This window comes from Variovorax sp. GW821-FHT09D04 (assembly GCF_059416405.1).
In genome coordinates, this window is record NZ_JBWKPA010000016.1 from 1 (window position 1) to 57,160 (window position 57,160).

The window sequence follows — 57,160 nt, forward strand, 5'->3', positions numbered from 1 at the left end:
AGGTCATCGTCAGGCTCTTACAGCCCAGAAAACCCCAGTCAGCAATGACTGGGGTTTTTTGCTTTGCGCAATGCAAAGATCAACTGCATAAAAAGCGCTGACTCGAAAGAAGCAGCGCTTTTTTTATTGCGGCAAACAACTGCTAATCAGGCGTTGTGAACTCCCGAAGCATCGGATTGTGCTGCGCCGACCGCAACCAGCTCTGCCAACAAGTCGTCCGTCAGAGCCTCCAGCGACTCACCGGCAAAGAATCGAGCTCGAATCAGCTCGAAATAGGGCGTTCCGGCCAGCCACGCATCCCACTCCGCATGCGACACCGCGTGCAGTTCGAGAAGCTTGAACTTCATCAGCACCTTCATCGCATGGCGTGCGTGCTTCACTGGGTCGCGCTCCAAGCCAGACAGCCGCCGGCGCGCCGTATGCAAGGCTTGGACGACGCTCTCGCAAACAAAAAAAGCCCGACGAGATGAACTCATCGGGCTTTTCTATTGGGCTTTCAAAGCCCGCACTTCGCAGGCCCATGAGCCTGCGAGAAGCGCTTACTCAGGCAGCCAACCGCTGCTCAATCGCAGCCTTCGTCTCCGGCAATTCCTTCGGCAGATGGTGCGCCAGCTGCTGGAACAACTCTGTGTGCAGCTTCAGCTCGGCCTGCCAAGCCGCCTTGTCGATGCTCGTGACCGTCGCGAACTGCTCGGCGCTGAAATCCAGCCCAGTCCAGTTCAGGTCTTCATAGCGCGGGCTTACCCCGGTGATGTGCTCGACGCCTTCCGTCGCCTTGCCTTCCACGCGGTCGATCATCCACTTCAGCACGCGCATGTTCTCGCCGTAGCCTGGCCAGACGAACTTGCCGTCCGCGCCCTTGCGGAACCAGTTGGTCGTGTAGATCTTCGGCAGCTGGGCGCCCGAGGCTTGCAGCTTCTTGCCCAGGTCGAGCCAGTGCTGGAAGTAGTCGCTCATGTTGTAGCCCATGAACGGCAGCATGGCGAACGGGTCGCGGCGCACCACGCCTTGTTGGCCGGCGGCCGCAGCGGTGGTTTCCGAGCCCATCGTGGCGGCCATGTAGACGCCTTCGACCCAGTTGCGGGCTTCGGTGACCAGCGGCACGGTCGTCGAACGGCGGCCGCCGAAGATGAAGGCGTCGATCTTCACGCCCTTCGGATCGTCCCAGGCTTCGTCGAGCGCGGGGTTGTTGGTGGCGGCGACGGTGAAGCGCGCGTTCGGGTGGGCGGCCTTGGCGCCGGTTTCCTTGGCGATCTGCGGCGTCCACTCCTTGCCTTGCCAGTCGATGCAATGCGCGGGCGCGTCGCCCATGCCTTCCCACCAGACGTCGCCGTCGTCGGTCAGCGCCACGTTCGTGAAGATCACGTCACGGTGCAGGCTGGCCATGCAGTTCGGGTTGGTCAGGTCGTTGGTGCCCGGGGCCACGCCGAAGTAGCCGGCTTCCGGGTTGATGGCGCGCAGCGTGCCGTCGGCTTGCGGCTTGATCCAGGCGATGTCGTCACCGATGGTCGTGACCTTCCAGCCGTCGAAGCCCGCCGGCGGGATCAGCATCGCGAAGTTGGTCTTGCCGCAGGCGCTCGGGAAGGCGGCGGCCACGTGGTGCTTCTTGCCTTCAGGGCTGGTCACGCCGAGGATCAGCATGTGCTCGGCCAGCCAGCCTTCGTCGCGGCCCATGTTCGAGGCGATGCGCAGCGCGAAGCACTTCTTGCCCAGCAGCGCGTTGCCGCCGTAGCCCGAGCCGTAGCTCCAGATCTCGCGCGTCTCGGGGTAGTGAACGATGTACTTGGTGGTGTTGCAGGGCCAGGTCACGTCCTTCTGGCCGGCCTCGAGCGGTGCGCCCACGGTGTGGACGCAGGGCACGAACTCGCCATCGGTGCCCAGCACTTCGTACACGGCCTTGCCCATGCGGGTCATGATGCGCATGTTGACGGCCACGTAGGGGCTGTCGGACAGCTCGATGCCGATGTGTGCAATGGGCGAGCCCAGCGGGCCCATGCTGAAGGGCACCACGTACATGGTGCGGCCCTTCATGCAGCCGTCGAACAAGGGCTGCAGCGTCGCGCGCATCTCGGCCGGGGCCATCCAGTTGTTGGTGGGGCCGGCGTTTTCCTTCTGCGCGGAGCAGATGAAGGTGCGGTCTTCGACGCGTGCCACGTCGCTCGGATCGGACATCGCGAGGAACGAGCCCGGGCGCTTGGCGGGGTTCAGCTTCTTGAAGGTACCGGCGTCGACCAGTTGCTGGCAGAGGCGGTCGTATTCTTCCTTGCTGCCGTCGCACCAGTGGATGGCGTCGGGTTTGCACAGCGCGGCCATCTCGGCCACCCAGGCGATCAGCTTGGCGTTCTTGACGTATGAGGGCGCCTGAATGGGAAGGCCCTTCATCGTGGGTGCGTTCATCGGAAATCTCCTAAGTTGAAAAATCGTCTTTCCGAACGGGGCGCCGCGCCTGACCAGGCACGGAGGTCCGTTTGAGAAAACGTTTCGCTTCGGGAGATTGCGTCAACGCGGGCCGCACAGCCCGCGGACAAAAGCGCGAAAGCCTGTCAGTTCAGGCGAGAAAAACGGCGATCGACGCCAGCAGCAGCATCAGCACGCCGCCAGCCAGCGGGAGCACGAGCGGCATCAGGTGAACGACCGATTCGACGGCGTCATGTTCGGCGGCGGCAGCGTGGCCGTGCTCGGCGGGGGTGGGATGGGACATCGGGAAATACCTCGAATACGCAAATGACAACGCATCAAATGCAGTCAACCGCAAATGACAAAACTCCCGCCATTTTACCGGCGAGGCGCCGTCGGCGGGTCTAGGGGGTTGCGAGGAGCCCTCAGTGCTGCTCCACCGCTTCGAAACCGGCGTCTTTCAGGGCACTCAACACGCTCGCCAGGTGGGCCCGGCCGCGCGTCTGCAGCACCAGCTCGACGTCGACATTCTGCGCCGCCAGCATGGTGAAGGCGCGCTGGTGGTGCACCTCGTCGACGTTAGCGCCCGCTTCGGCTACAGTGGCCGTGATCTGGGCCAGCGAGCCCGGCACGTCGCGCGCGCTGACGCGCACCCGGGCGAGCCGCCCGGCGCGCACCATGCCACGCTCGATGATGGCCGCGAGCAGCAGCGGATCGATGTTGCCGCCCGACAGCACCAGGCCCACGCGCTTGCCGCGAAAGCGTTCCGGGTGCCGGATCAGCGCCGCCAGGCCGGCCGCGCCCGCGCCTTCGACCAGGGTCTTTTCGATCTCGAGCAGCATCAGCACGCCCTGCTCGATGTCGCCTTCGTCCACCAGCAGCAGGTCGTCGACCTTGGCGGCGATGATCTCCCGCGTCAGCACGCCCGGCGTGCCGACCGCGATGCCCTCGGCGATCGTGCTCGTGCCCTGCGCGTGGTGCGTGCCCTTGACGGCATTCACCATTGCCGGAAAACGCTGCGTCTGCACGCCGACGATCTCGATGCCGGGCTTGATCTCGCGCGCCGCCACGGCCATGCCGGCGATGAGCCCGCCGCCGCCGACCGCCACCACCAGCGTGTCGAGATCGGGCACTGCGTCGAGCATCTCGAGCGCGATCGTGCCCTGGCCGGCAATGATGGCTTCGTCGTCATAGGGGTGCACGAAGGTCAGGCCTTCGCGCTCGGCCAGTGCCAGCGCATGGGCGCGCGCCGCGTCGAGCGTGTCGCCGTGCAGCACCACCTCGGCGCCGAAGCCGCGCGTGCGCTCGATCTTCACGCCGGGCGTGAAGCGCGGCATCACGATGAGTGCGCGCAGGCCCAGCCGCTGCGCGTGATAAGCCACACCCTGCGCATGGTTGCCGGCCGACATGGCGATCACGCCGCGCGTGCCGCCTTCGGAAAGATCGACCAGCTTGTTGCACGCCCCGCGTTCCTTGAACGACGACGTGAACTGCAGGTTCTCGAACTTGAGAAACACCTGCGCACCCACGATTTCAGAGAGCGTGCGCGACTCCACGCAGGGCGTGTTGAGCACCTGGCCCTGCAGGCGCGCCGCGGCGCGACGGATAGCTTCGATTCCGACCATGGCGCGCATTGTGGCTGGAATCCAGCGGATCAGGGTTTTTACTCTTTCGGCGTCTTCCCGAAGCCAAAAGTCTGCGTTATGGTCGCTCCAAGTATTTCCTCGCAGGAGGTTGCCTGATGGTCAAGCGTGCGGGTGTCGATGTGGTGGCTGCTGCGGTGCGCGGGCAGGCCTTGCCTTCGCCCGGCCTCAAGGAAGCACCGGTGCTCGAGCTCATGTGCTCGCACTTCGTGCTCACGCTCGCCGCCAAGCAGGGGCCGCGCTTCAACGTGCGGCGCGATATCAACGGATTGCTCTCGCTCACCGGGCGCCACCTCGTGTGGCCCGCCGCGGTGCTGCAGCGATTGCGCGAGTTCCTGGGCCGCCGCTGTGCGGGCAACGAAGCGTGGAAGGGCGTCGAAGATTTCGACGGCCGCACGCTGCTCGAACGCCACGGCGTGTGGCGCGGCCCGTATGAAGAAGGCACGCTGTTCTTCTACCTCGACGAGTACGCGAAAGACCAGCCCAAGGACCTGCTCTCGGTGCTGGCCGTCACGCGCGACTGGCTCACGCACGCGCTGCGCAAGCAGTCGACGCTGGTCGAGAAGAACATCGACGCGCTCGCCGGCCTTTTGCAGCTCAACAAGGCCGAGCGCGCGCTGCTCCTGTACGGCACGCTCGCGCGTTACCAGCGCGACCTGCGCTCGCTGCTGGTCGAGTTCAAGGTCAACAACGCGCCCGAGGCCTACGCTGCCATCGCCGACATCGCGGGCGTCAACGCGAGCGAGGTGGGCGAGGCGCTGCGCGCGGGCTCGCGGCTGGAGCGCATCGGCCTCGTCGAGAACCTCATCTCCGAGCACAACATCACCGACCTCGCCGACCTCATGAAGGTCAGCGAGAAGCTGCCGCCCGTGCTGATGCGCGAGTACCGCGACCACAACGAGCTGATGGCCGTGTTCACGCGGCCCTCGGCCAAGAGCGCGCTCACGCCGCACGATTTTTCCTTCGTGCAGGAAGACGCGCAGATGCTCGTCACGCTGCTGCGCGCGGCCGTCGCGCGCAAGGAGCCCGGCGTCAACGTGCTGCTCTATGGCCCGCCCGGCACCGGCAAGACCGAGCTGGCCAAGGTGGTCGCGCAGGCGGCGGGCCTGGAGCTCTTCGAGGTCGAGTACGCCGACCGCGACGGCAACTCGCTCAGCGGCCGCGACCGCTACCGCTCGCTGCAGATCGCGCAGGTCTTCCTCAAGGGCAGCGCGCAGGCCGCGTTGCTGTTCGACGAGGTCGAGGACGTGTTCCCGCCCATCAGCACCGAGGCCGCGCAGTTCATGGCGCGCGCCGAGCAGATCCCCGCGCCCGCCAGCGGCAGCGTGAGCGGCAAGGCCTGGGTCAACCAGATCCTCGAGGCCAACCCCGTGCCCACGCTGTGGGTTACCAACCGCATCGAGCAGATCGACCCGGCCTTCCGCCGCCGCTTCGCCTACCACCTCGAACTCAAGTCGCCGCCGCCCGGCGCGCGCGAGCAGCTCGTCAAGAAGACGCTCGAAGGCGTCGTCGTGTCCGAGGCCTTCACCGCCAAGCTGGCCGAGCGCAAGGGCCTCACGCCCGCGCAGATCCGCACCGCCGTGCGCTTCGCCGGCCTGGCCAAGACCGACGAGGCCTCGGTCGAAGCCCTCATCGAGCGCCAGCTGCGCAACGCCGACCTCGCGCTGGGCACGCTCGACAAGAGCCCGGCCGAGCGCCGCAGCGTCACCACCTACGACCTGGACATGCTCCACGTCGAAACCCGTTTCGAGATCCCGCGCATCGTCGAGGCGCTGAAGGCGCGCGGCCACGGCACGCTGTGCTTCTACGGCGCGCCCGGCACCGGCAAGACCGCGCTGGCCGAGCACATCGCCAAGGCCGTGGGGCGCCCGCTCATCGTCAAGCAGGCCAGCGACCTCATGAGCAAGTACGTCGGCGAGACCGAGCAGAACATGGCCGCCATGTTCAAGGAGGCCGAGTCCGAGAAGGCCGTGCTGCTGCTGGACGAGGCCGATTCGTTCCTGCAAGACCGGCGCGGCGCGCAGCGCACCTACGAGGTCACCGAGGTCAACGAGATGCTGCAGGGCATGGAGCGCTTTCGCGGCGTGTTCGTGTGCACCACCAACCTGCTCGACCGGCTCGACCAGGCGGCGCTGCGGCGCTTCACCTTCAAGATCAAGTTCATGCCGCTCACCGCGGCGCAGCGCGAACGCATGTTCGTCACCGAGGCGCTCGCGGGCGACGCGGCCCTGCTCACCGGCGAGGTGCGCGCGCGCCTGGCGCTGCTGTCGCAGCTGTGCCCCGGCGACTTCGCGGCCGTGAAGCGGCAGACCGACATCCTCGCGGCCGAGTTCTCGGCGGCGGAGTTTCTCGAACAGCTCGAAGCCGAGCACCGCATCAAGCCCGAGGTGCGCGAATCGCGCGGCATGGGCTTCATCCAGTAGCGGGCGCGCGTCCCGCCCCCGCGCCCCGAACAAAAACCGATCAGCACTGTCCGCCACCGCGGACGCCAGGAGGACCCCGATGGCCTTTCGCAATGCACACGCGTCGCGGCGCTCGCGGGCCCTGGCCGCCGCCACCGGCGCGGTGGCGCTCGCCCTGGCCGGCCTGCTGGCGGGGTGCGGTGGAGGCGGCGGGGGAGGAGGTGGCGGCGGTGGCTTCCCGATCGGCGTGCTGCCGACGCCAGCGCCGGGAGGCGGGGGCAACGGGGGCGAGGGCGGCATCGTCGCGTCCGCGACCGTCGCCGGCCAGTGCGCCGCGCCGCGCCGGGGCATCAACCCCGCGACCGGTCGCGCGTACCCCGACACCGCCGGCACCGTCGACAACGAGAAGAGCTGGGTGCGCGGCTGGATCGACGAAACCTACCTTTGGTACAACGAGGTGCCCACCACGCTCAAGGCCTCGGACTACGCCACGCCGTTGACCTGGTTCAGCGTGCTCAAGACGCAGGCCACCACGCCCTCGGGCCAGCTCAAGGACCGTTTCCACTTCTACCTCGACACCGAGGCGTACCGCCTGGAGTCCGAGGGCGGCGTGTCGGTCGGCTACGGCATGGACACGGCGGCGGTGCGCAGCTCGCCGCCGCGCAACATCCGCCTCGCCTTCGTCGAGCCGGGTTCGCCGGCGGCGGCGGCCGGCCTGGCGCGCGGGGCCAAGCTGGTCGTGGTCGACGGCGTCGACGTGGTGGCCAGCACCGGGCAGGCCAACGTCGACATCATCAACCGCGCGATCTCGCCGCAGAACCTCGGCGAGAAGCACACCTTCACCTTCGAGGTGAGCGGCACGCGCGGCAGCCCGATCGAGCTCACGGCCCAGCGCATCACGAGCACGCCGGTGCTGTACACCCGCACCATCGGGCCGGCCGGCAACCGCGTGGGCTACCTGCTGTTCAACGACCACATCTCGACCGCCGAGGGGCAGCTCGTCACGGCCATGAACACGCTCAAGCAGGACGGCGGCGTCCAGGACCTCGTGATCGACATGCGCTACAACGGCGGCGGCCAGCTGCGCATCGCGAGCCAGCTGGCCTACATGGTGGCCGGGCCGGGCCCGACGAACGGCAAGACCTTCGAGTTGCTGACCTTCAACGACAAGAACCCGTACCGCACCACGCTCGCGGACAACCTCACGCCCTTCTTCACGACCACCCGGGCCGGCCAACCCCTGCCCACGCTGGGCCTGTCGCGCGTCACGCTGCTGACGGGCCGCAGCACCTGCTCGGCCAGCGAGTCGGTCATCAACAGCCTGCGCGGCGTGGGCGTCACGGTCAACCTCGTGGGCGCCACCACCTGCGGCAAGCCCTACGGGTTCGTTCCGCAGGACAACTGCGGCACCACCTACTTCGCGGTCAACTTCAAGGGCGTCAACCAGGCCGGTTTCGGCGACTACGGCGACGGCTTTGCACCCAATGCCAGCTGCGCCGTGGCCGACGACTTCGACCACCTGCTGGGCGACGCCGCCGAAGGCCGGCTGGCCGCGGCGCTGCGGTTGCGCGACACCGGTTCGTGCACGGCGGCATCCGCCAAGGCCGCGGACACCCCGGGCCTGGAGAAGGCCGCCGCGCCGGTGGAAGAAGACCAGCTCTTCCTGCGCCCCCGCTCGCCGCTGCGCGAGAACCGGCTGATCGACCTTGTGCCCAGCCCGGGCTGACAGACGGCCTGACCCCGCGCGCGAGGCCAGCCCCGGCCTCGCGGAAAACCCCTAGCCGTACCCCATTGCCACGCCTGCGGCCTGCCACTTAGAGTTTGGCAAACGTTTGCGCAAAGGTTTGCGCAAACGTTTTCACTCCCTGGCGCTCCTTTAGGAAACCGGGCTGGAAACCAAACACTTAGGAGAAGCAGATGCGCAAATGGACAGTGACGACCTTCTGGCTCGTCGTCATGGCGGTGCTCGTGGGCTGCGGCGGCGGTGGGGGCGGCGGTGGCGGCATCGGCCTGGCGCCCGGCTACGCGGCCGCGCCGGTGGCGCAGAAAGTCATCATCGACAGCGACTACAACACCATGAGCGACGACGGCCAGCTCGGCGTCATGGCCGCGCAGCTGCAGGCCGAGGGCAAGGTGCAGGTGATGGGCATCAGCGTGGTGTCGGGCAACCAGTGGCTCAAGCAGGGCGTGGCCGACGCGCTGATGTCGGTCGAGCGCCTGGGCGTGGGCCAGCGCATCGGCGTCTACGTGGGCGAGAACTACGCGCTGAACCACACCTTCGCGGACATCGAGGCTGAGATGAAGGCCGGCGCAGGCGGCGACGGCTACCTGGGCGCCTGGAGCGGCCCCGAGCCCAAGACCGACGCCAACCTCAAGCCCTCGCCCGACGGCTTCGCCACTCGCACCGTGGTGCAGCGCAAGAGCGCGGTCGACTTCATCATCGACACCGTCAAGGCCAACCCCAACGAGATCACCATCCTGGCCATCGGCCCGCTCACCAACATCGCGCTGGCCGTGAAGAAGAGCCCCGACATCGTGCCGCTGATCAAGAAGATCATCTACATGGGCGGCGCCGTCGACGTGGCCGGCAACACCACCCATTTCGCCGAGTTCAACTGGTGGTTCGACCCCGAGGCCGCCCAGTTCGTGGTGCGCCTGCCGATCCCGCAGGTGGTGGTGCCGCTGGACGTGACCGACACCGTGTTCCTCACCAAACCCGTCTACGACCGCATTGCGCACCCGGCCAAGCCGACCGCGGTGACCGAGGTGTTCCGCAAGCTCAACGGCTACGGCTTCAGCGGCACCAACGGCTTCGAGAACAACCCGAACTACACGCAGAACATCTGGGACACGCTGGTGCTGGCCTACCTCATCGATCCGCGCTACGCCACGCAGACCGTCGAGCGCTATGTCGACGTGGTCGCCAAGCCCGGTGCCGCCGACAACGGGCGCTCCATCGGCTACACCACGCCGCCCGCGGGCGTGCCGCTGCAGAAGATGACGGTGGTGAAGAAGTTCGACAACGCGCGCTTCTTCGAGCTCTACATCGACCTGCACACGCGACCGGTGCCGATCACGCTGCCGGCGAGCGGCTCGTAAACCACCTGCCGTCAGCCGGCGCGCGGGGCCGGAGCGCCGATACTTCGGCCCTCGAACAGGGAACACACGCATGCTGATCGGCATCGATATCGGAACCTCCGCGGTCAAGATCGTCCTGACCGACCTGCAACTGCTGCAGGTCGTGGCCACGGTCGATCGGCCGCTCACTTCGCAGTACCCGCAGCCCCTGTGGTGCGAGCACGACCCCGACCAGTGGTGGGCCGCCGTGTCGGACGGCCTCGACGAACTGGCGCGCACGCACCCGACGGCGATGGCTGGCGTGCAAGGCATCGGCCTGTCGGGCCAGATGCACTCGCTGGTGCTGCTCGACGCGGCCGACCGCCCCGTGCGCCCCGCCATCCTCTGGAACGACGGCCGCGCCGCTGCCGAGGCCGCCGAACTCATGCAGACCGACCTCGCCCTGCGCCGCGCCGTCGGCGTGCAGCCGATGGCGGGCTTCACCGGCCCCAAGCTGCGCTGGCTGCGCACCCACGAGCCCGAGGCCGTGGCGCGTGCCCGCTCGCTGCTGCTGACCAAGGACTACGTGCGCCTGCAGCTGTCGGGCGAGAAGGTGACCGACGTCACCGACGCCGCCGGCACCTGGCTGTTCGACCAGGCGCAGCGCCGCTGGTCGCCGCAGGCGCTCGCCGCCTGCGGGGTCGATCCCGCCTGGCTGCCGCGCGTGGTGGAGTCGTGCGAACCCTGCGCCACCGTGCGCGACGCGCTGGCCGCGCGCTGGGGCCTGCCGCGCGGCGTGCCGATTGCCGGCGGCGCGGGCGATGCCGCGGCGGGCGGTGTCGGCATCGGCGTGGTCGGGCCGGGCGACGGCTTCGTGTCGCTCGGCACCTCGGCGCAGATCCTGGTGGCCGACACCGCGCACCGCCCCGACCCCGAGCGGCTGGTGCATGCCTTCTGCCACGCGCTGCCGCAGCGCTGGTACCGCATGGCGGCGCTGCTCAATGGCGCGAGCCCGCTGGCCGCGCTGGCGTCGTGCACCGGCGGTGCCTCGGTCGGCGAGCTGCTGGCCGAGGTCGAGGCCGCGTACGCCGGGCCCTCGCGCCTGCTCGCGCTGCCTTATCTGTTCGGCGAACGCACGCCGCACAACAACCCGTTCGCGCGCGGCGCGATCGTCGGGCTCTCGGGCGCCACCACGCGCGCCGACCTGATGCAGGCGGTCTGCGAAGGCATCGCCTTCTCTCTCGCCGACGGCCTGGAAGCGCTGAGCGCGCAGACGGCGCGGCCCGAGCGCCTGGCGCTGATCGGCGGCGGCGCGCGCTCCGCCTTCCTGGCGCAGCTGATCGCGTCGGTGCTCGATGTGCCGCTGGTGCTGTACGAATCCGCCGACCGCGGCCCGGCCTTCGGTGCGGCGCGGCTCGCGCGGCTGGCGGTCACGGGCGAAGACCCGGCGGGTGTGGTCGTCGCGCCCGCCGTGCGCCAGGTGCTCGCGCCCGACGCCGCCTTGCACGCGGCCTACCAGCCGCGGCTCGAGGCCTTCCGCACGCTCTACCGCGCGATGGCGCCGGTCTGGGCGTCGGTGGCCTGAAGAGGCGCTCGTCGGCTCAGTCCGGCGTGAGCCCGGCGGTGTCCACCACCTTCTTGTACACGTCGAACTCGGCGGCGATCTGCTGCGTGAATTCCTGCGGCGTGTTGCCGACGACGAAGGAACCGGTGTCCTGGATGCGCCTGCGCACGGCGGGATCTTCGAGCGACTTGCGCGCCGCCGCGTGCACCTTGTCCACCACGTCCTTGGGCAGGCCCTTGGGGCCCACGATGCCGTAGTACGCCATGCGGTTCACCGGCGCGAGGCCGACCTCCTTGAAGGTCGGCACGTCGGGCAAGTCCTTCAGGCGCTCGGACGCCGCCACGACGATCGGGATCAGCCGGCGGTCCTTGATGAAGGGCAGCGCTGACGGCAGGTTGTCGAAGATCATCGCGACCTGGCCCGCGACGGTGTCGTTGAGCGCCGGGCCCGACCCGCGGTAGGGGATGTGCGTGACGGACGCGCCGGCCATGCCCTTATACAGCTCCATCTGCAGGTGCCCGATGCTGCCCGTGCCTGCGGTGGCGTAGGCGTACTTGCCCGGGTTCTTCTTCAGCACCTCGATGAAGCCCTTGTAGTCCCGTGCCGGAAAGCTGGGGTGGACCGCAATGACGTTGGGCGTCGCCGCCAGGTTGATGATCGGCGTGAAGTCGGTCTTCGGGTTGTAGGGCACCTTGGGGTTGATGGCCGGATTCGCCGCCGTCGTCGACACGGTGCCGATGCCCAGCGCGTAGCCGTCGGGCGTGGCGCGCGCGGTCTCGGCGGCCCCGATCGCGCCGCCCGCGCCCGACTTGTTCTCGACGATGACGCTCTGCCCCAGGTGCCTGCCCAGGGGCTCGGAGATGACGCGCGCAATGATGTCCGTCGTGCCGCCCGGCGCGAACGGCACCTGCAGCTTGACGGGCTTGTCGGGGTAGCCCTGCGCGTGAGCGGGCACGGTTGCCGCCAGCAGGCAGGCGAGGGCGAACAGGGTGGGGGTTTTCGGCAAGGTGTCTTCCTCCTCTTGGATTGATGGAATGGGCGGGATGAGTGGGAACAGGTCAGGGGCGCCGCGGAATCAGGCAGCTCGCGTCGAGCTCGCCCGGGTCGTTGACGCCGAGCATGGCCATGTTCCGGTCGACCTCGTCCCGCAGCAGCCGGATCGCGTGCGTGACGCCCGCGTGGCCGCCCACGGCGGCGGCATACATGAACGGCCGGCCGGCGAACACAGCCTTGGCGCCCAGCGCCAGCGCCTTCAGCACGTCGCTGCCGCGGCGCACGCCGCCGTCGACCATCACGGGCAGCTCGCCCGCGGCGTCCAGCACCTGCGGCAGCGCGCGCAGCGCCGGTGCCGCGCCGTCGAGTTGCCGGCCGCCGTGGTTGGAGACGATGAGCCCATCGGCGCCGAGCTGGCGCGCGCGCCGCGCATCGGCCGGATGAAGAATGCCCTTCAGGATCAGCGGCCCGCGCCACTGCTGGCGGATGCGGGCGATGTGGTCCCAGTGGATGTGGTCGCGGCCGGTCGTGTCGCGGATCGCGGTGCTGGAGAAAAGAGGCGCGCCGCGCGTGGCGAACGAGTTCTCGAAATGCGGCATGCCCTGCGTCACGAAGGTCCGCGCGAGCGTGCCGAGCAGCCAGCGGGGCCGCACGAGGCCGTCCCATGCCAGCCGCAGGCTGGGCCGCAGCGGCGTCGTGAAGCCGGCGCGCACGTTGTTTTCGCGGTTCGCCCAGACCGGAATGTCGACCGTGACGACCAGGTGGCGAAAGCCCGCGTTGGCGATGCGCGCCACCAGGCCGTCGATGCGCGCCGCATCGCCCGGCAGGTAGGCCTGGAACCAGGTGCCGGGCGCGGCCTGGGCCACTTCTTCCATCGGAATGAGCGAGGTGCCGCTCATGACCGCGGGAATGCCGGCCGCCTGCGCCGCCTGGGCGAGCACCAGGTCGCCGCGGTAGGCCGACAGCGCGCTGATGCCGACCGGCGCGATCCCGAAGGGCGACGCGTAGCGCTGGCCGAACAGCGTGACCTCCTGCGAGCGCCGGGAGACGTCGACCAGCACGCGGGGCAGGAAGTCGTGCGTGTCGAACGCGGCGCGGTTGGCGTCCAGCGAGCGGTTGTCTTCCGCCGCACCGGCGATGTAGCCGAACAGCGGGCGCGGCAGCCGGCGCTTGGCCGCGTGCTCGAAGTCCTGCAGCGACAGGATGCCGGCGAGGCGCCGCGGCGTCGCGGCAGCAGCAGCAGGGGCTTGCGCCGGCGCGGTGCGCGGGGCATCGAAGGCACGCGAGAAAACAGTCATGTCCGCCATCCAGTCAGTCGTTCGGTCCGCGCGGACTGTAGGGGGCGGAAGGTTTTGAAAAAGCGAATTTATGGTAATTTGCCATTTCGCTTTTTTCGAAATGACCGAGGGAGACGGCGCATGACGCTGAAGCAACTGGAGGCCTTCTACTGGGCCGCGACCTGCGCCAGCTTTGCGCTCGCGGCGCAGCGGCTGCACCTGTCGACCTCGTCGCTGTCCAAGCGCCTGGCCGAGCTGGAGGTGTCGCTCGGCGCGCCCTTGTTCGACCGCGCCGGGCAGCGGGCCACGCTCACGGACGCGGGCGAGCGTTTCCTGCCGCGCGCCGCCGCGCTGCTGCTGGCGGCGGATGAAACGAAGCGGTCGCTCGGCGCGCCCGCCAGCCTGGGTGGGCGCTGCACCTTCGGCATCGGCGAACTGAGCGCGCTGACCTGGCTGCCCCAGCTCGTCGCGCACGTGGGGCGGCACCTGCCCGACCTGCGCCTGGAGCCGCACGTCAACTTCGGCTCGGCGCTGGACGAGCGCCTTCGCAACGGCGAGCTCGACTGCGCGGTGATCGCCGGGCGTTCACCGCACCACGGGCTGATCTCGTCGCACACCGTGGGCCAGGCGCATTTCGTGTGGGTGGCCGCGCCCGCGTTGGCGGGCAAGACCGCGACGATCGGCGCGCCGCTGCTCGCGCAACATCCCATCGTGACGCTGCCGCTCGGCGCGGGCACCAGCCGCCTGCTCGACGAATGGCTCATGGCCGAGAACCTCGAGGCGCCGCATCGCCTCAGCTGCAACAGCTGGGGCGCCGTTGCCGGCCTGCTGATCGAGGGGATCGGTGTCGGGTTCCTGCCGGAAGGCTGGGCGCGCCTGCTGTCGCGCCGCGGCGACCTGCGCATCCTGAAGGCCCGCCAGGCCCTGCCCGCGCTGACCTACACCTTCCAGAAGCGCAGCAACGACGAGCGCCATCTGCTGACGGCCATGCGCGCCGCGGTGCTCGCGTCCATCGATTTCTCGAAGGCCGCCCGCCTGCTCTAGCCGGAGAGGGTCAGAAGGCTTCGCACACGCGAAGCACTTCGGCGCCGTAGGCCTCGAGCTTCTTCGTGCCGATGCCGCTGATGCCCTGCAGGTCTTCGAGCGTCGCGGGTGCGCGCTCGGCAATGGCGGCCAGCGTGGCGTCGTGGAAGATCACGTAGGCCGGCAGGTTGTGTTCCTTCGCCACCTCGGCGCGCCAGGCCTTGAGCGCCTCGAAGCGCTTCTTGCCGGTGTCGTCCAGCGAGGCCGCCGCCGGCGACGGTGCGCCCTTGGCCACCTTCTCGCGCCGGGGCTTGCGCTCGGCCGGTGACGACACCGACTCGCGCAGCGACACCGAGGTCTCGCCCTTGAGCACCGCGCGCGAGCCCTCGGTGAGCTTCAGCGTGTTGAACGCTTCGGCGTCCACCGCCAGCGCGCCGGTGGCGATCAGCTGGCGCAGCACGCCGCGCAGCGCCACCTCGCTGAACTCCGCGCCGATGCCGAAGGTGCTGATGCGCTCGTGCCCGAACTGCTTGACCTTCTCGGTCGCCTTGCCGCGCAGGATATCCATGATGTGGCCCGCGCCGAAGCTGATGCCGCTGAGCTGCTGCACGCGGTAGATGGTGCTCAGCAGCTTGCGCGCGGCATCGGTGCCGTCCCACACCTGCGGCGGGTTCAGGCAGTTGTCGCAGTTGCCGCAGGGCGTGCTCTTCTCGCCGAAGTAGCCCAGGAGGCGCACGCGGCGGCAGTCGCTGGCCTCGGCCAGCGAGAGCAGGGCGTCGAGCTTGCCGCGCATCACCTGCTTGAACTCTTCGCCGGCCGGGCTCTCGTCGATCATGCGGCGCTGGTTCACCACGTCGTTCAGGCCGTAGGCCATCCAAGCGTCGGCGGGGGCGCCGTCGCGGCCCGCGCGGCCGGTTTCCTGGTAGTAGCCCTCGATGTTCTTGGGCATGTCGACGTGGCCGACGAAGCGCACGTCGGGCTTGTCGATGCCCATGCCGAAGGCGATGGTCGCGACCATCACGATGCCTTCCTCGCGCAGGAAGCGGTCCTGGTGCTTCTGGCGCACCGCCGCATCGAGGCCCGCGTGGTACGGCAGCGCGTTGATGCCGGCGCCCTGCAGCGTCGTCGCGAGGTCTTCCACGCGCTTGCGCGACTGGCAATAGACCACGCCCGCATCGCCCTCGTGCTCGCGCTCGATGAAGCGCAGCAGCTGCGTGGTGGCGTCCTTCTTCTCGACGATGGTGTAGCGGATGTTCGGGCGGTCGAAGCTGGAGACGAACTGGCGCGCCTCCTCGAGCTGCAGTCGCTCGACGATGTCGGCGCGCGTGAGGTCGTCGGCCGTGGCCGTGAGCGCGATGCGCGGCACGCCCGGGTAGCGCTCGTGCAGCACGGTGAGCGCGCGGTACTCGGGGCGGAAGTCGTGGCCCCACTGGCTCACGCAATGCGCCTCGTCGATGGCGAACAGCGAGAGCTTGCCGCGTTCGTTCAGCGAATCGAGCTGCGACAGGAAGCGCGGCGTGTTCACCCGCTCGGGCGCTGCGTACAGCAGCGTGATCTCGCCGCGCAGCATGCGGCGCTCCACGTCCTGCGTCTGCTCCCAGTCGAGCGTGGAATTGAGGAACGCCGCGCTCACCCCCGCCTCGTGCAGCGCGCCCACCTGGTCGTGCATCAGCGCGATCAGCGGCGACACCACCACCGACACGCCGCGCCCCGCGCGCTGCCGCGCGATGGCCGGAATCTGATAACAGAGCGACTTGCCGCCGCCCGTGGGCATGAGCACCAGCGCGTCGCCGCCGCCCACCACGTGCTCCACGATGTCCTGCTGGGCTCCGCGAAAGCGCGCGTAGCCGAACACGTCGTGAAGGATGTCGGCGGGGGCCGCGCTGCCGGGGCTGCTGCCGTCGCTGGTGGCGTCGAAGGGGCGGGGAGCGAGGGAAGACACAGGCGGGGGTGCGAAGGGCGGGAGAGGGGGAGAAAAGGGCCGGAGCCGGGGCGGACGCCGATTGTCCCCCAGCGGCTCCGATATGACTGTGGCACGGCGTTTGCAATGGTGAACCCCGTCCCGGCACCCCTCTTGTCTAGACAGCAAACTGGGGCATTTCTCTCTGAGATGCACCAAAAAAGGACTTTCGGGTTATCCTGTATAGACAAGTTGGGGCGCCTGGCAACAATGCGAGGCGTGCTGCCCACATCCCCCGGGCATGTATCGCCGAGTCACCTCTCTCAAAAAATGGAACCAGGAGTCCCCATGGTCAAGGTAGTTGTGAAAGTCGCTTCGCTGCTGGCAGCAGGTGCATGTGCAGCGGGCATGGCCGGAACGGCCGCCGCCCAGGACACGAAGATTTCGCTCGGCATGTCCGGCTGGACCGGCTTTGCGCCGCTGTCGCTGGCCGACAAGGCCGGCATCTTCAAGAAGAACGGGCTGGACGTCGAACTCAAGATGATCCCGCAGAAGGACCGCCACCTGGCGCTGGCCTCCGGCGCGATCCAGTGCGCGGCCACCACGGTGGAGACGCACGTGGCCTGGAACGCCAACGGCGTGCCGATCGTGCAGATCTTCCAGATGGACAAGTCCTACGGCGCCGACGGCCTGGCCGTGCGCAACGACGTGAAGAGCTTTTCCGACCTCAAGGGCAAGAGCATCGGCGTGAGCGCCCCGGGCACCGCGCCGTACTTCGGCCTGGCCTGGATGCTCAGCAAGAACGGCATGAGCCTGAAGGACGTGAAGGTGGTGTCGCTCGAGCCGCAGCCCGCCGCGCAGGCTTTCGTGGCCGGCCAGAACGACGCCGCCATGACCTACGAGCCCTACCTGTCGACCGTGCGCGCCAACCCGGCCGCCGGCAAGATCCTGGCCACCACGCTCGACTACCCGATGGTGATGGACACCGTCGGCTGCGCCCCCACCTGGCTCAAGGCCAACGGCAAGGCCGCCGCCGCGCTCACCAAGTCGTACTTCGACGCGCTGGACATGATCAAGGCCGACCCGGCCAAGGCCAACGAGCTCATGGGCTCGGCCGTCAAGCAAAGCGGCGAGCAGTTCGCCAAGTCGTCGGCGTACCTGCGCTGGCAGGACAAGGCCGCCAACCAGAAGTTCTTCGCGGGCGAGCTCACCAGCTTCATGAAGGAAGCCGCGGCCATCCTGCTGGAGGCCGGCGTGATCCGCAAGGCGCCGGAAGACTATGCCGCCACCTTCGACGCCAGCTATGTCAAGTAAGGCCTTGCCGCAGATGCAACCGATGACCGCCGCCCCGGCGCGCGCCGTGACGCCGCCGCCCGCGCCTCCCGTGCGGCGTCGCGTGTTCGCGCCGCTCGAACCCATCAGCGCGTCCGCGCGCACGATGCTGGGGCTGGGCTTCTTCGTGCTCTTCGTGGTGGTGTGGGGCATCGCCACGCTGGGCGGCTTCGTGTCGCCCACCTTCCTGGCGAGCCCGATCACGATGGTCAAGGAGGGCTGGCTGCTCTTCACCGAGTACGGCTTCATCGGCGACATCGGCATGACCGTGTGGCGCGTGTTCGGCGGCTTCCTGCTGGCGGCCATCATCGCGGTGCCGCTGGGCGTGGCCATGGGCACCTGGAAGACCGTCGAAGCCTTCTTCGAGCCCTTCGTGTCGTTCTGCCGCTACCTGCCGGCCTCGGCTTTCATTCCGCTGCTCATCCTGTGGGCGGGCCTGGGCGAAATGCAGAAGCTGCTGGTGATCTTCATCGGCTCGTTCTTCCAGATCGTGCTGATGGTGGCCGTCACCGTGGGCGGCGCGCGGCGCGACCTCGTGGAGGCGGCCTACACGCTGGGCGCCAACAGCCGCGGCATCGTGGCGCGCGTGCTCATTCCGGGCGCCGCGCCGGGCATTGCCGAAACGCTGCGCCTCGTGCTGGGCTGGGCCTGGACTTACGTCATCGTCGCGGAACTCATCGGCTCCTCGTCGGGCATCGGCCACATGATCACCGACAGCCAGGCGCTGTTGAACACCGGGCAGATCATCTTCGGGATCATCGTGATCGGCGTCATCGGCCTGTTGTCCGACTTCGCTTTCAAGGCGATGAATCGCCGTCTGTTTGCATGGGCTGCACTGTGAAGAACCAACTCTCCATTCAAGGCGTCTCGCGCGTCTTCACCGGCACCAAGGGCCAGCGCACGCAGGCGCTGCAGCCGATCGACTTCGAGGTGAAGGAGAACGACTTCGTCACCATCCTCGGCCCCTCGGGCTGCGGCAAGTCGACGCTGCTGCGCATCGTGGCGGGGCTCGACTTCCCGACCACTGGCCAGGTGATGCTCGACGGCGAGCGCATCGAAGGCCCCGGCGCCGACCGCGGCGTGGTGTTCCAGAGCTACACGCTGTTCCCGTGGCTCACGGTGGCGCAGAACATCCGCTTCGGCCTGCGCGAGCGCGGCATGAGCGAAGCCGACCAGAAGGAACGCAGCGAGTTCTTCATCGCCAAGGTCGGCCTGCGCGGTTTCGAGCACCACTTTCCCAAGCAGCTCTCGGGCGGCATGCAGCAGCGCACGGCCATTGCGCGCGCGCTGGCCAACGACCCCAAGATGCTGCTGCTCGACGAGCCCTTCGGCGCACTCGACAACCAGACCCGCGTGCTCATGCAGGAGCTGCTGCTGGGCATCTGGGAGTCGGCGCAGAAGACGGTGCTGTTCGTCACGCACGACATCGACGAGGCGATCTTCATGGCCAACCGCGTGGCGGTGTTCAGCGCGCGGCCGGGCCGCATCAAGACCGAGATCGCGGTCGACTTCCCGCACCCGCGCAGCTACACCATCAAGACCTCGCCCGAGTTCATGGACATCAAGGCGCGCCTGACCGAAGAAATCCGCGCCGAGTCGATGGCCGCCGCGGAACATTGAAAGCACGATGAAACGCGACCTGCCGTCCCTCGCGCTCTATGCGCAAGTCAAGGATCACATCTCCCGCAAGATCCAGGACGGCACGTGGCCGCCCGGCCACCGCCTGCCTTCCGAGAACGAGCTGGTCGCGCAGTTCGGCATGGCGCGCATGACCGTGAACCGCGCCCTGCGCGAACTCATGGAGCAGGGGCGCATCGTGCGCGTGGCCGGCGTCGGCAGCTTCGTGGCCGAGAACAAGCCGCAGTCGACGCTGCTGCAGATCGCCAACATCGCCAGCGAAATCCGCCAGCGCGGCCACGACTACCGCTGCGAGATGCTCGCGGTCGAGCGCCTCGCGGCCTCGCCCGACGTGGCGGCCTGGCTCGACCTGCGCGCGGGCGACTCGGTGTTCCACAGCGCCTGCCTGCACCTGGACAACGACACGCCCGTGCAGCTCGAGGAGCGCTACGTCAACCCGCAGGTCGTGCCCGACTTTCTCGAGCAGGACTTCACGGCCGTGCCGCCCAGCGAGTACCTGGTGCGCAATGTGCCCTTCGACCAGATCGAACACGTCGTCGATGCCGTGCTGCCCAGCGCCGAACAGGCCGAGCGGCTCGCGATGGCGCCCACCGACCCCTGCCTGCTGCTGACGCGCCGCACCTGGATCCGCAACACGCCCGTGACCTGGGTGCGCTGCCTGCATCCGGCCTCGCGCTACAGCCTGGGCAGCCGCTTTAAATCCGACGGCAACCCGACCTTCGGCTAGACAGACCGTTTTTTTTCGACCCTCAGAGGCCCACGTTTTCTCTCGCAACCACTTGTATAGACAGGTTCACATGCCAAGCAATCACACCGCCACTCCCCACGCCACATTGACCCTCACGCCCGGCAAGGTCGACCTTGCGATGCTGCGACGCATCCAGGCCGGCGGCGTGCACCTTGCGCTCGACCCGTCGGTGCAGGACGGCATGGCCAAGGCCGAGGCCGCGGTGCGCCACATCGTCGAGAACGACGAGGTGGTCTACGGCATCAACACCGGTTTCGGCAAGCTCGCCAGCACGCGCATCGGCAACGACCACCTGGCCGAGCTGCAGCGCAACCTCGTGCTCTCGCACAGCGTGGGCACGGGCGAGCCGCTGGCCGCGCCGGTGGTGCGCATGATCCTCGCGACCAAGGCCGTGAGCCTGGCGCGCGGCCACTCGGGCGTGCGGCCCGCGCTGGTCGATGCGCTGCTGGCGCTGTTCAACGCCGGCGTCACGCCCAGCATCCCGTGCAAGGGCTCGGTCGGCGCCTCGGGCGACCTGGCGCCGTTGGCCCACATGGCCTGCGTGCTCATCGGCGAAGGCGAAGCCACGCTGGCCGACGGCCAGAAGGTGAGCGGCGCCGAAGCCATGCGCAGCATCGGCCTCGAACCCTTCGTGCTCGGCCCCAAGGAAGGCCTGGCGCTGCTCAACGGCACGCAGGTGTCGACCGCGCTGGCGCTGGCCGGCCTGTTCGGCGCCGAAGACGTGTTTGCCGCCGCGCTGATGTCGGGCGCGCTGTCGCTCGAAGCCATCCAGGGTTCGATCAAGCCCTTCGACGCACGCATCCACGCCGCGCGCGGCCAGCCCGGCCAGATCGCCGTGGCCGGCGCCGTGCGCACGCTGCTCGACGGCAGCGAGATCGTGCCCTCGCACGCCGACTGCGGCCGCGTGCAGGACCCGTACTCGGTGCGTTGCATCCCGCAGGTGATGGGCGCCTGCCTCGACAACCTCGCGCATGCATCGCGCGTGCTGGTCATCGAAGCCAATGCCGCATCGGACAACCCGCTCGTGTTCTGCGACACCGGCGAGGTGATCTCGGGCGGCAACTTCCACGCCGAGCCCGTCGCCTTCGCGGCCGACATCATTGCGCTGGCCGTGAGCGAAGTCGGCGCCATCGCCGAGCGCCGCCTCGCGCTGCTGCTCGACAGCGGCCTGTCGGGCCTGCCGCCCTTCCTGGTGCGCGACGGCGGCCTGAACTCCGGCTTCATGATCGCGCAGGTCACGGCCGCCGCGCTCGCCTCGGAAAACAAGTCGCACGCGCACCCCGCCAGCGTCGACAGCCTGCCGACCTCGGCCAACCAGGAAGACCACGTGTCGATGGCCACCTTCGCCGCGCGCCGCCTGGGCGACATGGTCAACAACACCGCCGTGGTGGTGGGCATCGAAGCGATGGCCGCCGCCCAAGGCATCGAACTCAAGCGCAAGCTGAAGAGTTCGCCGCTGGTCGAAGCGGAATTCGCCCGCATCCGCCAGAAGGTCGCGTTCCTCGAGACCGACCGCTACCTCGCACCCGACATCGAAGCCATGCGCCTGTGGGCGCTCGCGGCCGACCTGCCGGCCGCGCTGCTCGACATCCTGCCCAGCCACTCGAAGTGATCCGTACCGACCGCCACCCGACAAGGAGAACCACGCCATGAACGCACCCGACAAATTCGCCCTGAACACCACCACCGGCGCCGATCCGCGCCATGACCCGACCCGCGTGATCCGCGCCCCGCGCGGCACCGAGCTCAACTGCAAGAGCTGGCTCACCGAAGCGCCGTACCGCATGCTGCAGAACAACCTCGACGCCGAGGTGGCCGAGCGCCCGCAAGACCTCGTGGTGTACGGCGGCATCGGCCGCGCCGCGCGCGACTGGGCCTGCTACGACCAGATCCTCGCCTCGCTGAAGGAACTGGAAGACGACGAGACGCTGCTCATCCAGTCGGGCAAGCCGGTCGGCGTGTTCAAGACGCATGCCGATGCACCGCGCGTGCTGCTCGCCAATTCGAACCTCGTGCCGAAGTGGGCCAACTGGGAGCACTTCAACGAGCTCGATCGCCAGGGCCTCTTCATGTACGGCCAGATGACCGCCGGCAGCTGGATCTACATCGGCAGCCAGGGCATCGTGCAAGGCACCTTCGAGACCTTCGTCGAAGCCGGTCGCCAGCACTACAACAACAGCCTCGCGGGCAAGTGGATCCTCACGGCCGGCCTGGGCGGCATGGGCGGCGCGCAGCCGCTCGCGGCCACGCTGGCCGGCGCCGTGTCGCTGAACATCGAGTGCCAGCAGTCGAGCATCGACTTCCGCCTGCGCACGCGCTACGTCGACAAGCAGGCACGCGACATCGACCACGCCTTCGAGCTCATCAAGCAGCACTGCGACGCCAAGGAAGCCGTGTCGATCGCGCTGCTGGGCAACGCGGCCGACATCCTGCCCGAGCTGGTCACGCGCGCGAAGGCCGGCGGCCTCAAGCCCGACCTCGTGACCGACCAGACCTCCGCGCACGACCTGATCAACGGCTACCTGCCCTCGGGCTGGACCGTGCCGCAGTGGCAGGCCGCCATGAAGGACGCGTCGCAACACGACGCCCTGAAGAAGGCCGCCGCCCAATCGTGCGCCGTGCACGTGCAGGCCATGCTCGACTTCCAGGCCATGGGCATCCCCACGGTCGACTACGGCAACAACATCCGCCAGGTCGCGTTCGACGAAGGCGTGAAGAACGCCTTCGACTTCCCGGGCTTCGTGCCGGCCTACATCCGTCCGCTGTTCTGCGAAGGCAAGGGCCCGTTCCGCTGGGTGGCGCTCTCGGGCGATCCGGAAGACATCTACAAGACCGACGCCAAGATCAAGGAGCTGTTCCCCGAGAACACCCACACCCACCGCTGGCTCGACATGGCGCGCGAGCGCATCGCCTTCCAGGGCCTGCCCGCGCGCATCTGCTGGCTCGGCCTGGGCGAGCGTCACATCGCCGGCCTGGCCTTCAACGAGATGGTGAAGAACGGCGAACTCAAGGGCCCGATCGTCATCGGCCGCGACCACCTGGACACCGGCTCGGTCGCCAGCCCGAACCGCGAGACCGAAGCCATGAAGGACGGCACCGATGCCGTCTCCGACTGGCCGCTGCTCAACGCCCTGCTCAACACGGCCGGCGGCGCGACCTGGGTCAGCCTGCACCACGGCGGCGGCGTGGGCATGGGCTACTCGCAGCACTCGGGCGTGGTGATCGTGTGCGACGGCACCGACGCGGCGGCCAAGCGCATCGGGCGCGTGCTCTTCAACGACCCGGCCACGGGCGTCATGCGCCATGCCGACGCGGGCTACGACATCGCCGTGGCCACGGCGAAGAAGCAGGGCCTGAAGCTGCCGATGATCAAGTAAGGCCGGCAGGCGCCGCAGGTGAAGTAAAAAAGCGGGTCACCCGACACCCGACACCCGAAGGAGACCCGACGATGACCCTCGATGCTTGCGACCTGCAGCGCCGCGTGCGCGAACGCGTGGACGACGCGCTGGTGGCGCAGTTCCAGCGCGATGGCGCGGTCTGCATCCGCCAGCTGCTCACGGCCGACGAACTCGCGCTGCTGCGTGACGGCATCGAGGCGAATCTGGCGGCGCCCAGCCCGCGCGCCAAGGTCGCGAGCCGGCCCGACGACCCGGGCCGCTTCTTCGAGGACTTCTGCAACTGGCAGGAGATCGACGCCTTCGGCCGCTTCATCCGGCAGGCGCCGCTGGCGCCCCTCGCGCAGCGGCTCATGGGCTCGGACACCGTGCGGCTGTACCACGACCACCTGCTCGTGAAGGAACCCGGTACGCGCCAGCGCACGCCGTGGCACCAGGACCAGCCCTACTACAACATCGAGGGCATGCAGAACGTCAGCATGTGGATTCCGGTCGATCCGGTGTCGCGTGCGGCCACGCTCGAGTTCGTGGCCGGCTCCCACAAGGGGCCGTGGCTCATGCCGCGCACCTTCATGGACAACCACGCCAAGTGGTTCCCCGAAGGCAGCCTCGACGACCTGCCCGACATCGAGGGCGCGCGCGAGCGCTTTCCCATCGTCGGCTGGGACATCGAGCCCGGCGACTTCGTCTGCTTCCACATGCTCACCCTGCATGCGGCGGCCGGCGTCGAGGGGCCGAACCGGCGCCGCGTGTTCTCGGTGCGTTTCCTGGGCGACGACATCCGCCACGCGCCGCGCAGCTGGAAGACCTCGCCCGATTTCCCGGGCCTGGCCGAGCGCCTGCCGGCCGGCGCGCCGATGGACGATCCGCTCTTTCCGCTGCTGGTGCGCTGAGCCCCGGTAAGACGAAGGTAGAAAGAAAAAACGCGCTCATTCCCATCGCGTGGGAATTCGGGCTTGGTCGTGAGAACGGCGAGCAAGATACTGCACGCCGCATCCACTTTCGACCGCCCAGCGATTGCCCCCGATGACGACCCCCCTTGACGCTCCCGCCCACAACGACCGCGCGCTGTTCGTGCTGTCGGTGCTGGCGCAAAGCAAGGCGGCGATGACGGCGGCCGAGCTGGTGCAGGCCACCGGCCTGTCGCAGAGCACGCTGTACCGCCAGGTCGCCACCTTGCGCCGCTGGGGCTTCGTGATGGAGTCCGAGGGCCGCTACTCGCCGGGACCGGTGAGCGTGCAGTTGGCCAGCGGCTTCGACGGCAACTCCGACCTCGTGATGGCCGCGCGCGCCGACATGCGCGTGCTGGCGCAGCAAAGCCACGAGAGCGTGGCGCTCGTCACCCTGGTGAACGAGCGCGTCGTGTGCCTGGAGATGATCGACAGCGAACAGTCGCTGCGCTGCTCCTTCGATCGCGGGCGCAGCGTGCCCGCGCGCGACGGCGCCAGCGCCAAGTGCCTGCTGGCCCACGCGCCCGACGACGCGCGCGACCTGCTGCTCGACGGCCTCGACGAAGGCCCCGAACGCCGCGCCGAGCGCGCCGCCGAACTCGACACCATCCGCGCCGCCGGCCATGCCGTGACACACGGCGAGGTCGATGCCGGCGTGTGGGGCGCGAGCGCGCCGGTGCTGGCCGCGGGCCGGCGCCTGCGCGGGGCGATCACGCTCATGGCGCCGCTCACGCGCGTCGAAGGCATGGAAGCTGCATTGGTCCACATGACCGTCGTCACGGCGGCCCGCATCTCGCGCGCACTGCAGTAGTCGCCGCTTTTCTTTTTCTTTCTCCCTCCCTCACCTCCACGAAAGCCCTCCCATGAACACCCGTCGCACCCTCGTCGCCGCCGCCCTGTCCGGCCTCGCCTTCTTCGGTTTCGCTGGCGCCGCGCAAGCCCAGGGCGAGCCGCTGCGCGTGGCCACCGACGCCACCTTCCCGCCGATGGAGTTCGTGGAAAACGGCAAGCGCACCGGCTTCGACGTGGAGCTGGTGGAAGCCATCGGCAAGACGCTGGGCCGCAAGATCGAGTGGATCGACATCGACTTCAAGGGCCTCGTTCCGGGCCTCATCTCCAAGCGCTTCGACATGGCCGTGTCGGGCATCTACATCACCGACGAGCGCAAGAAGGTCGTCGACTTCACCGTGCCGTACTACGCCGGCGGCCTCGTGGTCATGGTGAAGGACAACAACACGACCATCAAGAAGCCGGCCGACATCAACGGCAAGAAGGTCAGCGTGCAGGTGGGCACCAAGTCCGTGTCGTACACGAAGGAGAAATTCCCGCAGGTGCAGCTGATGGAAGTCGAGAAGAACCAGGAGATGTTCAACCTCGTGGACATCGGCCGCGCCGACGCTGCCGTCACCGGCAAGCCCGCCGCCTTCCAGTACGTGCGCACGCGCGGCGGCCTGAAGGTGCTCGACGAACAGATCACCACCGAGGAATACGGCATGGCCATCCGCAAGGACACGCCGGAGCTCACCAAGGCCGTGAACGGCGCGATCGAGAAGCTCAAGGCCGACGGCACCTACGCCGCCATCGTGAAGAAGTGGTTCAGCGCCACCGCCAAGTGATGTTGGCCCCCCGGCTTTTCACGCGCTACGCGCATGTAACTCCACCCCCCGAGGGGGAGGCGCGGCCGGCTTGGGGCGGCCCGGCGCTCGGCCGCCGAAAGGATTGAATATGGACTTCGATTTCTCGCCCGTCTGGCAGGGCTGGCCCGACCTGCTGCGCGGCGCGCTGGTCACGGTGGAGATCACCGCCTGCGCGCTGGCCCTGGGTTGCGTGCTGGGCCTGCTGGTCGGCATCGGCCGGCTGAACCCGAAGCGGCGCTGGATCTACGGCGTGTGCACCGCCTACGTGGCGGCGATTCGCGGCACGCCGCTGCTGGTGCAGCTGTTCATCCTGTTCTTCGGCCTGCCGCACTTCGGCATCCTGCTGCCGGCCTTCGTGTGCGGCGTGCTGGGGCTCGGCGTGTACTCGGGCGCCTATGTGTCCGAGATCGTGCGCGGCGCGATCCAGTCGATCGACAAGGGCCAGACCATGGCCGCGCAGTCGCTGGGCATGACGCCCGGCGTGGCGATGCGCCAGATCGTGTTGCCGCAGGCCGTGGTGCGCATGATTCCGCCGCTGGGCAACGAGTTCATCGCGCTCATCAAGAACTCGGCGCTGGTGTCGCTTCTGACCATTCATGACGTGATGCACGAAGGCCAGAAGATCATCAGCGTGTCGTACCGCTCGCTCGAGGTGTACCTGGCCATCGCGCTCGTGTACTTCATGCTCACGGGCACGATGACCCTGATCCTGCGGCATTTCGAACAGAAGCTGCGCCAGGGCGGGTTGATGCGATGAGCGTGCAGCGTTTTTCGCGCGCGACCCTGCGCGCCACGCCCTGGAAGAACGGCGGCGGCACCACGCAGGAAATCGCCAGCTGGCCACAAGGTGCCGGGCTCGACAGCTTCGGCTGGCGCGTGAGCATCGCCACCATCGCGTCGCCCGGCCCGTTCTCGGTGTTCCCGGGCATCGACCGCCAGATCATGCTGCTCGAAGGCGACGGCGTGCGCCTCTTCACGCACGACGGCCGCGTGTCGCACCGGCTCGACGTGCCGCACCAGCCCTTCGCCTTCTCGGGCGACGACCCGATCGACTGCACGCTGCTCGGCGGCGCCTCGAACGACTTCAACGTGATGGCGCGCGGCGGCCAGTGGCGCGCCGACGTGCAGGTGCTGGAACGCGCCGCCGACATCGCGCCCGCGCCGCACGGCGTGCTGCTGGCCTTGCGCGGTGAGTGGCGCTTGAATGACGGCGAGGCCCTGGGTGACGGCGACGGCCTGTGCTGGACCGACGCCGCGCAAGCATGGCAGGCCGCACCGGCGAGCGACGGCGCGCGGCTGGTGGCCGTGCGCTTCGTGCCGGCCTGAGCGGCCCAAGCAAAGAACAGGAGATGACGATGACACCCCCCAGCGAATTCCCCTCGGCCGACGGCCTGTGGACCGGCCTGCGCCTGGCGCCCGGTGCGGCGCCCGGCGTCACCTTGGCGCCCGACGCCGAAGCCGCCCTCGTGGTCGCGCAGGGCACGGTCCGCTGGGTCGGTGCGCGCGCCGACCTGCCCGCCGAATTCGCGGGGCTCGCGCCGCACGACGGCGGCGGTGCGCTCGTCACGCCTGGCCTCGTCGATTGCCACACGCACCTGGTCTACGGCGGTCAGCGCGCCAACGAGTTCGCGATGCGGCTGGCGGGTGCCACGTACGAAGAAGTGGCGAAGGCCGGCGGCGGCATCGTCTCGTCGGTGCGCGCCACGCGCGAGGCCGACGAGGACACGCTGTTCGCCCAGGCCGCCGCGCGCCTCGAGCAGCTGCTGGCCGACGGCGTCTGCGCCATCGAGATCAAGTCGGGCTACGGCCTGGCGCTCGAACACGAGCGCAAGCAGCTGCGCGTGGCGCGGCGACTGGGCCAGGCCTATGGCGTCACCGTGCGCACCACCTTCCTCGGCGCGCACGCGCTGCCGCCCGAATACGCCGGCCGCAGCGGCGACTACATCGACCTTGTCTGCAAGGAGATGCTGCCCGCGCTCGCCGCCGAAGGGCTGGTCGATGCGGTCGACGTGTTCTGCGAACGCATCGCCTTCTCGCTCGCGGAAACCGAGCAGGTCTTCCAAGCCGCCAAGGCGCTGGGCCTGCCGGTGAAGCTGCATGCCGAGCAGCTCTCGGACATGGGCGGCGCGGCGCTGGCCGCGCGCTACGGCGCGCTGTCGTGCGACCACATCGAGCACCTGTCGGCCGACGGCATCGCGGCCATGCGCCAGTCGGGCACCGTGGCCGTGCTGCTGCCCGGCGCCTACTACACGCTGCGCGACACGCACCTGCCGCCCATCGACGCGCTGCGCGCCGCGGGCGTGCCGATGGCCGTCTCGACCGACCACAACCCCGGCACCTCGCCGACGCTGAGCCTGCTGCTGATGGTCAACATGGCCTGCACGCTGTTCCGCCTCACCGTGCCCGAGGCGCTGGCCGGCGTCACCGTGCACGCCGCGCGCGCGCTGGGCCTGCAGGACACGCACGGCGCCATCGCGCCCGGCATGCCCGCCAACTTCGTGCTCTGGAACCTGCACGACGCCGCCGAGCTGGCCTACTGGTTCGGCCAGCAGCCGGTGCGCGCCGTGGTGCGCCAGGGACGCATCGCCATCGGAGCCACCGAATGACACACACGCTTTTCGCAGCCGATGCGCTGCTGCCCGCGGGCTGGACGAAGAACGTCCTGCTGACGTGGAACGATGCCGGCCAGCTCACGCAGGTGCAAGCTGGCGCGCAACCGCCAGCGGGCGCGCAGGTGGCGACCGGCCCGGTGATCCCCGGCATGCCCAACCTGCATTCGCACGCCTTCCAGCGCGCCTTCGCTGGCCTCACCGAGCACCGCGCCGAACAGCAGGACAGCTTCTGGAGCTGGCGCACGCTGATGTACCGCTTTGCCGCGCGCCTCGGCCCGCAGCACATGGAAGCGATCGCGACCTGGCTCTACGCCGAGATGCTCGAGGCGGGCTACACCAGCGTGTGCGAGTTCCAGTACGTGCACCACGACACCGACGGCCGCCCCTACGCCGACGACGCGGCACTGAGCCGCGCGCTGCTGCGCGCTGCGCAGAACACCGGCATCGGCTTCACGCTGCTGCCCGTGCTCTACCAGACCAGCGGCTTCGGCGACCAGCCACCCACCGAGGGGCAGCGCCGCTTCATCCGCTCGACCGAATCGATGCTGCGCCTGCTCGACACGCTCAAGCCCGACTGCGACGCGCAGGGCGCGCGCTTGGGCCTGGCGCCGCACTCGCTGCGCGCCGTGCCGCCCGAGGCGCTGCGCGAGGCGCTCGCCGGCCTGGACGCCATCGACCGCACCGCGCCGGTCCACATCCACATCGCCGAGCAGACGAAGGAAGTGGACGACTGCGTGGAGTGGAGCGGCCTGCGCCCGGTCGAATGGCTGCTCGACCACGCGAGCGTCGATGCGCGCTGGTGCCTCGTGCACGCCACGCACATGAACGACGCCGAATACGAATACGCGGCCCAGAGCGGCGCGGTCGCGGGCCTGTGCCCGACCACCGAGGCCAACCTGGGCGACGGCATCTTCGACTTCGCGCGCTGGCGCAGCCACGGCGGCGCCTGGGGCGTGGGCTCCGACAGCCACGCCAGCGTCAACGCGGCCGAGGAGCTGCTGATGCTCGAGTACAGCCAGCGCCTGGGCCGGCGCCAGCGCAACGTCGGCGCCAGCGCGGCGCAGCCGCACGTGGCCACCGCGCTCACGCTCGAAGCGGTGCAGGGCGGGGCGCAGGCGGCGGGCCGCGCGGTCGGCGGGTTGGCCGCGGGGCAGCAGGCCGACTTCGTCGTGCTCGATGCCCATCACCTCGCGCTGCAGGGCCTGTCGGCGCCTGACATGCTCTCGGCCCATGTGTTCGCGAGCCACCGCACCTCGGCCGTCGACGCGGTCTGGGTGGCGGGCCGCCCGCGCGTCACGGCCGGCCGCCACGCGCTGCATGGCGATGCCGCAGCCGCCTTCGTTGCCGCGCGCACCCAACTCCTCAAGGACTGAATTCCCATGGCCTTCACCACCACCGAACCGGCGTTCCGCTTCCGCCAGGGCACGCGCCCGCTGCTGATCTCGATGCCGCACGTCGGCACGCACGTGCCGCCCGCGCTGGCCGCCCGCTTCACCGACGAGGCGCGCCGCGTGCCCGACACCGACTGGCACCTCGAACAGCTCTACGACTTCGCCGACGCGCTCGGCGCCTCGGTGCTCGTGGCCACGCACTCGCGCTACGTGGTCGACCTGAACCGTCCGCCGGACGGCGCCAGCCTCTACCCGGGCCAGAGCGTCACCGGCCTGTGCCCGGTCGACACCTTCGACGACACGCCGGTCTATGCGAAGCCCGAAGACCACCCGTCCGACGAAGAAGTTGCCGAACGCCGCGAGGCCGTCTGGCGCCCCTACCACCAGCAGCTGCAGGCCGAGCTCGATCGCCTGACGGCCGCGCACGGCACCGTCGCGCTGTGGGACGCGCACTCGATCCGCTCGGTGCTGCCGCGCTTCTTCGAAGGCAAGCTGCCCGACCTGAACCTGGGCACCGCCGACGGCAAGAGCTGCGACCCCGCGCTGGCCGCCACGCTGCGCGGCATCGCCGAATCGGCACCGGGCTACACCGGCGTGCTCAACGGCCGCTTCAAGGGCGGCCACATCACGCGCCAGTACGGCAACCCGGCCGGCGGCGTGCACGCGGTGCAGCTGGAGATGACCCAGTCGAGCTACATGCAGGAAGCGCTGCCCTTCGACTACCTGCCCGACGTGGCCGCGGGCGTGAAGCCGCACGTGCGCCGCATGCTGGAAGCGGTGCTGGCCTTCGTCGAAGGCGGCGCCCGGTGAGCGCCGCCATCCACGCGTTCGCGCGCCCCGAGGTGCCGCCGCTGCCGCCCTACAACGCGGGGCTGTCCTCGGAGGCCGTGCGCGCGCGCTACGGCGTCAGCGAGATCGCGCGGCTGGCGAGCAATGAGAACCCGTACGGCCCCAGCCCCGCGGTGGCGCGGGCGCTGGTCGATCTGGCGGCGCGCGCGGGCACCTACCCCGACGCCAACTCCACGGCGCTGCGTGCCGCCATCGCGCAGCGCACCGGTGCGCAGCCCGGCGAGGTGGTGATCGGCAACGGCTCCGAGGACATCCTGCAGATGCTGTGCCAGGCACTGCTGTCGCCGGGCGACCGGGTGCTCACGCAGCGCCCGGCCTTCGGCCTGCACGAGATCTACCCGCGCATGATGGGCGCGCAGGTCGAGCTGCTGACGCTCACGCCGGAACTCGGCTTCGACGTCGACGCCTGGTGCGCGGCGCTCGCGCGCGGGCCCAAGGTGGTGATGCTGGCCAACCCCTCGAACCCGGTCGGCTGCATGTTCGATGCGGACGACTTCGCGCGCCTGCTCGCGGCGGTGCCCGCGGGCACGCTGCTGGTGGTGGACGAGGCCTACTACGAATATGCGCGGCTGGCGCCCGGCTACCCCGACGTGCTCGCCCTGCTGCGCGCATGGCAGGCGGCCGGCGAAGGTCGCTCCCCGTGGATCGTGCTGCGCACCTTCTCCAAGGCCTGGGGCCTGGCCGGCCTGCGCGTGGGCTACGGCATTGCGTCCGACGCGGCGCTGGTGCAGCTGCTCGACCGCGTGCGCACGCCCTTCAACGTGAACCTGGCGGCGCAGGCCGCGGCGCTGGCGGCCTGGGGCGACGAGGCCTTCATGGCGCAGGCGGTGGCGCGCACCGTGCAACAGCGCGAGGCGCTGGCGGCGCAGCTTCGCGCCCTGGCCGGGTCGGCCTGGCCGGGCCTGCGCATCGCGCCTTCGGCGGCCAACTTCCTGTTCGTCGACCTCGGGCGGCCCAACGCGCCGGTCAACGAGGCGTTGCTGGCGCGCGGGATCATCGTCAAGCCCTGGAAAGAGCCGGGCTTCGAAACCTTCATCCGCGTGTCGGTGGGCACCGACGCGGACAACGCGCGCTTCGTGCAGGCGCTGGCGGAGATCGCGGGCGGGCAAGGCTGACGCCGGCAAGACCCGCCAGCGCGCCGGGCCAGACCGGGGTTTTTACAATCGCGGACATGACCAAGCCCCTCATCTATACCCGCGGCCAGGCGCTGCCGGGCATCCTCGCCAACCGCATTGCCATCCTCGACGGCGCGATGGGCACGATGATCCAGCGCTTCAAGCTCACCGAAGCGCAGTACCGCGGCGAGCGCTTCAAGGACTTCGAGCGCGACGTGAAGGGCAACAACGAGCTGCTGTCGCTCACGCGCCCCGACGTCATCACCGACATCCACGAGGCCTACCTCGCGGCCGGCGCCGACCTCATCGAGACCAACACCTTCGGCGCCACCACCATCGCGCAGGAGGACTACAAGATGGCCCACCTGGCGCGCGAGATGAACCTCGAATCGGCCAAGCTGGCGCGCGCGGCCTGCGACAAGTACAGCACGCCCGACAAGCCGCGCTTCGTGGCCGGCGCCCTCGGCCCGACGCCCAAGACGGCGAGCATCAGCCCCGACGTGAACGACCCGGGCGCGCGCAACGTCGATTTCGAATCGCTGCGCGCGGCGTACTACGAGCAGACCGAGGCGCTGGTCGAAGGCGGCGCCGACGTGATCCTGGTCGAGACCATCTTCGACACGCTCAACGCCAAGGCCGCGCTGTTCGCGGTGGACGAATATTTCGACAACAGCGGCCAGCGCCTGCCGCTGATCATCAGCGGCACGGTGACCGACGCCTCGGGCCGCATCCTCAGCGGCCAGACCGTCACCGCCTTCTGGCACAGCGTGCGCCATGCACAGCCGCTGGCCATCGGCCTGAACTGCGCGCTGGGCGCGACGCTGATGCGCCCCTACATCCAGGAGCTGGCGCGCGTGGCGGGCGACACCTACATCAGCTGCTACCCGAACGCCGGCCTGCCCAACCCGATGAGCGACACCGGCTTCGACGAGACGCCCGACGTCACCTCGCGCCTGCTGCACGAGTTCGCGGCCGAGGGGCTGGTGAACATCGTGGGCGGCTGCTGCGGCACCACGCCGGACCACATCGCGGCGATCGGTGCAGCGGTGGCGCCCGCGAAGGGCCGCCTGCTGAACAGCAACGGCTTCTACAAAGAAGCCGCCTGAAGCCGGGCGCCGCGCGCGCCCTCGGCTGATTGACGGCTCCCCGCCCCACGCCTACGCTGGGGCGCACAGGAGCCTCCCATGAACGCCACATCCTTCTTGCGCCGCGCTGCCTTGGGCGCGCTCGTCCTGCTGCTGCCGCTTGCGGCGGCGGCGCAGCAGGCCTTCACGCGCGGCGCGGTCAACCTGCGCGCCGGGCCCTCGGGCGACTATCCGCTGGTGGCACGGCTCGGGCCGGGGCAACCGGTCGACGTGGTCGGTTGCACCAGCGGCTACGGCTGGTGCGACGTGGTGCTGCCCGACGGCGGGCGCGGCTGGGTCTGGGCAAGGAACCTCGACTACGCCTACCAGCAGCAGCGCGTGCCGCTGGCCACCTACGGCGCGGTCATCGGCGTGCCGATCGTGAGCTTCGTGATCGGCAGCTACTGGGCCGACTACTACCGCGACCGCCCCTGGTACGGCGACCGGCGCTGGTGGGGCCACCGGCCCCCGCCGCCGCCGATCGCGGGCTGGCGCCCGCCGCCGCCCGTGCACCCGGGCTGGCAGCCGCGGCCCTGGCCGGGGCCTGGCGTGCGTCCGCCCCACGGACCCGGGGTCCGTCCACCTCATGGACCTGGGGTCCGTCCCCCGCACGGGCCGGGCATCCGGCCGCCCGTCGACCCCGGGTTCCGCCCGCCGCGACCGCAGCCGGGCTTCCGGCCCGGGCCGCCGCCGGGCGTGTCGCATCCGCATCCGGGCGGAGGCCGGCCCGGTGGGGGCGGCGGTGGTGGAGGAGGGCGTCCGCACGGCGGGGGCGGTGGGCACGGCGGTGGAGGCGGGCACGGCCACGGCCACGGAAAGAATTGACCCGGCTCACACGGCCGGCGTCCCGATGCCGGCCGCCGCCTGACGGTCGCGTGCGATCAGCGCCACGAAGCGCTGCGCGCCCAGGCCCAGCGGCCGTTCGCGCGACCACACCACGTCCACCCACAGGTCCAGCCCGTTGCTGAGGTTCTCGAACGGGATCTCGACCAGCGCGCCCGCCGCCACGTGCGGCCGCGCGAAGTTGCGCGGCAGCCAGCCCCAGCCCAGCCCGGCGGTGATCAGGCTCAGCGCGGCCAGCGCGTTGTCGGTGCGCCAGACATGCCGCGCGAACACGAAGCGCGGGTCGCTGGTGGCCAGGTCGCGCCCCGCGACCACGATCTGGCGCGTGTTGGTCAGGTGCTCCTCGCGCAGGCGCCCGCCGGCCGCCGCACGCAGCACGGGGTGCTCGGGCGCCATCACGGCCACCATGGTGTCGCTGCCCACCTCCTGGAAGCCCTCGCGGCCGTCGAGGCTGGGGCGCTCGAACACCAGCGCCAGCTGCGCCCGGCCGCTGTGCAGCAGCGCCAGCGCGTCGGCCTGCGGCGCGGCCAGCACCTCGACCTGCAGCAGCGGGTAGTCGTCGGCCAGCGCGGCCAGCGGCCCGCTCCAGGGCGCGGCCAGCAATTCGGGCGCGATGGCCAGCGTGAGCCGGTCTTCCAACCCCTGTGTGAGCGCCAGCGCCTGCACCTGCAACTGCCGCAGCTGGGCCGCGAGCAGCCGCGCCTGCGGCTCGAGCGAGCGCGCGGCCGACGTGGGCTGGGGCTCGCGGCCGCTGCGGTCGAACAGCGGCAGCGCCAGCTCGGCCTCGAGGTTGGCGATGGCCATGCTCACGGCCGACGGCACCTTGCGCAGCGCCCGCGCGGCGGCCGAGAACGAGCCGTGGTCGATCACGGCCAGGAAGACCTCGACGTTGTCGCTGGAGAAAGCCATGGCGCCCCGATCTATCAATAAAATTGAAATAAGTTAACTTTTTATATCAACTAAAAGCAAATAAAGTCCCTCCATCGCAGTCAAACACACAGAGAAACAGTCATGCAGGGCCTTCAGCGTCGGATCGTTTACATCTCCCTCTACGAGGGCATCGCCATCGTGGCGGCCAGCGCCGGCCTGGCCCTGATGTCGGACGCGGGGCTCGGCCACTCGGGCCTGCTGGCCGTGGGCGCCTCGGTGATCGCGGTGATCTGGAACCTGACCTTCAACGCCCTGTTCGAGCGCTGGGAGTCGCGCCAGGCGGTGCGCGGGCGCAGCCTGAAGCGCCGCATCGCCCACGCCATCGGCTTCGAGGGCGGCCTGATCGCCTTCCTGGTGCCGATGCTGGCCTGGGGCCTGGGCGTGTCGCTGTGGCAGGCGCTGGTGATGGACCTGGGCCTGGTGGTGTTCTTCCTGGTCTATACCTTCGTCTTCAACTGGGCTTTCGACCGCGTGTTCGGCCTGCCGGCCTCGGCCATGGGCGAAGCGCAGCCTGCGTAAGCATGCGCTTACTTAACGAATTCAGCGCGCCGGCTTGGGCGCGGCAGCCGAGCGCATCGCCAGGGCACCGCTCAGGCGCAGGCGCTCGTTTTCGTTGAAGAGCGTCTCGCGCAGCTGGGCCCGCTCGGCCTCGGGTGCGCTGGCGTAGCGGTCGAGCCGGGCGTTCCATTCCTGGGTTTCCTGGTCGAGCGTGGCCAGGCCGCGCGCCACCTCGTAGCCGTAGGCCTCGCTGCGCGCGGCAAAGCGCTCCTGGGGGCTGGCGCCACGCGCCTGCAACGCCTCGGTCTGGCGCATCACGTCCAGATGGGCCACGGCCTCCTTGCGCACCTCGCGCTGCGCGGGCGACAGCCAGGCCTGCTCGCTTTGCGCCAGCGCCGCGGCCCGTTGCTCGGGCGTGAGGTCGGGGTTGGACAGCAGTTCCATCTTCTCGGCCATGAACCGGTCCTGCCGGATCTGGTCGCCGAACAGGCCTTCGATTTCCTCGGGCGCGAAGAACTGACGGCGCACCGCCTCGCGCGCCTCCAGGCTACGGCGCAAAAAGGCCGGGTCGCCGGGCGCGGGCGGCTGCAGGGTGCGCAGGGCTTCCTGCATGTCGACGTAGCGCTCCAGCAGGCCCAGCGCGCGCACGCGCCAGTCCTCGCGCAGGCGCTGGGCGAGCAGGGCGGGCGCGCGGGCCATCAGCGTGGCCTTGCTGTCGGCCTGCGCTTCGGCGAGCACCTGGTCGAAGAGGGTGATGAGGTCGCTGGTGAGCAGGGCGTCGGGGGCCGCGGCGGTGGACTGCGCCGGACGAGGCGCGGTGGGCACCGCGACTGCCGCCGTGGCACGGGGCGCGGCGGCTTGCGGCGCATCGACCGCCCCGGGGCCGAGCGCCAGCCAGCCGGTCCCCGCCGCCACCAGCGCGACGGCGCCGATGGTCAAGGCCACACCGCGCATGCGCAGCGTCCTCAGAGCCCCGCGCTCTTGAGTCGCGCGGCCTGTTCCCTGAACAGCTCCGGCGGCTTCTTCTCGTAGTACGGGAACTGGCTGCCGTAGGTGTTGCCGAAGGCCTGGTTCACCTCGTCCAGGTGGTTCTGGCGGTAGTCGCCCAGGTGGGTGCCCAGGCGCGTGGTGCAGACCGCGAGCAGGCCGTCGTTGGCCTCGCCGAAGAAGAACAGGCTGCCCAGGGTCGACAGCGCCGTGTCGCTCGGGTCGAACAGGTTGAAGCTGGTCGACACGCCCGACCACGAGTAGTAGCGCACGCCGTTGGCCACGGCCGCACCGCTCTTCACGTCGCACGACGAGCCCGGCGCGGGGCGCCCCTGCGGGAACTTGGCGTCGAAGGCCGCGCCGCCCGCCGTGGTCAGCGAGGCCAGCGCGTTCAGCGGCACCTCGGGCAGCTGGCTCGGGTCCTTGCCCGAGAGAAAGCCGATCAGCCCCGTCAGCAGGCCGACGGCCTTCACCACCAGGGTCTGGCCGATGCCGCCTTCGGGCAGCTTGGCCAGCAGGTCTGCCACCTTCGAGCCGCCGTTGGCGCCGCCCACCGACGTGACCGAGGCCACCATGTCGGGCGCCACCGCCGCCACGTAGCGCACCGTGGGCGAGCCCTGCGAATGGCCGATGAGGTTGAACTTGAGCGTGGGGTTCTGCTCCAGCGCGCGGATGGTCTTGAGCTCCTGCAGCAGCTGCTCGCCGCGGATCTCGGAGGTGTTGGTGCCCGACACCTGCGCCACGTACACCTTGGCGCCCGCGGCGGCCAGCCTGCCGGGGATGTCGTAGAAGTAGTCGACGCCCAGCAGGTTGTCGAAGCCCAGCAGGCCGTGGACCAGCACGATCGGGTACTTTGTCTTCGCCGTGTCGGAGGTGACGCGGGCCTCGACGCGGGTGGCGCTGTCGCCGGCGGCGGCATGCGCTGGCGGCGCGTGAACCGCGAGGGCCGCGGCGGCCAGGAGGCCGCAGCTCAAGGCCACGGCGCGCATCGGGGTGGCTGCATGCTGCAACCGGACATTCCACTTCCTGGCCATCGGCGAACTCCCTTACGTTTGGTTAAAAACACGAACGTTCGTTCAGAAACGGTGGGCGCATTCTGTTGACACGTGCAGGAATGAAAACTGGGGTTTTCCCAGGGCGCAATCGAATCGACCTAAAATGCGCGACTTCCCAAGGAGCGTTGCAGCGGTTCGCCACAGAGGCGAATCGTCAGGCTTGGGGCGACAACGACGCTCGCCTGTCCGACTCTTCCGCAGGTGAGGCCATGTCCCAGATTCCCGCATCCGTTTCCGCTCCCGTCGCTCCCCCTCCCATGAAGCTGTCCGGCCTCGAGCCGGTCGCCATCGGCGAGGGCACGCTGTTCGTCAATATCGGCGAGCGCACCAACGTCACCGGCTCCAAGGCCTTCGCGCGCATGATCCTCAACGGCCAGTTCGAGGACGCCCTGGCCGTCGCGCGCCAGCAGGTGGAGAACGGCGCGCAGGTCATCGACATCAACATGGACGAGGCCATGCTCGACAGCAAGGCCGCCATGGTGCGTTTCCTGAACCTCATCGCCAGCGAGCCCGACATCGCGCGCGTGCCGGTGATGGTCGACAGCTCCAAGTGGGACGTCATCGAGGCCGGCCTGCGCTGCATCCAGGGCAAGGGCATCGTCAACTCCATCTCCATGAAGGAGGGCGTCGACAAGTTCAAGCACGAGGCCAAGCTGGTCAAGCGCTACGGCGCGGCCGCCGTGGTCATGGCCTTCGACGAGAAGGGCCAGGCCGACACCTACGCACGCAAGATCGAGATCTGCGAGCGCGCCTACCGCGTGCTGGTCGACGAGGTGGGCTTTCCGCCCGAAGACATCATCTTCGACCCGAACATCTTCGCCATCGCCACCGGCATCGAGGAGCACGACAACTACGCGGTCGACTTCATCAACGCCGTGCGCTGGATCAAGCAGAACCTGCCGGGCGCCAAGGTGTCGGGCGGCGTGAGCAACGTGAGCTTCAGCTTCCGCGGCAACGACCCGGTGCGCGAGGCCATCCACACCGTGTTCCTGTACCACGCGATCCAGGCGGGCATGGACATGGGCATCGTCAACGCCGGCATGGTCGGCGTGTACGACGACCTGGAACCCACGCTGCGCGAGCGCGTGGAAGACGTGGTGCTCAACCGCCGCCCCGACGCGGGCGAGCGCCTCGTCGAAGTGGCCGAGACCGCCAAGAGCGGCGCCAAGGACGACAGCAAGAAGCTCGAATGGCGCGGCACGCCCGAGCACCCGGTGCACGTCAACCAGCGCCTGTCGCACGCGATGGTGCACGGCATCACCGACTTCATCGTCGAAGACACCGAAGAGGCCTACCAGCAGATCCTCGCCAAGGGCGGGCGTCCGCTGCACGTGATCGAAGGCCCGCTCATGGACGGCATGAACATCGTGGGCGACCTGTTCGGCCAGGGCAAGATGTTCCTGCCGCAGGTGGTGAAATCGGCGCGCGTGATGAAGTCCGCCGTGGCCCACCTCATCCCGTACATCGAGGAAGAGAAGCGCCAGGACGAGGCCGCGGGCCGCGACGTGCGCACCAAGGGCAAGATCATCATCGCCACCGTGAAGGGCGACGTGCACGACATCGGCAAGAACATCGTCACCGTCGTGCTCCAGTGCAACAACTTCGAAGTGGTGAACATGGGCGTGATGGTCCCGTGCCACGAAATTCTGGCGAAGGCCAAGGTCGAGGGCGCGGACATCGTGGGCCTGTCGGGCCTCATCACGCCCAGCCTCGAAGAGATGCAGTACGTGGCCGGCGAAATGCAGAAGGACGACCACTTCCGCATCAAGAAGATCCCGCTGCTCATCGGCGGCGCCACCACCAGCCGCGTGCACACGGCCGTGAAGATCGCGCCGCACTACGAAGGCCCCGTGGTCTACGTGCCCGACGCCTCGCGCAGCGTGAGCGTGGCGCAGTCGCTGCTCTCGGACCAGGCCACCGCGTACATCGACGAGATCAACGCCGACTACGAGAAGGTGCGCACGCAGCACGCCAACAAGAAGCAGGTGCCGATGTGGCCGCTGGCCAAGGCGCGCGCCAACAAGACGCCCGTCGACTTCGCGAACTTCGTGCCCACCGTGCCCAAGTTCATCGGCCGGCGCGTGTTCAAGAACTTCGACCTCACCGAGCTGGCCAAGTACATCGACTGGGGTCCGTTCTTCCAGACCTGGGACCTGGCCGGCCCGTTCCCCGCCATCCTGAAGGACGAGATTGTCGGCACCGAGGCCGTGCGCGTGTACGCCGACGGCCAGCGCATGCTCAAGCGCCTCATCGAAGGGCGCTGGCTCAGCGCCAGCGGCGTGGTCGGCTTCTGGCCCGCCAACACCGTGAACGACGACGACATCGAGCTCTATACCGACGAGACGCGCAGCGAAGTCGCGCTCACCTGGTACGGCATGCGCCAGCAGACCGAGAAGCAGATGATCGACGGCGTGATGCGCCCCAGCCGTTGCCTGGCCGACTTCGTCGCGCCCAAGGACAGCGGCGTGAAGGACTACGTCGGCGTGTTCGCCGTCACGGCCGGCCTGGGCGTCGAGAAGAAGGAGAAGTTCTTCATCGACGACCTCGACGACTACTCGGCCATCATGCTCAAGGCCCTGGCTGACCGGCTGGCCGAGGCTTTTGCCGAAGCCATGCACCACCGCGTGCGCACCGACCTGTGGGGCTACGCGCCCCACGAGGGCCTGAGCAACGACGACATGATTGCCGAGAAGTACCGCGGCATCCGCCCCGCGCCCGGCTACCCGGCCTGCCCCGACCACAGCGTGAAGGGCCCGATGTTCGACCTTCTGAACTGCGCGGACATTGGCATGACCCTGACGGAGAGCCTCGCTATGATGCCCGCCGCCAGCGTGAGCGGCTTCTACCTCGGGCACCCCGATGCGACGTACTTCAACGTCGGCAAGATCGGGCACGACCAGTTGCAGGACCAGGCCGCGCGGCGCCGCACGAGCGAAGCGGAGCTCGAGCGCCTGCTGGCGCCGAACCTTTGAACCTGCCGGCCGGTCGGCGCGACCGGAGTGACCGGCCACGGGAGTTGATATTCAGAAGCTGATCTTTGCCGCCGCGCACTACGCCCAGTTCGCGATCTTCGTGATTGCCTGCTGGGGTGCCGGCCGCGCGGTGCTCGCGCGCCTGCGCCCGCCCTCGCGCCGCGACGCCTGGCTCGAAGCGGCCATGTCGGCCGCGCTCGGCGCCGGCCTTTACATCTGTGCCTTCCAGGCGCTGGCGATCTTCGGGCTCTTCCGCCGCGAGGCCACGCTGGGCCTGATCGGCGCGGGCGTCGTGGCCGCCGCGTGGCAGTGGCGCGGTTGGCGCGCCGAGGTGCGTGCGCTGCGCGCGGCCGCGCCCGCCACCACGCCGTGGACCCGCTTCGAACGCATCGCCGCCATCGCGCTGGCGCTGGTCGCGCTGCCCGCGCTGGTGGCGCCGCTCGCGCCGCCGGCCGCCTTCGACGAGCTGATGTACCACCTGCCGTATGCGCGCCTCGTGGCGCAGCAGGGCACGCTGGGCATCCACGACTGGCTGCGCTACCCCTGGTTCCCGTACAACTACAACCTGCTGTACGCCGCCGCGCTGCAGGTGGGCGACGACGTGTTGCCGCACTTCCTCAACGCCCTGGCGGGCGCGCTGTCGGTGCTGATGATCTTCCGCCTGGGCATCCTGCACGCCAACCGGCTCACGGCCTGCATCGGCGCGGCCATCTGGCTGGGCATGGGCGACTACGCCAACGCGCTGATCGACATGGGCGTCGCGCTGTTCGTGCTGTCGGCCTTCGTGGCGCTGTGGTGGTGGCGCGAATCCGAGCAGCTGCGCGACGGCACGCGCTGGCTCTGCCTGGCGGCGTTCTGCCTCGGCGTGGCGGCGGGCTCCAAGTACCAGGCGCTGATCTTCCTGCCGCTGGTGGCGCTGTTCGTGGTGCGCCACGAGCGCCGCCTGCTGCAGGCCTGGGCGCCGGCGCTGCTGTGCTTCCTGATCCCGTGCATCTACTGGTACGCGCGCAACGCGATCATGACGGGCGACCCCTTCAACCCGATCGGCGCGCGCGTGTTCGGCTTCACCGAATGGGTGCCGGCCGACTATGTGCAGCAGGTGGCCGACGTGCGCGATCACGCCGAGATGCCCAACGCGCTGATCTGGTCGGTGTTCCTCGCGCCCTTCAGCGTGTGGTGGAAGCGCTCCGCCGCCGTGCGCGCGGCGGGCTGGTTCTGCCTGTACTCGGTGGCCGTGTGGGTCGTGACCTCGCGCTACCCGCGCTACCTCATGGCCTCGTTCCCGCTGCTCGCGATGACGGCCGCCGTGGGCTGGCAGGTGCTGTTCGGCTGGATCGCGGCGGGCGTGCGCCGCCTGCGCGCAGCGCCCGCTGCGGTCGCTGCAGACGGTCCGCGCAGCGGCGCCGGCGTCGGCGACTGGATCGTGGTGCTGCTGCTGGCCGTGCTGGCCGCCGTGTCGGTGGGCCAGACGGCTACCAAGGTGTCGATGATCTCGCTCACGCCCGAGGCGCGCGAGGCCTTCCTGCGCAAGCACGTGCCGGGCTACGGCGTGATGGACTACGTGCGCCGCAACGTGACCGGCCGCGTCTACCAGATTGCGCTGAACGAGGCGATCTACTACGGCCCCAACCCGATCTGGGGCGACACGCTGGGGCGCTGGCGCTACCGCGACTACCTGCTGATGTCGCCCGGCGACACGGCGCGCAAGCTGGCGGCCGAGGGTTTCACCACCGTCGTCATGTCGCCCGAGATGGTGAAAGTGCTCAGCGTGCGGCCCGGCTTCGACCAGTACTATGGCCTGCTGCACGACCAAGACGGCAGCCGCGCCTACCGACTCCTTCCGACGACCGCTCCATGACGACCGACCACCGACCCGCCCCCGTGTCCGCCATGCCGCGCATTGCCGCCGTCATTCCCTGCTTCAACGAGGCCCTGGCCATCACCCAGGTGATCGAAGGCTTCCGCGCGGCCCTGCCCGGCGCCGAGATCCACGTCTTCGACAACAACTCCACCGATGACACGGCCGCCGTGGCCCGCGCGGCCGGCGCGATCGTCACGCACGTGGCCGCGCGCGGCAAGGGCAACGTGGTGCGGCGCATGTTCGCCGACGTCGAGGCCGACATCTACGTGATGGTCGACGGCGACGCCACCTACGACACCACCGCCGCGCCGCGCCTCATCGCGCGGCTGGTCGAGGGCAACCTCGACATGGTGGTCGGCAGCCGCGTGGACGACGGCCAGGACGCGCTCACCTACCGCGCCGGCCACCGCTTCGGCAACTGGCTGCTCACGGGCACCGTGGCGCAGCTCTTCGGCGGCGGCCTCACCGACATGCTCTCGGGCTACCGCGTGTTCTCGCGCCGCTATGCCAAGTCGTTCCCGGCGCTGTCGCAGGGCTTCGAGATCGAGACCGAGCTGACCGTGCACGCGCTCGAACTGCGCATGCCCTACGCCGAGGAAGCCACGGCCTACAGCACGCGCCCCGAAGGCTCGCACAGCAAGCTCTCGACCTACCGCGACGGCTGGCGCATCCTGAAGACCATCGGCAAGCTGTTCGTGAGCGAGCGGCCGCTGCAGTTCTTCTCGATCGTTGCGGCCGTGCTCGCGATCGCTGCGCTCGCGCTGGCCCTGCCGCTGTTCATGACCTACGCCCACACCGGCCTGGTGCCGCGGCTGCCCACGGCGGTGCTCGCCACCGGCGCGATGCTGGCGGCGCTGCTGTCCTTCGTCTGCGGCGTGGTGATGCACACCGTCACGCTCGGTCGGCAGGAGGCCAAGCGGCTGCGCTACCTGGCGCAGCCCTGCGTGCGCGAGAGCTTGCGCAAGAGCCTGCGCGCGCACTGACGGCGGCGCGATGAAGATCGGGCGCGAGTTCCTCTCGTTCGCCGTGGCCGGCGTGATCGGCTTCGTGGTGGACGTGACGGTGCTCTACCTGCTGGCGCCGCTCTTGGGGTGGTACGGCGCGCGCGTCGTGTCGTTCCTGGCCGCCGCCACCACCACCTGGCTCTACAACCGCCGCTACACCTTCGCGGCGAGCGCGGCCGGCGCCGCCACGGGGCGTTCGGTCTGGCGCGAATACCTGGGCTACCTCACGACCATGCTGGCCGGCGCCGTGCTGAACTACGGCACCTACGTGCTCACGCTGCACTGGGTGGAAGGCCGCTGGGCCGCCGCGCTCGGCGTGGCGCTGGGCAGCATCGCAGGCCTGGGCGCCAACTTTCTCTCGGCGCGCTACCTGGTCTTCCGCTCGCACCGCAGCGGCGGCTGAGGCCGCCGCCGGGCGCGTGCACTCAGGTTCAGTGCCCGCCCGACACCACCACCGGGATCTCGGTGGCCGGCGGCGTGTTGCGGCTGCGACCGCAGCGCACGAGGCCGTCGATCATCACCATGCCCACGCCCGGGATGTCGCCCAGCTGCACGCTTTCGAGCAGGCCCGGCGCGGGCGAATGCTGGGCACGGTCCATGAACACGAAGTCGGCCGCGCGGCCCACTTCGATCAGGCCGCAGTTGAGCTTGCGGATCTTCGCCGTGTTGCCCGTGGCGAAGCAGAACACCAGCTCGGCCGGGATGTTCGCGATGGACGACAGCATCGCCACCATGCGCAGGATGCCCAGCGGCTGCACGCCCGAGCCCGCGGGCCCGTCGGTGCCCAGGATCACGCGGTGCGGGCACTTCAGTTCGAGCGCCGCCTTCGCCGCCGCGATGGCGACCTTCTCGTTGCCGTTGTGCACGATCTCGATGGCGCGCGTGCTCTTCTCGCACAGCTCGCACACATGCGCCTCGGGCAGCGAGGTGTGGCCGCCGTTGATGTGGCCGATGACGTCGGCGTCGGCCTCGAGCACCACGTCCTTGTCGATCAGGCCCGAGCCGGGGATCGACGGGCCGCCGGTGTGGATCGTGCTCTGGATGCCGTACTTGCGCGCCCAGGCCACCATCTCCTTGGCCTCGTAGCCGGCCTTCACCGAGCCCAGGCCCACTTCGCCCAGCAGGCCCACGCCGGCCTCGGCGAGTTCCTTGAAGTCGCTCTCGACCATGCCCTTTTCGATCACCGGTGCGCCGGCGAGCACCTTCACGCCGCCGGGGCGGAAGTTGTCGAAGGCGCGCTGCGCGGTGATGGCCAATGCCTTCAGGCCCACGATGTCCTTGGGGCGGCCGGGCAGGTGCACCTCGCCGGCGGAAATCATGGTGGTCACGCCGCCGTGCATGGTGGAGTCGATCCAGCCGATCTGGCCCTGGCGCGGCGTCCAGTCGCCGAACACCGGGTGCACGTGGCTGTCGATGAGGCCGGGTGCGACGCAGGTCTTCTTCGCGTCGATGACGGTGACGGCGCCTTCGAGGTCGCAGTCTTTCTCCTTGCCGACCGCCACGATCAGGCCGTCGTTCACCACGAGGGTGTCGGCGTCGAGGATGGGCTTGTCGATGTCGCCCGAGAGCAGCAGCCCGATGTTCTTTATGACGACCTTGCCCGACTTTGCGCCGGCTGCGATTTCTGCCATTTCGTGGTGTCCTCGTCGTGGGGTGGGGAGTTGTTGTCTTGTTCCTGGATGTCGTCCGCGCGCACGGTGCGCAGCAGGGTCTCGATGACGAAATCTTCCCAGTGCGCGACGGCTTCCGGCGACTCCAGCGGCTCGCCGAGGAAGGCCGTGAGCGTGTGCCGGTTCGAGGTGTAGAAATAGCCGGTGGACGCGATCAGCAGGTAGATGTCGCGCGCCACGAGGTCGGTGCGGAACAGGCCCTGGGCCGCGCCGCTGGCAAGGATTTCCGAAATGATGGCCACCGCCCGCGACGAGTACTCGCGCGCCCGCAGCGACTTCGAGATGTGCCGGCCCTTGTGCAGGTTCTCGGTGTTCAGCAGGGTGACGAACTCGGGGTTCTTGCGGTAGTAGCCGAGCACGAAGCGGATGACTTCGGTGAGCGCTTCCACGGGCCGCGAGGCGTCGAGCGCAATGGCGGCCTCGGCGTCGTCCATGCGCTGGTAGATGCCCTCGAGCACCGCGATGAACAGGCCCTCTTTGCTGCCGAAGTAGTAGTAGATCATCCGGTCGTACGACTTGGCGGCCTTGGAGATCTTCTCCACGCTGCCGCCGTCGTAGCCGTACTTGGCGAACACCTTGGTCGCCGCCTTGAGGATGCTGTCGCGCGTGGCCTGGGCCGCGGCCTCGCGCACGCCGGTGCGGCGCTGGGGCTTGGGCTTGCTGACGGAGCGGGAGTCGGCCATCGTGCGCGCAGCGCCTGTGTGTCGGGTCTTACTTCTCGGCGAAAGCGCGTTCGACCACGAAGTCGCCCGGCGTCGAGGTGTTGCCTTCCTTGAAGCCGCGCTTTTCCAGGATGTGCTTCAGGTCGACCAGCAGGCCGGGGCTGCCGCACAGCATCACGCGGTCTTCCTCGACGTTCAGCGGGGGCAGGCCCAGGTCGTCGGTGAGCTTGTTGCTCTCGATCAGGTCGGTGACGCGGCCCTGGTTGCGGAACTCCTCGCGCGTGACCGTGGGGTAGTACAGCAGCTGCTTGGCGATCATCTCGCCCAGGATCTCGTGCTTGGGCAGGTGGTCGGTCACGAGGTCGTGGTAGGCCAGCTCGTCGACCTGGCGCACGCCATGCACCAGGATGACCTGCTCGAACTTCTCGTACGTGTCGGGGTCGCGGATGATGCTCATGAACGGCGCCAGGCCGGTGCCCGTGCCGAACAGGTACAGGCGCTTGGCCGGCAGCGTGTAGTCGATGAGCAGCGTGCCGGTGGGCTTGCGGCCCACGATCACGGTGTCGCCCACCTGGATGTGCTGCAGCTTCGAGGTGAGCGGGCCGTCTTCCACCTTGATGCTCAGGAACTCGAGATGCTCCTCGTAGTTCGGGCTCACGATGCTGTAGGCGCGCAGCAGGGGCTTGTTGTTGACCTTCAGGCCGATCATCGTGAAATGACCGTTCGAGAAGCGCAGCGCCGGGTCGCGCGTGGTGGTGAAGGTGAACAGGCGGTCGGTCCAGTGGTGGACGCTCAGGACGCGTTCTTCGCTGAATGCACTCATACAGAACTCAAGTGTTGGTTGAAGACAGAAAAGGGTGGCTGAGCCGAAATGCACGCCTTTGGGGCGTCCGCCATCGGCCGGCTAGCAACCCTCCATTGTCGTTGGTCGGAAAAACCCCGATGAACACCGCGAGAAAACACCATTGCAAGCATCGGGCCTGTTTGCTACATTGACCTTTGATGTAGTGAACGCAACATGAAAGTGTAGGGGATGCTACACAAACGAAAGCCGCCGCACAAGCACCTGCACGGCACGTTTGTTGCAAACCTCCGGGGCCTGAAGACCCGCTCCGACAGCACCACACCACGAGATCGCCCCGATGACTGAACACACCAAGACAGACGGACTGCCCGGCATCGACATGCCCCTGGTCGCGCAGGCCGGCGGCGCCGCCTTCGGCAAGGCGCCGCCGCGCAACGAGAAGATGAGCACCGCCAAGGTCGAGTGCAACGCCTGCCCGGTGCTGTGCCAGATCTCCGACGGCCGCACCGGCGCCTGCGACCGTTACGCCAACCGCCAGGGCGTGCTGGTGCGCGTCGACCCGGTGGTGCTGCTGCGCCGCACGCTCGCCGCCGAGCAGCCGGCGCTCGTGCCCTTCGATCGGCCCGGCGCCGATGCGGCAGAGGCCCATGCTGCGCCCGACTGGAACGGCGACCTGCTGCACGCCGACGAGGTCTTCGTCACCGGCGTGGGCTCGTCCACCACGTACCCCGACTACAAGCCCGCGCCCTTCATCGTGGCTTCGAAAGCCCAGGGCGTCGACATGGTCACCGTCGTCACCGAAGGCATCTTCAGCTACTGCAGCTTCAAGGTGAAGATCGACACCGACCGCTTCCTGGGCGCCGAGCAGGCCAACGTGCGCTACAAGGGCGAGGTCGTGGGCCATGTCACCACGGCCGAGTACGGCTCGCAGATGCTGTCGCTGGGCGGCGTGCACCACCTCACGGGCGGCAGCAAGAAGGAAGGCCGCATGACGGCCGAGCTCATGCAGCTCTTGGGCAACAAGCAGGCGGTCGAATGCACCATCGACGGCGGCGCCAGCCTCGTCATCCAGGCCGGCAAGGCGCCCATCGTCAACGGCGTGGAAGAACAGCGCATGCGCGTGGGCTGCGGCTCGGCCGCCGTGGGCATCTTCGCGCGCCAGTTCGCCGGCGTGGCCGACGAGGTGGTGGTGGTCGACGACCACATCACCGGCGTGCTCACCGAGCACCAGGCCGGCCGCTGCCTCGACATGACGCCCTCGGGCATCCAGATGCTGGGGCGCAAGTCGACGCCCGGGCGCTACTTCCAGGTCGCGAACCCGGGCAACGGCTGGGGCGGCACCGACATCGCCGACCCGCTCGCGATCATCGAGGGCTGGGAAGAGGGCGTGGCCCGCCCCGGCCTGCGCCTGCTCATGACCTCCACCACCGGCGAGCATGCGCAGTGGTACGTGCTCGACGAGGCCCTGAAGCCCATCGAGCAGCCCATGCCGCCCGAGGTGCGCCGCATCGTCGACCGCATCGGCGAGAACTGCGAGCCTTCGCTGTGCACCGTGCTGTTCCTCGGCGGTGCCGGCGGCAGCCTGCGCGCGGGCGTCACCGAAAACCCCGTGCTGCTCACGCGCGCCATCAAGCGCGCGCTGGTCAACGTCACCTGCGGCGGCGCACCGGCCTATGTGTGGCCCGGCGGCGGCATCACCGTCATGGCCGACGTCATGCGCATGCCCGACAACAGCTTCGGCACCGTGCCCACGCCGGCCATCGTCGCGCCCATCGAGTTCAGCATGCGGCGCGACGACTACGAGGCGCTCGGCGGGCACGTCGAACACATCTTCCCGCTCGAACAGGCGCTCGCGCGCGGTGCGTGGCAGGAAGACGGCGCACCGCTGGCGCGCCAATGGCTCGTCATCGACGATGCCAACCCGTGGCCCCTGGGCCATGCCCCCATGCTGGGCTGAAACCATGTCCGCCCAACGCACGGCGCTCGACGCGGGCCGCTGGCATTTCAACCACGGCCCGATCGACATCGTGGCCGAAGCGCACGGCGACCCGTACGCCGTCGCCGCCGCGCACGACGCGGCCTGGGCGCGCTTCGGCCATGTGCTCGACGAACTCGTGCGCGAACTGCCGCAGCTGCGCCTGCCCGTGGCCGCGCGCCAGCGCCCCCGCGGCGTGGTGGCGCGGCGCATGTGGGACGCCTGCGATGCGTTTTCGCCGTTGTTCCTCACGCCGATGGCGGCCGTGGCCGGCAGCGTGGCGCAGGAACTCATCGCCTTCTACGACCGGCCCGGCATCGAGCGCGCCTGGGTCAACAACGGCGGCGACATCGCGCTGCACCTCGCGCCCGGCCACACGGCGCGCGTAGGCTTGTTCGCCGACCTCGCGCGCTTCGACTGGCGCGACAGCGGCATGCTGACCACCGACGGCCAGTTCGAGCTGCACGCCGACCAGCCCGTGCGCGGCGTCGCCACCAGCGGCTGGCGCGGGCGCAGTTTCTCGCTGGGCATCGCCGACAGCGTGACGGTGTTGGCCGCCACCGCGGCGCAGGCCGACGCCGCCGCCACCGTGATCGCCAACGCCGTCGACGTGGCCGACCCCGCCATCCAGCGCCTGCCCGCCAGCGCCTGCAAGGACGACAGCGACCTCGGCGACACCCTCGTCACCGTCGACGTGCCGCCGCTGGCGCCCGCGCAGGTGCACCATGCACTCGATGCGGGCGCGGCGTGCGCCCGCGCGCTGCAGAAAAGGGGGCTCGTGTGGGCCGTTCTGCTCGTTTGCCAGGGGCAGTGGCGGCGGGTGGAACCCTTATGCTCGAAGTCGCTGGACATCGCGCTGCCCGAAGCAGTTGGTTCAGTATTTGCTTAACGAAAAGCAAGGTTCTTTTTCATGATCGAAATCCGTCGCGTCTTCACCCATGTCGAGCACATCCACCACGAGTTCGGCCCGCGTGCCGAAACCCCGCTGGTGCGCGGTGCCATCGGCGCGGTGCTGACCAATCCTTTCGCGGGCCGCTACGAGCCCGACATCCTGCCGATGATGGCGCTGCTCGACCCCGTGGGCGTCGACATGGCGCACCAGCTGCACGCTGCCATGGACGTGCCGCTCGAACAGATCGCCACCTACGGCAAGGGCGCCATCGTCGGCGCCGACGGCGAGCTGGAGCACGGCGCGCTGTGGCACGTGCCCGGCGGCTACGCGATGCGCGAGCTGCTCGGCTGGAAGGGCAGCCGCGCCGCCTACACCGCGGGCAAGGCCGAAGAGAAAACCGGCCAGCCCGGCAACGCGCTGTCGATCGTGCCCTCGACCAAGAAGGTCGGCCCGCCCGGCGCCGCGCTCGACGTGCCGCTCACCAACATCAACGCCAGCTACGTGCGCGGCCAGTTCGACGCCATCGAGGTGCGCGTGCCCGGCGCGCCGATGGCCGACGAGATCGTCTTCATCCTCGCGATGAGCACCGGCTACCGCGTGCATGCGCGCGTCGGCGGCCTGCTCGCCAAGGACATCAGCAAGTGGGACGGCCTGCGCTGACCGCACAAGACAAGAGACAAGACAAGGAACACACAGACATGACCGCCAACATCCGCAAGCTCGTCATCCAGGTCGATGAAACCCGCAAGGAAATGGGCCAGGACGTGACGCCGCCCACGCGCCGCGCCGTCGCCATCGCCGTCATCGAGAACCCCTACGCCGGCCGCTACAGCGAGAACCTCGACGAACTCATCGCCATCGGCGAAGAGCTCGGCGCGCTGCTGGGCCAGAAGGCCGTGAAGGCGCTGGGCATCGAACCCGGCCAGGCGCAGAGCTACGGCAAGGCCGCCATCGTCGGCGAACGCGGCGAGCTGGAACATGCCGCTGCCATCCTGCATCCCAAGCTGGGCGCGCCGCTGCGCGTGGCGGTCGAGAAGGGCGCCGCGCTCGTGCCTTCGGCCAAGAAGCAGGGCACGCTGGGCACCGCCATCGACGTGCCGCTGGGCCACAAGGACGCGGCCTTCGTGCGCAGCCACTTCGACGCCGTCGAGGCCCGCGTGAGCGACGCGCCGCGCGCCAACGAGATCGTCGTGGCCGTGGCCGTCACCGACAGCGGCCGTCCGCTGCCGCGCGTCGGCGGCCTGCAGGTCAGTGAAATCAAGGGCGAAGACGGTCTTCGCTGACCTGTCATTGCATCGTCACCCGCATCGTGTTTTCTGTTCGAACTTCTAGGAGCTTCCCGATGAATCCATTGCGCCTTGCCTTCTGCGCCGCTTCCGTCGTCACGCTGGCCACCGCCCTCGTCCCCGCGCATGCGCAGGGCGTGATCAAGATCGGCGAAATCAACAGCTACAAGGCGCAGCCCGCCTTCCTCGAGCCCTACAAGAAGGGCATGGAACTGGCGGTCGACGAAATCAACGCCAAGGGCGGCGTCAACGGCAAGAAGCTGGAGCTCATCAGCCGCGACGACAACGCCAACCCCGGCGACGCCGTGCGCGTGGCCGAAGAACTCATCTCGCGCGAGAAGGTCGACGTGCTGGCCGGCGCCTTCCTGTCGAACACCGGCCTGGCACTGACCGACTTCGCCAAGCAGAAAAAATTCTTCTACCTCGCCGCCGAGCCGCTCACCGACAAGATCGTCTGGAGCAATGGCAACAAGTACACCTACCGCCTGCGCCCCTCGACCTACATGCAGGTCGCGATGCTGGTGCCCGAGGCCGCCAAGCTCAAGAAGAAGCGTTGGGCCATCGTGTACCCCAACTACGAGTACGGCCAGTCGTCGGTCGCCACCTTCAAGACCTTGCTCAAGGCGATCCAGCCCGACGTCGAGTTCGTCGCCGAGCAGGCGCCGCCGCTGGGCAAGGTCGATGCGGGCAGCGTGGTGCAGGCCCTGGCCGATGCCAAGCCCGACGCCATCTTCAACGTGCTGTTCGGCGCCGACCTGTCCAAGTTCGTGCGCGAAGGCAACACGCGCGGCCTGTTCAAGGACCGCGAGGTCGTGAGCGTGCTGACCGGCGAGCCCGAGTACCTCGACCCGCTGAAGGACGAAGCGCCCAACGGCTGGGTCGTCACCGGCTACCCCTGGTACGGCGTGAAGACCGCCGAGCACAAGGCCTTCAACGACGCCTACCAGGCCAAGTTCAAGGACTACCCGCGCCTGGGCTCGGTGGTGGGCTACAGCGCCATCTACTCGATCGCGGCCGGCGTGAAGAAGGCCGGCAGCACCGACACCGAGAAGCTGGTGGCCGCCTTCAAGGGCCTGCAGGTCGACACGCCCTTCGGCAAGATCAGCTACCGCGCGCAGGACAACCAGTCCACCATGGGCGCGTACGTCGGCAAGACCAAGAACGACGGCGGCAAGGGCGTGATGGTCGACTACGTGTACCTCGACGGTGCCAAGTTCCAGCCCACCGACGACGAAGTGAAGAAGATGCGCCCCGCGGACTGATCACGCGCGGCTCCTGCAACGCGCCTGCCGTCGGTCGATGACGGCAAGGCGCGGTGTCTCCAGTTTCCTCAGGGTCCCTCATGAGCTTTTCAGGCTTCGTTGTTCAGTTGCTCAACGGGTTGGCCGGCGCGTCTTCGCTGTTTCTGGTGGCGGCCGGCCTCTCGTTGATCTTCGGCGTGACGCGCATCGTCAACTTCGCCCATGGATCTTTTTTCATGGTGGGCATCTACGTCGCGTACACGCTGGTCGAGAAGCTCGGCCCGAGCGTGGGCTTCTGGCCGGCGCTGTTGATCGCCGCGCTCGCGGTGGGCGTGCTGGGTGCGCTCATCGAGGTGCTGCTGCTGCGCCGCATCTACAAGGCGCCCGAGCTGTTCCAGCTCCTGGCCACCTTCGCGCTGGTGCTGGTCATCAAGGACGCGGTGCTGTGGCTCTGGGGCCCTGACGAGCTGCTCGGCCCGCGCGCACCGGGCCTGAAGGGCTCGGTCGAAATCCTCGGGCGCCAGTTTCCTTCCTACGACCTCTTCCTGATCGTCGTCGGCCCGCTGGTGCTCGGCCTCGTGTGGCTGCTGCTCACGCGCACGCGCTTCGGCACGCTGGTGCGCGCCGCCACGCAAGACCGCGAGATGGTCAGCGCGCTGGGCGTCAACCAGGCCTGGCTCTTCACCGCGGTGTTCGCGCTCGGCGCGCTGCTCGCAGGCCTGGGCGGCGCGCTGCAGCTGCCGCGCGAACCCGCCACGCTCGAGATGGACCTGAACACCATCGGCGCCGCCTTCGTCGTGGTGGTGGTCGGCGGCATGGGCTCGCTGCCCGGCGCCTACGTGGCCGCGCTGCTCATCGCCGAGATCAAGGCCGTGTGCATCTGGCTGGGCGTGGTGCAGATCTTCGGCATCGACGTGTCGTTCTCCAAGCTCACGCTGATGGTCGACTTCCTCGTGATGGCCATCGTGCTGGTGTGGCGCCCCTGGGGCCTGTTCGGCCGGCCGCAGGCGCCGAGCCGCTACGTCGGCATGCAGGAAGAGCCGCTGCGCCGCCCCAGCACCGCCTACATCGTGGCCGCCGCCGGGCTGGCGCTGGTGCTGGCCGCGCTGCCGCTGCTGACGGCCGGCTCGCCCTACACCACGGTGCTGATGATCGACCTGCTGATCGCCGCGCTGTTCGCCACCAGCCTGCACTTCATCATGGGGCCGGCCGGCATGCACTCCTTCGGCCACGCCGCCTACTTCGGCCTCGGGGCCTACGGCGCGGCGCTGCTGGTGCGCGCGCTGCACCTGCCGATGGAGCTGGCGCTGGTGGTCGCGCCGCTGGTGGCGGCGCTCGGCGCCTTCGTCTACGGTTGGTTCGCCGTGCGGCTGTCGGGCGTGTACCTGGCGATGCTCACGCTGGCCTTCGCGCAGATCACCTGGGCCGTCACCTACCAGTGGGACAGCTTCACGGGCGGCAGCAACGGCCTGACCGGCGTGTGGCCCTCGGAGTGGCTGTCGAACAAGCAGGTGTACTACTGGCTCACGCTGGTGCTCGTGGGCGCGGGCGTGTGGTGGCTGCGCCGCGTGCTGTTCTCGCCCTTCGGCTATGCGCTGCGCGCGGGCCGCGACTCGGTGCTGCGCGCCGACGCCATCGGCATCGACGTCAAGCGCATGCAGTGGGCGGCCTTCGTCATCGCCGGCACCGTGGCCGGCCTGGCCGGCGCGCTCTATGCGTTCTCCAAGGGCAGCATCTCGCCCGAGAGCCTGTCGGTCGGCAAGTCGGTCGACGGCCTCGTGATGGTGCTGCTGGGCGGCATCCAGACCCTGGCGGGGCCGGTGGTCGGCGCCGTCACCTTCACCTGGCTGCACGACACGGTGGCGCGCAACACCGACTACTGGCGCGCGATGCTCGGCGCCATCATCCTGATCCTGGTGCTCTTGTTCCCGCAGGGCATTGCAGGGTCGATCAAGCAGCTCGTCGATCGCTGGCGCGCACCGAAGCATGAAACAGAAGCAGACGCCAAGCTCAAGGAGGTGAAGGCATGAGCCTCCTCAAAGTCACCAACCTCGGCAAATCGTTCGGCGGCGTGAAGGCCGTGGACGGCATCAGCTTCGAGCTGCCGCCCGGCGAACTGCTGGCGCTCATCGGCCCCAACGGCGCCGGCAAGTCGACCACCTTCAACATGGTGAACGGCCAGCTCAAGGCCGACCAGGGCTCGATCACGCTCGACGGCCACGAACTCGTGGGCCGCAAGCCGCGCGAGATCTGGCGCAAGGGCGTGGGCCGCACCTTCCAGATCGCCGAAACCTTCGCCTCGCTCACCGTGGTCGAGAACGTGCAGATGGCGCTGCTCTCGCACGACCACAAGCTGTTCTCGATGTGGCGCCGCGCGGCCGACCACAAGCGCGACGAGGCGCTGGCGCTGCTCGACCAGGTCGGCATGAAGGCGCAGGCCGACCGGCCCTGCAGCGTGCTGGCCTACGGCGACGTGAAGCGCGTCGAACTCGCCATTGCCATGGCCAACTCGCCCAAGCTGCTGCTCATGGACGAGCCCACCGCCGGCATGGCGCCCCAGGAGCGCAACTCGCTCATGGCGCTCACCAAGGACCTCGTCATCCAGCGCGGCATGGCCGTGCTCTTCACCGAGCACAGCATGGACGTGGTGTTCGCGTACGCCGACCGCATGATCGTGCTCGCGCGCGGGCGCCTCATCGCGCAGGGTAAGCCGCTCGAGATCCGCGACCACCCGAAGGTGCAGGAGGTGTACTTCGGCAGCGGCAAGACCTTCGAGAAGATCGCCGAAAAGGCCGCCGCATTGGGAGTTGCCGCATGAGCACGCATGAACCTCTTCTGGAAGCCAAGGCGCTGTGCGCCTGGTATGGCGCCGCGCAGATTCTTTACGACGTCGACCTCGAAGTGCGGCGCGGCGAAGTCGTCGCGCTCATGGGCCGCAACGGCGCGGGCAAGTCGACCACGCTCAAGACGCTCATCGGCATGCTCACCAAGCGCCGCGGCGCGGTGCGCTTCCTGGGCCACGACATTTCGAAGAGCGAGCCGCACCACGCGGCGCGCCTGGGCCTGGGCTTCGTGCCCGAAGACCGGCGCGTGTTCACCGACCTCACGGTGATGGAGAACCTCGAGGTCGGCAAGCAGCCCGCGCGCCAGTGGGCCGACGGCACCGCGGCGCCACTGTGGACGCCCGAACGCCTGTTCCAGCTGTTCCCCAACCTCGGCGAGATGCCCAACCGCCCGGGCGGGCGCATGAGCGGCGGCGAGCAGCAGATGCTCACCGTGGCGCGCACGCTGATGGGCAACCCGTATCTCGTGCTGCTCGACGAGCCCTCCGAGGGCGTGGCCCCCGTCATCGTCGAGCAGATGGCCAACATGATCCTCGAGCTCAAGGCGCAGGGCGTGAGCATCCTGCTGTCGGAGCAGAACATGCACTTCGCCGAGCTGGTCTCCGACCGCGCCTACGTGCTCGAGAAGGGGCAGATCCGTTACCACGCCACGATGGCCGAGTTGGCGGCCAACGAAGAAGTGCGCAGGGCTTACCTCAGCGTCTGACCGTTTCCTTTCCTCAACCACCGGAGTCCACACCATGCATCGCAGAACCGTCTTGAAGTCCGCCGCTGCCCTTGGGCTCGCCGGCAGCCTCGGCAGTTTCGGCCTCTCCGCTTTCGCGGCCGGCAAGATCAAGCCCGGTGGCAAGGCCGCGCTGATCGTGGTCGACGTGCAGAACTGCTTCCTCGATGGCGGCACGCTCGCGGTGAAGGGCGGCAACGAGGTGATCCCGGTCATCAACGCGCTGGCACCCGCGTTCCAGAACGTCGTCGTCACGCAGGACTGGCACACGGCGGGCCACGCCTCGTTCGCCAGCACCTACAGCGGCAAGAAGCCCTTCGAGACGACCAAGCTCAACTACGGCACGCAGGTGCTGTGGCCCGACCACTGCGTGCAGGGCACCGACGACGCCGCGCTCGGCAAGGACCTCAAGGTGCCGACCGCGCAGCTCATCATCCGCAAGGGCTTCCACAAGGACATGGACAGCTACTCCGCCTTCGAGGAGGCCGACCACAAGACGGCCACCGGCCTGGCCGGCTACCTCAAGGCGCGCGGCATCAAGACCGTGTTCGTCACGGGCCTGGCCACCGACTTCTGCGTGGCCTGGACCGCGATGGACGCACGCAAGGCCGGCTTCGAGGCCTACGTGATCGAAGACGCCACGCGCGGCATCGACCTCAACGGCTCGCTGGCTGCCGCCTGGAAGCAGATGACGGCCAAGGGCGTCAAGCGCATCCAGTCCGGCGACATCCAGGCCGGCTGACGACGACGAAGTCCGCGGCGCCGCCGCGGCAACACCCCTCCGACGACAACAACAAAGAGACAGACGACGCATGAAGCTTTCGATTTCAAGGCGCACCCTGGTGGCGGGCGGCGCGGCCCTGGCGCTCGGCCCCGGCCTGCTGCGGCCGGCGCGCGCGGACAACGGCGTGACCGACAGCACCATCCGCATCGGCCAGTCGGCCGTGTTCAGCGGCCCGGCGAAAGACTTCGGCGTCGACTACCGCGCGGGCATCCAGCTGTACTTCGACCGCGTCAACAAGTCGGGCGGCATCCACGGACGCAAGATCGAACTCGTCACCTACGACGACGCCTACGAGCCCGCGAAGACGGCCGTCAACACCGCCAAGCTGATCGACGAGGACAAGGTCTTCGCGCTCACCGGCTACGTCGCCACGGGCAACCTCGCGGCCGCGATGCCGCTGGCCGAGAAGGCCGGCGTGCCGATGTTCGCGCCGTTGGTGGGCACCACGTCGTTCCGCACAAAAACCAACCGCTACCTGTTCCACGTGCGCGCGGGCTACGACCTGGAGCTGCGCAAGATCATCAGCCACCTCTCGACGCTGGGCATCCAGTCGATCGCCGTGGTCTACCAGGACAGCGCCTTCGGCAAGTCGAACCTCGCCACCTGCGAGCAGCTGGCCGCCGAGTACAAGGTGAAGGTGGTGCAGACGCTGCCCATGGCCATCGCGGCCGAAGACGCCAAGCAGGTGGTCGGCGGGCTCGCCGAGGGCCGCCCCGGCGCCGTCGTGATGATCATGGCCGGGCGCATGACCGAGGTCTTCATCCGCGACTACCGCGCGAGCGGCGCGGCCGCGCCGCTGTACACGCTGTCGGTCGGCATCACCGACGCGGCGGGTTCGGCCAAGCGGCTCGAAGGCAAGCTCGCCGGGCTGGTCACGGCCAGCATCGTGCCGCCGCCCGGTGCGCAGCGCGTGCCCATCGTGGCCGACTACCAGCGCGACCGCGCCGAGTTCGGCCAGAAGATCGACAGCTACACCGCACTCGAGGGCTACATCGTCGCGCGCGTGATGGCCGAGGGCCTGCGCCGCGCGGGCAAGGCGCTCACGCGCGACAGCTTCATCGCCGGGCTCGAGAGCATCGGC

The 57,160-nt window shown here is 69.0% G+C and carries 50 protein-coding genes and 1 riboswitch (1 of these 51 cut by a window edge); of the genes, 37 read left to right on the forward strand and 13 right to left on the reverse strand.

What is annotated here, in order from left to right; all coding sequences use genetic code 11:
• Positions 1–146 precede the first annotated feature (146 nt).
• From AC07O4_RS29865 to AC07O4_RS29880, 4 genes are all read right to left on the reverse strand, one after another.
• Positions 147–380, reverse strand: a complete 234-nt coding sequence (locus AC07O4_RS29865) for a hypothetical protein (RefSeq protein WP_495306408.1) — start codon at positions 378–380, stop codon at positions 147–149.
• A gap of 163 nt (positions 381–543) precedes the next feature.
• Complete coding sequence (locus AC07O4_RS29870; RefSeq protein WP_139703565.1) at positions 544–2,397, reverse strand: phosphoenolpyruvate carboxykinase (GTP); 1,854 nt, start codon at positions 2,395–2,397, stop codon at positions 544–546.
• A 151-nt stretch (positions 2,398–2,548) separates the two neighbouring features.
• Positions 2,549–2,701: a hypothetical protein gene (locus tag AC07O4_RS29875; protein ID WP_169805104.1), complete on the reverse strand. Its 153-nt coding sequence runs from the start codon at positions 2,699–2,701 to the stop codon at positions 2,549–2,551.
• A 121-nt stretch (positions 2,702–2,822) separates the two neighbouring features.
• Positions 2,823–4,022 carry a threonine ammonia-lyase gene (locus AC07O4_RS29880; RefSeq protein ID WP_169805105.1) on the reverse strand — a complete coding sequence of 400 codons (1,200 nt, stop codon included), beginning with the start codon at positions 4,020–4,022 and terminating at the stop codon, positions 2,823–2,825.
• A 116-nt stretch (positions 4,023–4,138) separates the two neighbouring features.
• On the opposite strand from AC07O4_RS29880, the gene AC07O4_RS29885 reads away from it, so the two are divergent.
• From AC07O4_RS29885 to xylB, 4 genes are all read left to right on the forward strand, one after another.
• Positions 4,139–6,463, forward strand: coding sequence for an ATP-binding protein (locus AC07O4_RS29885; RefSeq protein ID WP_062482108.1), 2,325 nt, complete (start codon positions 4,139–4,141; stop codon positions 6,461–6,463).
• Between the two features lie 79 nt (positions 6,464–6,542).
• A complete protein-coding gene (locus AC07O4_RS29890) occupies positions 6,543–8,168 on the forward strand; it encodes a S41 family peptidase (protein WP_495306409.1) in 1,626 nt (541 codons plus the stop codon).
• Between the two features lie 191 nt (positions 8,169–8,359).
• Positions 8,360–9,541: a nucleoside hydrolase gene (locus AC07O4_RS29895; RefSeq protein WP_495306410.1), complete on the forward strand. Its 1,182-nt coding sequence runs from the start codon at positions 8,360–8,362 to the stop codon at positions 9,539–9,541.
• Positions 9,542–9,611: 70 nt separating this feature from the next.
• Entirely contained in the window at positions 9,612–11,084 is a 1,473-nt protein-coding gene (gene xylB / locus AC07O4_RS29900; RefSeq protein ID WP_495306411.1) for a xylulokinase, read from the forward strand.
• A 16-nt stretch (positions 11,085–11,100) separates the two neighbouring features.
• On the opposite strand, the gene AC07O4_RS29905 is transcribed toward xylB, so the two are convergent.
• On the reverse strand, positions 11,101–12,069 hold the full coding sequence (locus tag AC07O4_RS29905; RefSeq protein WP_495306412.1) for a tripartite tricarboxylate transporter substrate binding protein BugE: 969 nt from the start codon (positions 12,067–12,069) through the stop codon (positions 11,101–11,103).
• 52 nt (positions 12,070–12,121) lie between these two features.
• Positions 12,122–13,354 (reverse strand): alpha-hydroxy acid oxidase, encoded by a 1,233-nt coding sequence (locus tag AC07O4_RS29910; protein ID WP_495306413.1) that lies wholly within the window; start codon positions 13,352–13,354, stop codon positions 12,122–12,124.
• Positions 13,355–13,474: 120 nt separating this feature from the next.
• On the opposite strand from AC07O4_RS29910, the gene AC07O4_RS29915 reads away from it, so the two are divergent.
• Complete coding sequence (locus AC07O4_RS29915; RefSeq protein WP_495306414.1) at positions 13,475–14,377, forward strand: LysR family transcriptional regulator; 903 nt, start codon at positions 13,475–13,477, stop codon at positions 14,375–14,377.
• A 10-nt stretch (positions 14,378–14,387) separates the two neighbouring features.
• Here the strand turns inward: AC07O4_RS29915 and recQ are convergent, their stop codons facing one another.
• Positions 14,388–16,298: a DNA helicase RecQ gene (gene recQ, locus AC07O4_RS29920; RefSeq protein WP_495306415.1), complete on the reverse strand. Its 1,911-nt coding sequence runs from the start codon at positions 16,296–16,298 to the stop codon at positions 14,388–14,390.
• A gap of 306 nt (positions 16,299–16,604) precedes the next feature.
• On the opposite strand from recQ, the gene AC07O4_RS29925 reads away from it, so the two are divergent.
• The 17 genes from AC07O4_RS29925 (at position 16,605) to AC07O4_RS30005 (ending at position 33,872) form a co-directional block, all read left to right on the forward strand.
• Positions 16,605–17,570 carry an ABC transporter substrate-binding protein gene (locus AC07O4_RS29925; RefSeq protein WP_307638576.1) on the forward strand — a complete coding sequence of 322 codons (966 nt, stop codon included), beginning with the start codon at positions 16,605–16,607 and terminating at the stop codon, positions 17,568–17,570.
• Positions 17,571–17,583: 13 nt separating this feature from the next.
• The gene (locus tag AC07O4_RS29930) at positions 17,584–18,429 is read left to right on the forward strand and encodes an ABC transporter permease (RefSeq protein WP_495306416.1); all 846 of its coding nucleotides are present in this window, start codon (positions 17,584–17,586) and stop codon (positions 18,427–18,429) included.
• Complete coding sequence (locus AC07O4_RS29935; RefSeq protein ID WP_062481286.1) at positions 18,414–19,208, forward strand: ABC transporter ATP-binding protein; 795 nt, start codon at positions 18,414–18,416, stop codon at positions 19,206–19,208. Before AC07O4_RS29930 ends, AC07O4_RS29935 begins: the two co-directional genes overlap by 16 nt.
• A 7-nt stretch (positions 19,209–19,215) precedes the next feature.
• Positions 19,216–19,953 (forward strand): histidine utilization transcriptional repressor HutC, encoded by a 738-nt coding sequence (hutC, locus tag AC07O4_RS29940; RefSeq protein WP_062481289.1) that lies wholly within the window; start codon positions 19,216–19,218, stop codon positions 19,951–19,953.
• Between the two features lie 70 nt (positions 19,954–20,023).
• On the forward strand, positions 20,024–21,586 hold the full coding sequence (gene hutH / locus AC07O4_RS29945) for a histidine ammonia-lyase (RefSeq protein WP_487848899.1): 1,563 nt from the start codon (positions 20,024–20,026) through the stop codon (positions 21,584–21,586).
• 37 nt (positions 21,587–21,623) lie between these two features.
• Positions 21,624–23,351 (forward strand): urocanate hydratase, encoded by a 1,728-nt coding sequence (gene hutU / locus AC07O4_RS29950; RefSeq protein ID WP_495306417.1) that lies wholly within the window; start codon positions 21,624–21,626, stop codon positions 23,349–23,351.
• Between the two features lie 71 nt (positions 23,352–23,422).
• Positions 23,423–24,262 (forward strand): phytanoyl-CoA dioxygenase family protein, encoded by an 840-nt coding sequence (locus tag AC07O4_RS29955; RefSeq protein ID WP_159273438.1) that lies wholly within the window; start codon positions 23,423–23,425, stop codon positions 24,260–24,262.
• 133 nt (positions 24,263–24,395) lie between these two features.
• Positions 24,396–25,130, forward strand: coding sequence for an IclR family transcriptional regulator (locus AC07O4_RS29960; RefSeq protein ID WP_495306418.1), 735 nt, complete (start codon positions 24,396–24,398; stop codon positions 25,128–25,130).
• A 52-nt stretch (positions 25,131–25,182) separates the two neighbouring features.
• Positions 25,183–25,935, forward strand: coding sequence for a transporter substrate-binding domain-containing protein (locus AC07O4_RS29965; protein ID WP_062482279.1), 753 nt, complete (start codon positions 25,183–25,185; stop codon positions 25,933–25,935).
• Positions 25,936–26,044: 109 nt separating this feature from the next.
• Positions 26,045–26,713, forward strand: a complete 669-nt coding sequence (locus tag AC07O4_RS29970) for an amino acid ABC transporter permease (RefSeq protein WP_062482282.1) — start codon at positions 26,045–26,047, stop codon at positions 26,711–26,713.
• A complete protein-coding gene (locus tag AC07O4_RS29975; RefSeq protein ID WP_495306419.1) occupies positions 26,710–27,282 on the forward strand; it encodes a HutD/Ves family protein in 573 nt (190 codons plus the stop codon). The genes AC07O4_RS29970 and AC07O4_RS29975 overlap by 4 nt, the downstream gene beginning before the upstream one ends.
• Before the next feature lie 23 nt (positions 27,283–27,305).
• On the forward strand, positions 27,306–28,562 hold the full coding sequence (gene hutI / locus AC07O4_RS29980) for an imidazolonepropionase (RefSeq protein ID WP_495306420.1): 1,257 nt from the start codon (positions 27,306–27,308) through the stop codon (positions 28,560–28,562).
• Positions 28,559–29,941, forward strand: coding sequence for a formimidoylglutamate deiminase (locus tag AC07O4_RS29985; protein ID WP_495306421.1), 1,383 nt, complete (start codon positions 28,559–28,561; stop codon positions 29,939–29,941). Before hutI ends, AC07O4_RS29985 begins: the two co-directional genes overlap by 4 nt.
• Positions 29,942–29,947: 6 nt before the next feature.
• The gene (gene hutG, locus AC07O4_RS29990; RefSeq protein ID WP_495306422.1) at positions 29,948–30,769 is read left to right on the forward strand and encodes an N-formylglutamate deformylase; all 822 of its coding nucleotides are present in this window, start codon (positions 29,948–29,950) and stop codon (positions 30,767–30,769) included.
• Positions 30,766–31,923, forward strand: a complete 1,158-nt coding sequence (locus AC07O4_RS29995; protein ID WP_495306423.1) for a histidinol-phosphate transaminase — start codon at positions 30,766–30,768, stop codon at positions 31,921–31,923. Before hutG ends, AC07O4_RS29995 begins: the two co-directional genes overlap by 4 nt.
• Before the next feature lie 56 nt (positions 31,924–31,979).
• The gene (locus AC07O4_RS30000; protein WP_062482298.1) at positions 31,980–33,029 is read left to right on the forward strand and encodes a homocysteine S-methyltransferase family protein; all 1,050 of its coding nucleotides are present in this window, start codon (positions 31,980–31,982) and stop codon (positions 33,027–33,029) included.
• Positions 33,030–33,107: 78 nt separating this feature from the next.
• The gene (locus tag AC07O4_RS30005; protein ID WP_159278916.1) at positions 33,108–33,872 is read left to right on the forward strand and encodes an SH3 domain-containing protein; all 765 of its coding nucleotides are present in this window, start codon (positions 33,108–33,110) and stop codon (positions 33,870–33,872) included.
• 6 nt (positions 33,873–33,878) lie between these two features.
• Here the strand turns inward: AC07O4_RS30005 and AC07O4_RS30010 are convergent, their stop codons facing one another.
• Complete coding sequence (locus AC07O4_RS30010; RefSeq protein ID WP_062474000.1) at positions 33,879–34,799, reverse strand: LysR family transcriptional regulator; 921 nt, start codon at positions 34,797–34,799, stop codon at positions 33,879–33,881.
• Positions 34,800–34,901: 102 nt separating this feature from the next.
• Between AC07O4_RS30010 and AC07O4_RS30015 the strand changes: the two genes are divergently transcribed.
• Positions 34,902–35,339 (forward strand): PACE efflux transporter, encoded by a 438-nt coding sequence (locus tag AC07O4_RS30015; protein WP_062473998.1) that lies wholly within the window; start codon positions 34,902–34,904, stop codon positions 35,337–35,339.
• Positions 35,340–35,360: 21 nt separating this feature from the next.
• Here AC07O4_RS30015 and AC07O4_RS30020 read toward each other — a convergent pair whose 3' ends face one another.
• The gene (locus tag AC07O4_RS30020; RefSeq protein ID WP_495306424.1) at positions 35,361–36,272 is read right to left on the reverse strand and encodes a lipase secretion chaperone; all 912 of its coding nucleotides are present in this window, start codon (positions 36,270–36,272) and stop codon (positions 35,361–35,363) included.
• 11 nt (positions 36,273–36,283) lie between these two features.
• Positions 36,284–37,339, reverse strand: a complete 1,056-nt coding sequence (locus tag AC07O4_RS30025) for an esterase/lipase family protein (protein WP_495306425.1) — start codon at positions 37,337–37,339, stop codon at positions 36,284–36,286.
• A 132-nt stretch (positions 37,340–37,471) separates the two neighbouring features.
• Positions 37,472–37,547, forward strand: a riboswitch (S-adenosyl-L-homocysteine riboswitch).
• 22 nt (positions 37,548–37,569) lie between these two features.
• Between AC07O4_RS30025 and metH the strand changes: the two genes are divergently transcribed.
• The 4 genes from metH to AC07O4_RS30045 all read left to right on the forward strand — a co-directional run bounded on the left by metH (position 37,570) and on the right by AC07O4_RS30045 (position 43,600).
• Positions 37,570–40,332, forward strand: a complete 2,763-nt coding sequence (gene metH, locus AC07O4_RS30030) for a methionine synthase (RefSeq protein WP_495306426.1) — start codon at positions 37,570–37,572, stop codon at positions 40,330–40,332.
• Positions 40,333–40,432: 100 nt separating this feature from the next.
• Positions 40,433–42,190, forward strand: a complete 1,758-nt coding sequence (locus tag AC07O4_RS30035) for an ArnT family glycosyltransferase (RefSeq protein ID WP_495306427.1) — start codon at positions 40,433–40,435, stop codon at positions 42,188–42,190.
• Positions 42,187–43,176, forward strand: a complete 990-nt coding sequence (locus AC07O4_RS30040) for a glycosyltransferase family 2 protein (protein ID WP_062473993.1) — start codon at positions 42,187–42,189, stop codon at positions 43,174–43,176. The genes AC07O4_RS30035 and AC07O4_RS30040 overlap by 4 nt, the downstream gene beginning before the upstream one ends.
• A gap of 10 nt (positions 43,177–43,186) precedes the next feature.
• A complete protein-coding gene (locus tag AC07O4_RS30045; protein ID WP_070063556.1) occupies positions 43,187–43,600 on the forward strand; it encodes a GtrA family protein in 414 nt (137 codons plus the stop codon).
• A gap of 28 nt (positions 43,601–43,628) precedes the next feature.
• Here the strand turns inward: AC07O4_RS30045 and AC07O4_RS30050 are convergent, their stop codons facing one another.
• Genes AC07O4_RS30050 through AC07O4_RS30060 form a run of 3 tightly spaced genes read right to left on the reverse strand, consistent with a single transcriptional unit; the run spans position 43,629 to position 46,352 of the window.
• On the reverse strand, positions 43,629–44,828 hold the full coding sequence (locus tag AC07O4_RS30050) for an amidohydrolase family protein (RefSeq protein WP_095743154.1): 1,200 nt from the start codon (positions 44,826–44,828) through the stop codon (positions 43,629–43,631).
• A complete protein-coding gene (locus AC07O4_RS30055; protein WP_095743155.1) occupies positions 44,783–45,550 on the reverse strand; it encodes a TetR/AcrR family transcriptional regulator in 768 nt (255 codons plus the stop codon). The genes AC07O4_RS30050 and AC07O4_RS30055 overlap by 46 nt, the downstream gene beginning before the upstream one ends.
• 28 nt (positions 45,551–45,578) lie before the next feature.
• Positions 45,579–46,352, reverse strand: coding sequence for a ferredoxin--NADP reductase (locus tag AC07O4_RS30060; RefSeq protein ID WP_062473986.1), 774 nt, complete (start codon positions 46,350–46,352; stop codon positions 45,579–45,581).
• 319 nt (positions 46,353–46,671) lie between these two features.
• Between AC07O4_RS30060 and AC07O4_RS30065 the strand changes: the two genes are divergently transcribed.
• From AC07O4_RS30065 to AC07O4_RS30110, 10 genes are all read left to right on the forward strand, one after another.
• The gene (locus AC07O4_RS30065) at positions 46,672–48,291 is read left to right on the forward strand and encodes a 6-hydroxynicotinate reductase (RefSeq protein WP_495306428.1); all 1,620 of its coding nucleotides are present in this window, start codon (positions 46,672–46,674) and stop codon (positions 48,289–48,291) included.
• A gap of 4 nt (positions 48,292–48,295) precedes the next feature.
• Positions 48,296–49,198, forward strand: coding sequence for a UPF0280 family protein (locus tag AC07O4_RS30070; protein WP_495306429.1), 903 nt, complete (start codon positions 48,296–48,298; stop codon positions 49,196–49,198).
• A 21-nt stretch (positions 49,199–49,219) separates the two neighbouring features.
• Entirely contained in the window at positions 49,220–49,861 is a 642-nt protein-coding gene (locus AC07O4_RS30075) for an amino acid synthesis family protein (RefSeq protein WP_095743158.1), read from the forward strand.
• A 38-nt stretch (positions 49,862–49,899) separates the two neighbouring features.
• Complete coding sequence (locus AC07O4_RS30080) at positions 49,900–50,484, forward strand: amino acid synthesis family protein (protein WP_095949852.1); 585 nt, start codon at positions 49,900–49,902, stop codon at positions 50,482–50,484.
• Positions 50,485–50,543: 59 nt separating this feature from the next.
• A complete protein-coding gene (locus AC07O4_RS30085; RefSeq protein WP_062473975.1) occupies positions 50,544–51,749 on the forward strand; it encodes an ABC transporter substrate-binding protein in 1,206 nt (401 codons plus the stop codon).
• Positions 51,750–51,829: 80 nt separating this feature from the next.
• On the forward strand, positions 51,830–53,758 hold the full coding sequence (locus AC07O4_RS30090; protein WP_495306430.1) for an ABC transporter permease: 1,929 nt from the start codon (positions 51,830–51,832) through the stop codon (positions 53,756–53,758).
• Positions 53,755–54,546: an ABC transporter ATP-binding protein gene (locus AC07O4_RS30095; RefSeq protein ID WP_447740080.1), complete on the forward strand. Its 792-nt coding sequence runs from the start codon at positions 53,755–53,757 to the stop codon at positions 54,544–54,546. Before AC07O4_RS30090 ends, AC07O4_RS30095 begins: the two co-directional genes overlap by 4 nt.
• Positions 54,543–55,277, forward strand: a complete 735-nt coding sequence (locus tag AC07O4_RS30100; protein WP_139703387.1) for an ABC transporter ATP-binding protein — start codon at positions 54,543–54,545, stop codon at positions 55,275–55,277. Before AC07O4_RS30095 ends, AC07O4_RS30100 begins: the two co-directional genes overlap by 4 nt.
• Before the next feature lie 34 nt (positions 55,278–55,311).
• A complete protein-coding gene (gene pncA, locus AC07O4_RS30105; RefSeq protein WP_495306431.1) occupies positions 55,312–56,037 on the forward strand; it encodes a bifunctional nicotinamidase/pyrazinamidase in 726 nt (241 codons plus the stop codon).
• 70 nt (positions 56,038–56,107) lie between these two features.
• A protein-coding gene (locus tag AC07O4_RS30110) for an ABC transporter substrate-binding protein (RefSeq protein ID WP_495306432.1) crosses the window boundary here: on the forward strand, positions 56,108–57,160 show its 5' portion. 108 nt of this gene lie beyond the right edge of the window; the window shows 1,053 of its 1,161 coding nt (coding positions 1–1,053); the start codon lies at positions 56,108–56,110; its stop codon lies off the right edge, out of view.

Bases quoted from the DNA above. Each gene is read 5' to 3' on its own strand.
- AC07O4_RS30020 (WP_495306424.1), bottom strand. From the start codon at position 36,272: ATGCGCGGTGTGGCCTTGACCATCGGCGCCGTCGCGCTGGTGGCGGCG.
- AC07O4_RS30090 (WP_495306430.1), top strand. From the start codon at position 51,830: ATGAGCTTTTCAGGCTTCGTTGTTCAGTTGCTCAACGGGTTGGCCGGC.
- AC07O4_RS29935 (WP_062481286.1), top strand. From the start codon at position 18,414: ATGGGCTGCACTGTGAAGAACCAACTCTCCATTCAAGGCGTCTCGCGC.
- AC07O4_RS29875 (WP_169805104.1), bottom strand. From the start codon at position 2,701: ATGTCCCATCCCACCCCCGCCGAGCACGGCCACGCTGCCGCCGCCGAA.
- AC07O4_RS29985 (WP_495306421.1), top strand. From the start codon at position 28,559: ATGACACACACGCTTTTCGCAGCCGATGCGCTGCTGCCCGCGGGCTGG.
- AC07O4_RS29915 (WP_495306414.1), top strand. From the start codon at position 13,475: ATGACGCTGAAGCAACTGGAGGCCTTCTACTGGGCCGCGACCTGCGCC.
- AC07O4_RS29880 (WP_169805105.1), bottom strand. From the start codon at position 4,022: ATGGTCGGAATCGAAGCTATCCGTCGCGCCGCGGCGCGCCTGCAGGGC.
- AC07O4_RS29930 (WP_495306416.1), top strand. From the start codon at position 17,584: ATGCAACCGATGACCGCCGCCCCGGCGCGCGCCGTGACGCCGCCGCCC.
- AC07O4_RS30095 (WP_447740080.1), top strand. From the start codon at position 53,755: ATGAGCCTCCTCAAAGTCACCAACCTCGGCAAATCGTTCGGCGGCGTG.
- AC07O4_RS30070 (WP_495306429.1), top strand. From the start codon at position 48,296: ATGTCCGCCCAACGCACGGCGCTCGACGCGGGCCGCTGGCATTTCAAC.
- AC07O4_RS29870 (WP_139703565.1), bottom strand. From the start codon at position 2,397: ATGAACGCACCCACGATGAAGGGCCTTCCCATTCAGGCGCCCTCATAC.
- AC07O4_RS30045 (WP_070063556.1), top strand. From the start codon at position 43,187: ATGAAGATCGGGCGCGAGTTCCTCTCGTTCGCCGTGGCCGGCGTGATC.
- hutH (WP_487848899.1), top strand. From the start codon at position 20,024: ATGCCAAGCAATCACACCGCCACTCCCCACGCCACATTGACCCTCACG.
- AC07O4_RS30040 (WP_062473993.1), top strand. From the start codon at position 42,187: ATGACGACCGACCACCGACCCGCCCCCGTGTCCGCCATGCCGCGCATT.
- hutI (WP_495306420.1), top strand. From the start codon at position 27,306: ATGACGATGACACCCCCCAGCGAATTCCCCTCGGCCGACGGCCTGTGG.
- AC07O4_RS29955 (WP_159273438.1), top strand. From the start codon at position 23,423: ATGACCCTCGATGCTTGCGACCTGCAGCGCCGCGTGCGCGAACGCGTG.
- metH (WP_495306426.1), top strand. From the start codon at position 37,570: ATGTCCCAGATTCCCGCATCCGTTTCCGCTCCCGTCGCTCCCCCTCCC.
- AC07O4_RS29965 (WP_062482279.1), top strand. From the start codon at position 25,183: ATGAACACCCGTCGCACCCTCGTCGCCGCCGCCCTGTCCGGCCTCGCC.
- AC07O4_RS29960 (WP_495306418.1), top strand. From the start codon at position 24,396: ATGACGACCCCCCTTGACGCTCCCGCCCACAACGACCGCGCGCTGTTC.
- xylB (WP_495306411.1), top strand. From the start codon at position 9,612: ATGCTGATCGGCATCGATATCGGAACCTCCGCGGTCAAGATCGTCCTG.
- AC07O4_RS30060 (WP_062473986.1), bottom strand. From the start codon at position 46,352: ATGAGTGCATTCAGCGAAGAACGCGTCCTGAGCGTCCACCACTGGACC.
- AC07O4_RS30085 (WP_062473975.1), top strand. From the start codon at position 50,544: ATGAATCCATTGCGCCTTGCCTTCTGCGCCGCTTCCGTCGTCACGCTG.
- AC07O4_RS29895 (WP_495306410.1), top strand. From the start codon at position 8,360: ATGCGCAAATGGACAGTGACGACCTTCTGGCTCGTCGTCATGGCGGTG.
- AC07O4_RS30015 (WP_062473998.1), top strand. From the start codon at position 34,902: ATGCAGGGCCTTCAGCGTCGGATCGTTTACATCTCCCTCTACGAGGGC.
- pncA (WP_495306431.1), top strand. From the start codon at position 55,312: ATGCATCGCAGAACCGTCTTGAAGTCCGCCGCTGCCCTTGGGCTCGCC.
- AC07O4_RS30080 (WP_095949852.1), top strand. From the start codon at position 49,900: ATGACCGCCAACATCCGCAAGCTCGTCATCCAGGTCGATGAAACCCGC.
- hutU (WP_495306417.1), top strand. From the start codon at position 21,624: ATGAACGCACCCGACAAATTCGCCCTGAACACCACCACCGGCGCCGAT.
- AC07O4_RS29970 (WP_062482282.1), top strand. From the start codon at position 26,045: ATGGACTTCGATTTCTCGCCCGTCTGGCAGGGCTGGCCCGACCTGCTG.
- AC07O4_RS30010 (WP_062474000.1), bottom strand. From the start codon at position 34,799: ATGGCTTTCTCCAGCGACAACGTCGAGGTCTTCCTGGCCGTGATCGAC.
- AC07O4_RS30025 (WP_495306425.1), bottom strand. From the start codon at position 37,339: ATGGCCAGGAAGTGGAATGTCCGGTTGCAGCATGCAGCCACCCCGATG.
- AC07O4_RS29925 (WP_307638576.1), top strand. From the start codon at position 16,605: ATGGTCAAGGTAGTTGTGAAAGTCGCTTCGCTGCTGGCAGCAGGTGCA.
- AC07O4_RS29910 (WP_495306413.1), bottom strand. From the start codon at position 13,354: ATGACTGTTTTCTCGCGTGCCTTCGATGCCCCGCGCACCGCGCCGGCG.
- AC07O4_RS30065 (WP_495306428.1), top strand. From the start codon at position 46,672: ATGACTGAACACACCAAGACAGACGGACTGCCCGGCATCGACATGCCC.
- AC07O4_RS29975 (WP_495306419.1), top strand. From the start codon at position 26,710: ATGAGCGTGCAGCGTTTTTCGCGCGCGACCCTGCGCGCCACGCCCTGG.
- AC07O4_RS30000 (WP_062482298.1), top strand. From the start codon at position 31,980: ATGACCAAGCCCCTCATCTATACCCGCGGCCAGGCGCTGCCGGGCATC.
- AC07O4_RS30100 (WP_139703387.1), top strand. From the start codon at position 54,543: ATGAGCACGCATGAACCTCTTCTGGAAGCCAAGGCGCTGTGCGCCTGG.
- AC07O4_RS30075 (WP_095743158.1), top strand. From the start codon at position 49,220: ATGATCGAAATCCGTCGCGTCTTCACCCATGTCGAGCACATCCACCAC.
- hutC (WP_062481289.1), top strand. From the start codon at position 19,216: ATGAAACGCGACCTGCCGTCCCTCGCGCTCTATGCGCAAGTCAAGGAT.
- AC07O4_RS29890 (WP_495306409.1), top strand. From the start codon at position 6,543: ATGGCCTTTCGCAATGCACACGCGTCGCGGCGCTCGCGGGCCCTGGCC.
- AC07O4_RS30050 (WP_095743154.1), bottom strand. From the start codon at position 44,828: ATGGCAGAAATCGCAGCCGGCGCAAAGTCGGGCAAGGTCGTCATAAAG.
- AC07O4_RS29885 (WP_062482108.1), top strand. From the start codon at position 4,139: ATGGTCAAGCGTGCGGGTGTCGATGTGGTGGCTGCTGCGGTGCGCGGG.
- AC07O4_RS30055 (WP_095743155.1), bottom strand. From the start codon at position 45,550: ATGGCCGACTCCCGCTCCGTCAGCAAGCCCAAGCCCCAGCGCCGCACC.
- AC07O4_RS30005 (WP_159278916.1), top strand. From the start codon at position 33,108: ATGAACGCCACATCCTTCTTGCGCCGCGCTGCCTTGGGCGCGCTCGTC.
- hutG (WP_495306422.1), top strand. From the start codon at position 29,948: ATGGCCTTCACCACCACCGAACCGGCGTTCCGCTTCCGCCAGGGCACG.